Origin of the sequence: Rhodococcus aetherivorans, from assembly GCF_011058165.1 — a bacterium.
Taxonomy (GTDB): domain Bacteria; phylum Actinomycetota; class Actinomycetes; order Mycobacteriales; family Mycobacteriaceae; genus Rhodococcus; species Rhodococcus aetherivorans.
Genome location: NZ_JAALEG010000040.1, coordinates 1 through 50,635, shown reverse-complemented (window position 1 = coordinate 50,635; position 50,635 = coordinate 1). Strand labels below are relative to the sequence as shown.

Below are 50,635 nucleotides of genomic sequence, written 5' to 3'. Positions count from 1 at the left end.
GGCTGATCCGGTCGCCGGATGTGGCACCCTCGGCATCATGACCGTCAAGAGCACCGACCCGTGGCAGACGCCGGCCGTCGAAGTGCTGCGCGCCCACGCCGGAACCAGGGTCGCCGAGATCGACACCAACGGCACCCCGGGCTTCTCCGGCGACAAGGCCACCGGCGAACTGCTCATCGAGGAACGCGGCGCGGTGCTCTCGCGGCTACAGGAGATGCTGTTCGCCAACGGGCGCTCGGGCGACCGCCGGTCGATCCTGCTGATCCTGCAGGGCATGGACACGGCCGGCAAGGGCGGCATGGTCCGCAACGTGATCGGCCACGTGGATCCGCAGGGCGTCGACCACACGTCGTTCGGCGTGCCCACCCCCGACGAGAGGCGCCACCACTACCTGTGGCGCATCAACAAGGCACTGCCGCGGGCCGGGCAGCTCGGCGTGTTCGACCGCTCACACTACGAGGACGTCCTCATCGTACGGGTCCACAACCTCGTACCGGAGAGCGTGTGGAGCGCCCGGTACGACGAGATCAACCAGTTCGAGCGTGAGCTCGTCGACAACGGGACCACGCTGATCAAGGTCGCGATGTTCGTCTCGCTCGAGGAGCAGAAGCGGCGCCTGGCAGAACGGCTCGAGCGGCGGGACAAGCACTGGAAGTACAACCCGGGCGACGTCTCCGAACGCAAGCTGTGGCCGGCCTACCAGGAGGCGTACCAGGCGATGCTCGACAGAACGTCGACGGATCACGCCCCCTGGTACGTCGTGCCCTGCGACCGCAAGTGGTACAGCCGCATCGCCGTCATGGAACTGCTCATCGACGCGTTCGAAGGCCTCGACCTGGACTGGCCGCTCGCCGGGTTCGACGTGGAACTCGAGAAGCGGCGCCTGGCCGAGGCGTGAGGCGGCGGCGGGACCGGACCGTCAGAACAGGTGCGGCGTCTCGCGATGCAGACGGTGGTCGTGATGGACGGTCGTGCCGATCATCGCGATCGCCGACGCGACCGCGACGACGCATACTATGCCGGCGACAAGCGCCCACCCGCCGTTGCCGGAACCCGCGGCGTAGAGGAAGGCCGCAAGACTCACGATCGAGAGCAACGCGAGCATGTATCCGGTCCATGCGACGAACAGATTGAGCTTCATGACCGCTCTCCTTCCTCAGAGCGCCGTTGTCCCTGGTGGAGCCGACAGTACCCCCACAGTGACACAGGTCACAAGTGGGCTGCCGTCGTCGCCGCGGAGGTTTGACGGGCGCCGTACGGGGCATGTCACAACCGTGCAGCCCGCAGCGGTGCCGAACGAGGAGTGGAACAGGCAGGTCCGGCACGAGACCCCCGTGCAGCGGCTGGACCGGAACTGGTCGAGCCTGCTGCAGGAGCTGCGCGTAGTGCAGACCGGCGTCCAGCTCCTCACAGGCTTCCTGCTCACCCTGCCGTTCCAGAGCCGGTTCGACGCACTCACCGACTTCCAGCGCGGCGTCTACCTCGTCACCGTGCTCGCGTCGATCGCGGCCACCATCCTCCTCGTCGCTCCCGTGGGCATGCACCGCCTGCTCTTCCGGCAGCGCCGGCTCCCCGAGCTGGTGAACACCGCGCACCGCTTCGCCATGGCGGGCCTGCTCCTGCTGGGCGTCGCGATGACCGGCGTCGTCGTGCTCGTCGTCGGACTGGTGGTCAATACCGCCGCCGGCATCGCCGCGGGCGTCGTCACGGTCGTGCTGTTCCTGACCCTGTGGGTCGCCTACCCCTGGCGCTACCGGCGGCGGTGACCGGGCTCAGCCGGGCAGCGTCTCGCCACCGATCGGTGCGAGCACCTCACCGCTGTAGTACGACGACATCGTCTCGGAGGCGAAGAAGACGTACGAGGGCGCGATCTCGTCGGGCTGCGCGGCCCGGCCGAACGGGGCCTGCTGCCCGAACGTCGCGACCTTCTCCGCATCCATGGTGGCGGGGATCAGCGGCGTCCATACCGGCCCCGGCGCCACGCAGTTGATGCGGATTCCCCGATCCTGGAAGGACTGCGCCAGCGAGTACGTCAGCGCGAGCACCGCGCCCTTCGTCGCCGAATAGTCGATCAGCGACTTGTTGCCCCGCAGACCGTTGATGGAGGCGGTGTTGATCACCGCGGAGCCGCGGGGCAGGTGAGCGAGCGCCGCCTTCGTCACGTGGAAGTAGCTGTCGATGTTCACCGCGAACGTCCGCCGCCACTGGGCGTCGTCGAGCTCGGCGAGGTCGTCCACCGGCTCCTGGTACGCGACGTTGTTCACCAGCAGATCCAGGCCGCCGAGCGCCGCGGCCGCGTCGGCGACCACCGCGCGACAGTGCTCCGCGGCGGCGAGATCGCCCGGGAGCAGATGGCATGCACGGCCTGCACGCCGCACCAGTTCCGCGGTGTGCTCGGCGTCGTCGTGCTCCTCCAGGTAGGCGATCGCGACGTCGGCTCCCTCCTTCGCGAAGGCCACCGCCACCGCGCGCCCGATGCCGGAGTCGCCGCCGGTGATCAGGGCCTTGCGTCCGGCGAGCAGGTCACGGCCCCGGTAGTCCCGCATCTCGTCGCGGGGCTGCTCGGCCATGTCGGCCGTCGCACCGGGATAGTCGATCGTGTGGGGCGGGCGCTCGACGTCCTCGCCCCCGGGCGCCGTGTTCTCGTTGTCGCTGTGGTCACCGTTCATGCCCGGGCGGATACCCGCGCGAACCCGTCCCACACCCGCGCGCCGCAGGGCGTTTCGCACGAATCGGGTCCGGGTATCCGCGCACATGCCTGCGAATTCGCCGACCGTCGTGATGCAGTCCTCCGCCCTTCCGCGGGCCCGGGGCCCTGTCTCCCGAGAGGTGATCGAGCGGCTCGCGCGTCCGGCCGATACCACGATCTGGCCGATCGAGGTGGCCGGGATCGACCCCTACGGCGAGGACGCCCAGCTGGCCCTGACGGTGCTGTACGAACTGTCCTACCGCGGGTTCGACGGAGTCGACGCGGGCTGGGAATGGGCGCCGGGCCCGCTGACCGTCCGGGCCGGCCTCGAGGGGCTGTTCCTGGACCGGCTGCACGCCGACGTGCCCTCGGGCAACGATCCCCAGCGGGTGCTCGACGACCTGTGCCGCGAACCCGAGGACGCGTGGGGCGTGTCCCACCACATCTGCGAACGCGGCACCTGGGAGCAGGTGCGCGAGTTCTTCGTGCACCGGTCCGTCTACCACCTCAAGGAGGCCGACCCGCACTCGTTCGCCATCCCCCGGCTCACGGGCCGGGCGAAAGCGGCGCTCGTCGCGGTGGAGTTCGACGAGTACGGCGGCGGCCGGGCCGACCGCATGCACTCGACCCTCTACTTCGACCTGCTCGCCGCGGCCGGACTCGACCCGGGATACCTGGCGTATCTGGACCGGGTGCCGGCGGAGACGCTCGCGACGGTGAACTTCATGTCCCTGTGCGGGCTGCACCGCGCACACACCCCGAAGCTCGTGGGGTTGTTCGCCTCCGCGGAGATCACCTCCTCCCCGATGGCGCGCCGCATGGCACGCGGCCTCGAACGCCTCGGCGCGCCGAGCGCCTGCATCCACTTCTACACCGAGCACATCGAGGCGGACGCGGTGCACGAGCAGGTGCTGCGCTACGACGTGGTGGGCGATCTGGTGGAACGGGATCCGCGCTGCGCGGGCGACATCGCGTTCGGCGCGGAGGCGATGGAATACCTCGAGGGCCGGCTCGCCGCCTACGTGCTCGAGCGGTGGAACGACGACGAGTCGTCCCTGCTCGGCGCCGGAGCCGTCTGAGCGTCCCTCCGGCCGATCGCCGCCCGGCATCCGAGTCCTCGGGTGCCGGGCGGCCGCCGTTCAGTCCTGCCGGTCGGGCTCCTCCTCCTCGATCAGGTGGACGGCCGCTTCCTCGGCGGAGGCCGCGCCCCCGTCGATCCCTACGTCCGTGCCGAACAGCTCGGAATCCACGTCCTCGGCGGTGCCCTCGTCCGGCGCGACGAGGCGTCCCGCGCGCGCCCGGCCCGCCTCGGCGACGGAGCTGCGGAACTCGTTCTCCCCCTCGTCGTCCTCGCGTTCGGGCTCCTCCTCGCGGAGCCGTTCGTCCAAGGTCTCGTGGCGTTCGAGGCCGACGGGTCGTTCCATCGGCGAGAATCCCTCGTCGAGGACGTCGTCGACACCGCGGTCGATCAGGGAATCCTCCGGCTGCAACTGGTCCTCGTCGTCGACGCTGTACTCGCCGGGGACGCTGTCCCCGGGGTTCTCCGAAGTAGGCATGCACCCGACAATGCCACCGGCGCCGTCCGCGCGCCACGGATCGACGCGAAGTGCACATCCTTCCCACCACGAGCGGTTCGCGAGGTTTCGGCACATCCGATGCGGGTATCCCCTGTGCACGGCCCGGATCCGACCGGCAACGGGCACCGACAGCGAGGTGACACTCATGATCATTCTGGGTTTGATTCTGCTCGTGGTGGGTTTCCTCACCAACATCTCTATCCTGTGGACGCTCGGGATCATTCTCCTGGTGGTAGGCGCAATCCTGGCGATCCTCGGAGCGACGGGCCGGGCTGTCGGCGGCCGGAAGTACTGGTATTGACGCGTGACGACGCGTAAACGCGTTGCGGGGCGGGCGGTTCCTCTCGGGAACCGCCCGCCCCGCGTTGTCCACCGACGTCGTGCGCACCCGGCACGACCGGCACCCCGCCGGAACCGGCGGGTCTCAGCGTGGATCGCGCCGGGACCGGCGGTGACTGGTGTCGCACAGCGGGTACCGCTCGCTGCGCCGGCACCGGCAGATCGCGACGACGAACCGGTCCGATTCCACCTCGTCGCCGTCCTCGGTCACGATGCGCACCGGGCCCTCGACCAGGACGGGACCGCCGCGGACCAGGCGGACGACCCTGGGCTCCGCCCCCGCGGGACCCTCCACCCGCAGTCCCGAGCACAGGCCGGGCACAGCGACGCCCCCGGAAGACGTGTCCCGGGGGCTGCCGTCCGTGGCTACTTCACGGGCAGTGTGTTCGATCGGCACGGATCACCACCACTTCCTCGGTGTCGACGCCCGCGGGCAGTTCGTAACGCGCCCGCAGATACCCGGCGCGGCTGCGCATCACGGGCCCGAACGGGATCCGGCGACGCGCCACGACGGAGGCCTTGAGACCGCCGTCGCGCAACCGGACGAGCGTCTCGTCCACCCCGGAGAACTCCGAATGCACGACGAGAGCGAAACCGCCGGGAGACAACAGGTTCGGCAGGCTCCGGCACAGCGGGTCCAGCACCGCCCGCCCGTCGGCACCGGCATCCCAGCGGGCGTCACCGTCCCCGGCTGCGTGCGGTACGTAGGGCGGATTGGACAGCACCACGTCGAACGGTCCGTGCCGGTCGGCTTCGTCCAGTCCGCCGCGCAGGACCCGGATGGGAAGCTGCCGCGACCGCGCGTTGATACGCGCCGCGAGGACCGCCCGGGGAGCGATGTCCAGTGCCGTCACGGACCCGGCACCGGACATGGCCGCCGACACGGCGATGAACCCTGTGCCGGTGCAGAAGTCGAGCACCTTGGCGCCGGGGGGTGCCGCCGCACGATCGAGTGCGCCGGCGAGCAGATGCGAATCCTCCTGCGGGCGGTACACACCGGGCAGTCGCCACACCCTCCTGGGCGCCGGCACGTTACCGGACCCCGGCTGCGACGGCACGACCCCCGTGGGTGGACCGGGCGAGGGACACGTTGGACTCCGGGCGAGACGTCGTTGTCATACGTGGGAGTACCCCTCCAAGCGGCCGCCCGAAACGTGGTGCGGGCGGAAGGCGGTGACGGCGGTGCGCCGCGATGCGGGAGCCGCGGCGCCGTCCGGACGGTTGCGGAACAACGAGGGCCCGGCACGGTCGGGCTCCCGGCGCGCGCCGGCCGGCGCCGCCCCGGTCGGGGCCAGCGAACCGAGCATGAACGACAGTCCCGCCGCCACGGCGAGTCCGGCCCCGATGCCCGTGACGGCGGAAGCGGAGAGCACACCCACGCCGACGGCGGCGATCACGCAGATGCCCGCGGCGATTGCGGCGACTCCGCCTTCCACCTCGCGCAGCGCCCGCGGCACGAGGGAAGGGTTGTACACCTGCCGGATCGGTGTTCCCACTGGCGTTCCCATGACTTCTGATACCCCGTCGGCGAATCGCTCAACCCCGAAACGTGTGAATCTCCGCGTTCGGCAAGGGCACCGGGAATTCAGCTGCGCATCAGCACGTCCGAGATCGCCCCGTTCAGCCGCCGCCGAACCCTGCCGCCCACGCCGTGGTCGCGCAGGGCCGCCCGGGCCGCGTTCCACCCGCACATCCCGTGGACGCCACCGCCGGGATGGGTGGACGAGCCGGCCAGGTACACACCCTCGACCGGCGTGCGGGGACCACCGAAGCCGGGCAACGGCCGGAACACGAGCTGCTGATGGATCTGGGCGGTGCCGCCGTTGACCGCCCCCCCGACGAGGTTCGCGTTGGCGGCCTCGAGGTCGCGCGGGCGTTGCACGCTGCGGTGCACGACCGAGCTCAGCACCCCCGGCGCGTGCGCCTCGAGTTCGGCGTCGACGCGCCGGGCGAGTTCCTCCGCGGAGGCGTCGTCGGCGACACCGCGCGGCAGATGCGTGTACGCCCAGGCGCTTTCCGTTCCCTCCGGCGAGCGGGCAGGATCTGTGGTGGTCATCTGGCCGAAGATGATGAAGGGATGCTCCGGGACGCGGCCGGTCGCGAGGTCGGCCGACCAGTGCACGAGACCGTCGGCGTCGGCGCCGAGGTGGACGGTCCCGGCCGTCGCGAGCGCCGGCGAGCGCCACGGAATCGGCCGGTCGAACGCGTAGTTCACCTTCACCACGGGCGTGTCCCACTCGAAGCGCCGCAGGTCGTCGCGGACCGCGGCGGGCACGGCGTCCGCGGGCAGGAGCGAACCGAACAGTGCCGGCGCGGACACGTCGGCCAGTACCGCGCGCCGTACCCGGAACCGCTCCCCCTGCTCGGTGCGGACCTCGGTCGCCACACCGCCGCCGACCTCGATGCCGGTGACCTTCCGGCCGCACAGGATCCGGGCCCCGCTGCGTTCGCCGCGCCGCGCCAGGGCCGCCGCGAGCTCCCCGGCGCCGCCCTCGGGCACCGGATAGCCGACGTCCTGGGCGAGCATGGTCAGGACGTATCCCATGATTCCGCTGCCCGCCGAGTCCACGGGGGTGTCGGCGTGCATGGCGTTGCCGAGCAGCAGCAGCCGCGCGTGCTCACCGCCGAACAGTTCCTGGGCCATCCGGCGGGCGGGCAGCGCCAGCATCCGCATGAAGCGCAGTGCGTCCGCGGTGCCGAGCCGGCGGATCAGCCCCGCCGGGCCGCGCACCGGTGGGAACGGCTCGAACAGGGTGCTCAGGAAGGGCTCACGGATGCCCTTCCACTGCTCGGCCAGGCGGATCCAGGTGGTCCCGTCGCCGGGGTGGCGCCGTTCGAGTTCCGCCGCGGTCTCGGTGACGTCCGGATAGACCACCGCGGCGTCCTCGTCGTCCGGCCCGGCGGCGTGCCCGTACACCCGCGGCGCCCGCCGCAGCCGCAGCCCGTGCGACGCGAGGTCGAGCGCGCGGAACGCCGGGGACGCCGCCGCGAGGGGGTAGAAGGCGCTGAACAGGTCCATACGGAAGCCCGGATGCAGTTCCGCCGTGCGGACGGCGCCGCCGATCTCGTGCTGCTCCTCGAGCACCAGGACGTCCCAGCCGGCGTCGGCGAGCACGGCCGCCGCGGTCAGGCCGTTCTGGCCGGCGCCGACGACGACGGCGTCGACGGTCTCGGTGCTCACTCTCCGACGCCCTTCGGCTCCGTGGCGTGTTCGGCCATGAGCATGAGCCGGCGCAGGCACTCGACGTTGCGCGGCAGCACCAGCCGGGCCTGGATCGCACCGGGTACGAACTGAGCCGGGCCGGCGGCGGCCTTCTCGGCCATCTCGATCCGGCACCCCCCGGGCCGCTCGTGCAGGCGCATGGTGATCTCGGCCTGCCCGGCCGGCCACGCCCGCGCACGCAGCTTCAGCTCCCTGCCGGGGATCGATTCCACCACCTCGGTATGGTCGTTCAGCAGGGCGGGCCACACCCCCACCGAGTGGTGGATGCGGCTGCCCACCGCCGGCCACGCGTCGTCCACGGCCCGGATGCGGGAGGCGCCCACCACCCAGCCCGCGTACGACCAGCCGTCGGCGAGGACATCCCACACCTGTTGCGGCGTCGCCGTGGTGTCGCGCTGCGCTGTTTCGCTCATCCCGATACCCTCTCTCGTCGCTCCGCCGCGAGTGGTCACGGCGGCACGCGGCGCCCGACGGTCCCGCGGCCGAGCAGGACGCTCATCGTCTCGAGCGGCCCGCGACTGCGCAGGACCGGGCTGTCGGTGCCGGCCTCGGCCTGCATACCCGCGATGGCCTCGCGCCACACCTGGGGGCCCGGAACGGTCGGTGCCCAGTCCAGGTCTCGGCGGGCCCGGTCACAGTCGAGCATCGGGGTGTTGTAGGCCAGGTCGATCCATCCGCCGGCGATCGGTTGCAGGTGGACCTGCCAGGTCGCCTCGACGACGGCCCGCAGCACCTGCCGCGGTACGGGGATCGCACGGGCCCCGAACGCCCCGGCGATGTCGCCCGCACGCAGCGGTTCGGGGGTCGCGAGGTTGAACACGCCCGGCACCCGCCGCTCCAGGGCGGCATCGAGCGCGGCGGCCACGTCGTCGGCGTGCACGGCGGGGATCGAAGTTCCGGGGTCCACGGGCAGCAACGGCAGGTGACGGAGCACGACGTCGGGCACGTATCCCGGCACCGCGTAGCGGCGCAGCGCGCTGCCGCCCGCGTACTGGCCGATGAAGCCCGGCCGGAAACGGGTGACGATCGGCGCCGCGGCCGCGCCCTCGATCCGCTCGTCGAGCAGCCGCTCCGCCGCGACCTTGTCGACGCTGTACGCGCACGATTCGATGCCGGTCGCGGGCCACGACTCGTCGACCGCCCGGCCGTAGGCCCCGGCCGCGTACACCGCGGCGGAGGACATGTGCACCAGGTGTCCGACGCCGGCGGCGAGGGTCGCCCCGATCACGGCGGCGGTGCCGTCCACTCCGGTCCGGCGCAGATAGTCCCGCCGGTGCGAGGGCTGGAAACCCCAGGCCAGGTGCACGACGGCGTCGGCCCCTTCGAGGAGGGGGCGCAGCCCGGTCTCGGCGCCGGGTGCGGCGAGGTCGACGCTGTGCCAGGTCACGCCGTCGTAGGGGTCGGTGGGCGGTGGCACGCGCCGGGCGACGGCCACGATCTCCGGCGGCTCCGATCGCCGGGCGAGGCGCCGCAGCAGGGCGGTGCCGACGTTGCCGCTGGCGCCGGTGATCACGATGCGCTGTCTCATGATCGCAGGAGATACCCCGCCGATCTGCGTCGTACACCCGTCTGGCAGGTTTCACCCGGTCGGGGCGGGGTATGCCCGTGGGCATGACGGACTCGCAGATGGAGATCCTGTATTCCGGGACGGAGTCGGCGGCGTGGCTGGACGGTCCCGCCGAGGTGCTGCGGAAGCAGGTCGGGCGGCTGGCGGACAGCCCGATCGGGGCCGTGCTGCACGGCGCTCCCGTGGGCCACCCGCTGCACCCGGCGCTGGTGGCCGTCCCCATCGGGGCGTGGACCGCGGCCGGCGTCTTCGACGCCCTGCGACAACCCGAGACCGCGCGGCGGCTGATCGGGCTCGGTCTGCTGGCGACGCCGCCGACGGTTCTGGCCGGCTGGGTCGACTGGGTGCACACCGACACCGTGCAGCGCCGGGTGGGGTTGATCCACGCGGCCGTCAACGGCGCCGGAGCAGCCCTCATGGCCCTGTCCTACCGCCAGCGCCGCCGCAGTTCCGGTCCCGGCGCGGTGACGCGTAGCGCCGCCGGCGCGGTGACGCGTAGCGCCGCCGGCGCGGTGACGCGTAGCGCCGCCGGCGCGGTGACGCTGAGCGCCGCCGGCACCGTACTGATCGGGCTGGGCGGCCTGCTGGGCGGGCACCTCGCGTACTCGCTCGGCGCCAATGTGCGCCCGCCCGAGGTGCCGAACGCCCCCGTCTACGATCCCGTCCTCGCCGACTCCCCCGGCGATACGGCCTGAGCGAGGCCGCACCGCAACGCGAACCGCGCGTCCGCCACCGCGGGCGCCGTCTCCTCCCCATTTCGAAGGACATGCATGAACCCCGCTCCCCGAGACGGCAACGACGACAGCGCGCCCTCCGCCTTCGTCTTCGCACCCACTCCCCTGCTCACCGTCACCATCGAGTCGTCGCCGTCGGATGTCCCGGAACTGCACGTCCACGCCGGCGGGCAGGGCTTCTGGATCGCCCGCATGGCGGTCACACTCGGCCTGAAGGTGCGGCTGTGCGGCACCTTCGGCGGCGAGACCGGCCCCGTCGTCAGCGATCTCATCGCACAGGAAGGCGTATCGGTGCGATCGGTGTTCACCGCCGGCCAGAACGGCTCGTACGTGCACGACCGCCGCGGGGGTGAGCGTGAGGAGATCGTGGAGGTTCCGCCGCCGACGCTCAACCGGCACGAGGCCGACGACCTGTTCGGCGCGGCGCTGGCCGAGGGCCTCGAGGCGGACGTGGCGCTGCTCGGTGGCCCGCATTCCGACCGGGCGGTGCCGCACGACGTCTACACCCGGCTGGCGGCCGACCTGACCGCCCTGGGTGTTCCCGTCGTCGCCGACCTGTCCGGCCCCACCATGACCGCGGCGCTCGAGGGCGGTCTCGCCGTGCTCAAGGTCAGTCACGAGGATCTCCTCGAGGACGGCAGGGCGAAGTCCGAGGACATCGACGACCTCACCGCGGCCATGAAGGAACTCGTCTCGCAGGGCGCCCGCAACGTGGTGCTGTCTCGCGCCGGCGACCCCGCCCTCGCCCTCGTCGACGGCGAGCTGTGGGAAGTCGTCGCGCCGCCGCTGAACATCGCCGACCACCGCGGCGCCGGCGACTCCATGACCGCCGGGATGGGCGCCGCGCTAGCCGCCGGAGCCACGATGGTCGAAGCCCTGCAGCTCGGTGCCGCGGCGGGCGCCGTCAACGTCACGCGGCACGGGTTGGCCACGGGGCAGCGAGAACTCGTCGACAAGGTCGCCGAGAGCGTCGAGGTCCGGCCGTTCGCGAAGGGGAAGAGCGGGAGGTAGGAACGTGAGAGCGCTGATCGTCAACGACGACGGGGTGGACAGCCACGGCATCTCGGTGCTCGCCCGGGTGGCGGTGGACGCCGGTCTCGACGTGGTGGTGGCCGCCCCCCATGCCGAGCGCAGCGGCGCCAGCGCGTCGCTCAGCGCACTCGAGGAGGACGGCCGGCTCGTCGTCGCGCCGCGGGCGTTCCCGGACCTGCCGGACACGACGGTGCTCGCCGTCGAGGCGTCGCCGGCCTTGATCGCCTTCGTCTCGATGTACGGGGCGTTCGGCCCCAAACCCGACATCGTCCTGTCGGGAATCAACCACGGCCCCAACACCGGCCACGCGATCCTGCACTCCGGCACGGTCGGCGCGGCGCTCACCGGAGCCAACCACGGCAGCCTGGCCCTGGCGGTCTCGCTGTCCGGTTCGGTCCACGAGCACTGGGAGGGTGCCGAGGTCGTCGCCCGGCACGCCCTGCAGTGGGTGCTGACGCAGGGCACGCCCGGCACGGTGCTCAACGTCAACGTGCCCGACATCCCGCTGAGCGAACTGCGCGGCCTGCGCACGGCACCGCTCGCGGCGTTCGGCGCCGTGCAGGCCGACATCGGCGAAACCGACCAGGACCCGGACGACGGGGAGCGCCAGTACGTCACCGTGACCTTCAGCGACATCCGGGCCGACGAGGCCGAGGACACCGACGCGGGCCTGCTCGCCCAGGGCTGGGCGACCGCGACGGCGTTGCGCTCCCCATTCGAGGCCGCCGACGTCGACACCGCGGATCTGCCGCGTACCGCGGCCGACCTGGTGTGACGCCGGCGGCACCGGTCAGGGCTCGAGCTGGATCTTGATCGCGCCCTCCTGCTTGCGCTGGAAGATCTCGTACGCGTGCGGGGCGTCCGACAGCGGCAACCGGTGCGTGGCGAAGGTGTCCACTCCGAGCGGATCGTCGTCGGTGAGCAGCGGCATGATCTGCGGCACCCAGTGGTTGACGTTCGCCTGACCCATCCGCAGCCGGATCTGCTTGTCGAACAGGGTCATCATCGGCATCGGGTCGGTCATGCCGCCGTACACGCCGCTGAGCGAGAGGGTGCCGCCCCGGCGCACCACGTCGATCGCGGTGTAGAGGGCGTGCAGCCGGTCGATACCGACGTGGGTCATCAGCGGCGCGGACAACGCGGACGGCAGCAGCCCCGTCGCGGTCTGCAGGGCGGTGGCGACGGGTGACCCGTGCGCTTCCATGCCGACCGCGTCGATCACCGAGTCGGTGCCGCGGCCGCCGGTGCGGTCGCGGATCATCTCGCCCAGCGAGTTCCCGGCCTCCTTCAGGTCGATGGTCTCGATGCCGCGGGTGGCGGCGCGCGCGAGCCGCTCGGGCACCATGTCGACACCGATCACCCGGTGGCCGCGGTGCACGGCGATCCGTCCGGCCATCTCGCCGATGGGCCCGAGGCCGAGCACCGTCACCGAACCCCCGTCGGGCACATGCGCGTACTCCACGGCCTGCCAGGCGGTGGGCAGCACGTCGGACAGGTAGACGAACCGCGAGTCCGGCGGCCCCTCCGGAACCGAAATGTGGGTCGAATCCGCATGCGGCACACGCAGATACTGCGCCTGGCCACCGGGCACGCTCCCGTACAGCTTCGAATACCCGAACAGCGCCGCGCCGGTGCCCTGCTCGGTGACCTGGGTGGTCTCGCACTGGGAGAACAGGCCGTCCCCGCACATGAAACAACTGCCGCACGAGATCTGGAACGGAATGACCACGCGGTCGCCGGGTTTGATCGAGGTGACCTCGGAACCGACCTCCTCCACGATCCCCATGGGCTCGTGGCCGAGGATGTCCCCCGGCGACATGAACGGTCCGAGCACTTCGTACAGGTGCAGATCCGAACCGCAGATGTTGGTGGTGGTGACGCGGATGATCGCATCGGTGGGCTGCTCGATCCTCGGGTCGGGGACCGTATCGACACTCACCTTCCGCTTGCCCTGCCATGTCACTGCTTTCATCGCCGATCCTCCCGCCCGGTGGTCCGGGCACCTCTCGTCGTGGACTGCGCGGCGCACTGCCGGACCGGCACCATGACGCACTGCCGGACCGGCACCATGACGCACTGCCGGACCGGCACCATGACGCACTGCCGGCTCTGCACGGCCTACCCCGCACGACGGGGCGCAAACCTCGACCGGCCCGGCGCAGGACCGGTGACCGGCGCGGGTTTCCCGGGCGCGACACGGGGCATTCCTCACAGGTGACCTCACTGTGGCTCTCCCGCACCGACACCGCCCGCACCGACGACACGCCGTGGCCCGAGGGCCCGGCCCGCTTCGACACCGTGGTGGTCGGCGCCGGCCTCACCGGCATGGCCACCGCCCTCCTGCTCGCGCGCGCCGGCCACCGCGTGGCCGTCCTCGAGGCCCGCACGGTCGGCGCCGTCACCACCGGCAACACCACCGGCAAGATCAGCCTGCTGCAGGGCAGCACCCTCTCCAGCATCGCCCGAGGCCATTCCCGCGACGTCCTGCGAAACTACGTGGCCGGCAACCTCGAGGCGCAACGGTGGGTGGTGCAGCTGTGCCGGGAGCGGGGCCTGCCGATCGAATCCGCGGCCGCCTTCACCTACAGCGCCGGCGAGGAGGGCGTGGCCACGGTGCGCGCCGAGCACGAGGCCTGCCGCGCGGCCGGTCTCGACGCCCGCATGACGACGGAGACGGAACTGCCGTACCCCGTGGCCGCGGCGGTGACGCTGCCGGATCAGGCGCAGACCGATCCGATGCCGTTGCTGCACGAACTGGCCCGCGAACTGCGGGAGCGCGACGGCGCCCTGTTCACCGGCTGCCGGGTCCGGAAGGTCCGCTCGGACCGGAACGGATGCGTCGCGGTCACCGATCACGGCGAGGTGCGGGCCGGGCACATCGTGCTGGCGACGGGGACGCCGATCCTCGACCGCGGCGGGTTCTTCGCCCGGCTCGAGCCCCAGCGGTCGTACGCGGCCGCGTTCGAGGTACCGGGCGACATTCCGAGCGGGATGTATCTGTCGGTGGATTCGCCGACGCGGTCGCTGCGCACGGCCTACGGGGGGCGGTACTTCCTCGTCGGCGGCAACGGCCACACCGTCGGGCGGGCACACGACCATCGGGGCGCCGCGGACGATCTCGTGGCGTGGACGGGCCGCCACTTCCCGGGTGCGAAGACCGTGGCGCGCTGGTCGGCGCAGGACTATGCGACGCTCGATCACCTGCCGTACGTGGGCCCGCTGCTTCCCGGCAACGATCGGCTGCTCGTGGGCACCGGCTACGGCAAGTGGGGCATGACGAACGCGGTGGCGGCGGCGCGGTTGCTGTCGGCCCGCATTCTCGGCGAGACGGCTCCGGAATGGGAGTCGGCGTTCCAGGCCTGGAGTCCCACAAAGCTTTTCGATCTTCCGGCAGCAACCCGGCTCAATGCCGCGGTCGCGGTGGAGATGACGCGCGGATGGGTGCGGGCCGAGTTGTCCGGCGACGGCGCGTCCCCGCCGGAGGGCCGCGGCACGGTACGCCGGGAGAAGCTCCGCCCGGTCGGGGTGTGCACCGTCGACGGCACCACGCACCGGGTGTCCGCGGTGTGCCCCCACCTCGGTGGCGTGCTGCGATGGAACGACGCGGAAGCCTCCTGGGACTGCCCGCTGCACGGCTCCCGCTTCGCCGCGGACGGGCGTCTGCTCGAAGGCCCTGCCACCCGGGATCTGGCACCGGAGTGACGTTTCCCGGTCGCCGGCCTCGGGTACGCGATCGGGGAACCTTCCCACGACGAAAGGACGACTTCGCGATGAGCGCTTCAGGGAACGGCCGGCTGGCGGGACGCACGGTCGCCGTCCTCGCCACGAACGGCGTCGAGGAGGTCGAGCTGGTCGAGCCGCGCCGGGCAGTCGAGGAGGCGGGCGGCACGGTGCGCCTGCTGTCGCTCGAACCCGGCGAGATCCAGGCCATGAAGTCCGACGTGCACGCGGCCGGCCGGCACCCGGTCGACCAGGTGGTGTCGGAGGCGTCGGTGTCGGACTTCGACGCGCTGATCCTGCCTGGCGGTACCACGAACCCCGATCATCTGCGCCAGGACCCCGCCGCCGTGGCGTTCGTGCGGGACTTCGTCGAGTCGGGCCGGCCCGTCGGGGTGATCTGTCACGGCCCCTGGACACTGGTCGAGGCCGACGTGGTCCGGGGTCGGACGCTGACGTCCTACCCCAGCGTCCGCACGGACATCCGCAACGCGGGCGGGAACGTGGTCGACGAGGAAGTGGTCGTCGACGGGAACCTGGTGTCGAGCCGCAATCCGAGGGATCTGCCCGCCTTCTGCGCCACCCTCGTCGAAGTGTTCGCGAACGCCGAGCAACACGCCGGCTAGATCACCTCACCTCACGCGATCCCGCAGCGGTAGTGCCCGTCACCGGAGGCATAATCGTTGCATGAGGGAACCGATCGTGGACGCCGGCGACACGCCGGTGGACGACGCCTTCGAACGGGTCTTCGCGAGCGGGAAGCCGCAGCGGGTCGGGAGTTTCCGCTACCTGATCGACGACGACAGGTGGGAATGGTCGGACGACGTGGCGCGGATGCACGGGTACGCCCCGGGGACCGTACGGCCGACCACCGACCTGCTGCTCAAGCACAAGCATCCCGAGGACAGGGCCCACGTCGCGGCCATGCTGGGCGCCCTGCAGCGCAACGGCGAGCCGTTCAGCAGCCGGCATCGCATCATCGACACGCACGGGACGGTCCGGCCCGTCGTCGTGATCGGCGACCGCCTGCTCGACGAGCGAGGACGGGTGATCGGCACGGCCGGTTTCTACCTGGACCTGTCCGACGCGTACGACGACGAGGTCCGGCACAGCGTCGACGAGGCGGTCTCGGCGCTCGCGCACCACCGTGCGGTCATCGAACAGGCCAAGGGCATGCTCATGGCGGTCTACGGGATTCCGGCGGACCGCGCCTTCGAGATCCTCGCCTGGCGGTCCCAGGAGTCGAATGTCAAGCTCCGCACGCTCGCCGAGCAACTCGTCCGGGACGTCACCACCGGACTCGACGCACCGGCAACGCTTCGCACCGCCTTCGACCATCTGCTCATGACCGCGCACGAGCGGATCCCGTCGCCGCGGCAGCCCGCGGGTCCGGTCACGGACTCGGCTGCGGAAGCTCGCACTCCACCTTCGGATTGACTCCGGCGTAGTTGAGGGGCCCCGCGATCACCGTCACCGCGACGGTGGCGAAGTCGGCGCAGCTCTGCTCGGCTTCTGTGAAGTACCCCCGCTGCCCGGCGGCGATCGCACCGATCACCAGCCACACCAGCACAACGAACGTCAGGATACGCATCGCTCCTCCTCCGGGGCGAAGACCCGGGAGCCGAACGGCCCCCGGGTCGTGGACGAACGACGGGCGCGACCGCCTGCGCGGCCGGTCACCGATTCACTGCGATGCGGATTCACTGCTGATGCGAGCGCTGGCGCGCCTCGTCGACCTCGGCGTCGGCGCGTGCCTTCTCCGCCTCGGCTTCCTTCTTCGCGGCCTCGCGCTGGCTGTCGGCCTTGTCCTGCTGGGCCCGTCCCTCGCGGGTGAGTTCGTCGCTGCCGACGACGGCGCCGGTCGCCTCCTTGGCCTTTCCCTTGACGTCTTCGACGACGCCCTTGACGCCTTCGCTCGGACCGCTCGTGTTCTCTGCCATGCGACTCTCCCTCAGTCGGCGTTCCTCACTTGCGAACCACGGGTACCCCGCCGGCACCCCGGCAAATCGTGCAGGACTGCGCCACCTACATCAGAATCCCCATGATCACCATGAGAAAGAGGACGACGATCAGCACGATCGCAGCGATCGTCAGAATCCCCTTGGGCGGGAATCGGTTCCGCGTCCGCGGCTCGGGGGCCGACAGACCGGAGGCCTAGCCCGAGTCGGGTGGTGTCGACCCCGGTGCCACACCCCTGCCGCGTTCGAGATCGGGGGTGCGGGCAGGCTCGGGATCGGTGCCGGGATGCGCGTGTGGGTCAGGGACGTTCCGCGGATCGGGGGTGTTCATCGCCCACTCCTGTCCCTCGGCGGCCTGCAGCCCCGGGGAACTCGCCGAGGGGCGCGGCCGGAGCATGGGGCCCCCGTCGATCGAGTTCCCGGCGTAGTCTTCGGCCAATCCGCCGCACCGCCCAGGTTGAAGCGGACAGTACGGGGTATGCGCGGGTCATGACCGAACCACTCGAGCCCGCCCAGCGCGCCGGCCAGCCGGAGAGCACCCGCTCGATCGTCCAGCTCGGCGCACTGTCGGCAGGCACGCTCTTCCTGGTCGTCGGGATCGCCGGCTTCGTCCCCGGGGTGACGGGCAACTACGACGAACTGGCCTTCGGCCACGAGTCCGGCGCCCTGCTCCTGGGCGTGTTCGCCGTGTCCGTCCTGCACAACGTGGTGCATCTGGTCTTCGGTCTGGCGGGCGTGGTCGCGGCGCGGCGCGCCGATCTGGCGCGCTGGTACCTGATCGTCGGCGGCCTGATCTACCTCGCACTGTTCCTGTACGGGCTGATCGTCCGGCCGGGGGGCAGCGCCAACGTCTTGCCGGTCAACGATGCGGACAACTGGCTGCACCTCGGCGTGGCGGTGACCATGCTCGGCCTCGGCCTGGCGGCACCGCGGATCCGGCCGGCGACGACGGTGTGAGCCGTTTGACGTGACCGAGGGTGGGGCACCCGATCCGGAGGACAGATATCGGAGAGGAGGACCGTGATGACCACGTGCGACACCTGTGGCAACGACTACGACAAGACCTTCACCGTCACCCGCGGCGACGTCTCGGGCACGTTCGACAGTTTCGAGTGTGCCGCACAGGCAATGGCCCCGCAGTGCGCCCACTGCGGTTGCCGCATTCTCGGGCACGGGGTCGAGGCCGACGGCACCATGTATTGCTGCGCGCACTGCGCCCGGCAATCGGGTCAGGCTGCGCTCACCGACCGCGCCGACCGGGCGTAGGGAGATGCTGTGACGCAGGATATGGAGAAGCGATGGCGGGACCCGCGCGCCGCCCGCGCGGCGGTGCGGTACGCGGCCGTGATCGTCGCCGCCGCCCTGCTGCTGATGGCGGCGGTCGTGATCTGGGCCGCCGCGAGCGGTGACCGATGCGCCGACGAGGAATTCCTCGTGTGCACCGACCCTGCGCGGCTCGTCCTGGCCGTCGGCCCCACGGCGATCCTGCTCCTCGGGGCCGTCGGTGCATTCGTGCAGACCTACCGGGTGTGGCGCTCGGGCGGGACGTGGCCGATCTGGCACGGCACGGGCTGGGGGCTGATGGTTCTGACCCTGGTGTACGGGTCGATCTCGTCCGGCGTCCTCGTCGGGGGCTGAACCGCTCAGACGACGACCGGACGGGATTTCGAGGGCGACCCGCCCGGGGGTTTCGGGGCGACCCGCCCGGGGGTTTCGGGGCGACCCGCCCGGGGGTTTCGGGGCGACCCGCCCGGGCTATCCCTGCGTCCCGGGGCGCGGTGCCCCGCGCACCCCGATGGAGGAACGATGATCCGATCCAGCCCGTATCCCAGGGTGCAGCGCACCCGGATCCAGGGTTACGCCTTCGCGATCGGCATCGTGTTCCTCCTCATCGGGGTGCTCGGATTCGTGCCCGGACTGACCAGCGGGTACGGCTCGATGGCCCTCGCGGGGCAGGAGTCGAATGCGCATCTGCTGGGCCTGTTCCGGGTCTCGATCGCCCACAACGTGCTGCACCTCGCCTACGGTGCGGCGGGGATCCTCGCCGCCCGAGGGATCCGCGCGTCGCGGATCTACCTGATCGCGGGCGGCGCCGGGTACCTTGCGTTGTCGGCCTTCGGCATGGTCCTCGGCCACGACAGCCACGCCAACGTGGTGCCGGTCAACGCGGCCGACAACTGGCTGCACCTGGTGCTGGGTGTGCTGCTGCTCGTCCTGGCGGTCGATCCCCGCGGCAACCGCCCGCCGAAGCTGCCGAAGCCGGTGTGACCCGCGCCCCGACGGGGGGTTCGCTTCGGGAGAGCCGGATCAGGCCGGAACCCGCAGGGCGTGGATCGCACTCTCGAGCGAGGCGTGCGCGTGGACCGGGTCGCCGAGCACCCGCAACAGCCGGTGTACCGGCCGTCCGCCCACGAGGGCCCACCGGGAACTTCGGCGCCGGGCCAAGGTGTCGAGCTCGTCGAACACGGTCAGGCCCGCCGACCCGAAGAACTCCACGTCGGAAAGATCGAGCACCAGGCGCGACGACGGGTGCATCTGGTCGCCGGCGTAGCTGCGCAACGCCGGGGCGTTGCGCATGTCGAGCTCGCCCGCCACGGCGACCCGGACGAGGCCGGAACTGATTCTCTCCGTGGAGAAATCGGCACCCGCGGACGTATGGAAGGAGACCGGTGAGCGATCCGATCGGGTGACCCACAGCGATGTGACTTTGCGCTGAGAAACGACAGACATGAGCTTCCCATCGTGGAAAGAGGATGGAAGCGTCGACAGAGCGGGGACCGCACCGACACCGGTCACCGCGGATGTGCGGCGCCTCCGAGTCAGGCTGTGTGCTCAACCTCACCCATACCCTACGGCAGCCCCTGCGGCACCGCAAAGGGCGGATCGACGTGGCGCGGCGCCGCCCCGGCGGCGCGCGTTTCCGCATGATTGAGAACCCCGCGCCGCGGGTAGTCTCGCCAGGAACCCCCGCTCGCCCGGGCCCCCACCTGCCGCAACGGAGAAACGACACACATGGCGAACACGGCATCGATCGACTCGGCCCTCGAACGCACCCACCCCGTAGTGGAGTTGCGGGTACGGGCGGAACCAGGCCAGCTCCCCGTCCTGCGCGCGGTCGCTGCCGCCATCGCTCTGCAGCAGGGCTTCGACCTCGACGCGGTGGCCGACGTCAAGCTCGCGATCGACGAGGCGGGCACCCGGCTGATCACCCGGGCCCCGCAGGGCGCAACGTTGTCGTGCCGGTTCCAGGCCATGCCGCCGGCACTGCGGATCAGCGCGTCCGCTCCGACGGTGGACGGCGGACTGACGGCGGACTCGCGGACCTTCGGCTGGCATGTGCTCAACGCACTCGCCGACTCGGTCGAGGTGAACGTGGACGAATCCGACGAGGGCTCCGTCACCACGATCGACGTGTCCCTGACCGACAGCAGCGCTGTTCTGTGACGGGGACCGGCGCCCAACGGCGCAGCGGCCGAGCCGCCGACGAATACGCCGACGTCATCCCCCTCTTCGAGGAAATGGTGACGTTCGACGAGGACGATCCCGCGCGCGGAGTCTTGCGGGACAGCCTGGTCGAACGATGCCTGCCCCTCGCGGAACACATCGCCCGCCGGTTCGACGGCCGCGGCGAGGCATTCGACGACCTCCTGCAGGTCGCCCGCCTCGGCCTGGTCAACGCCGTGGACCGTTTCGACCCCGAGCGGGGCTCGGACTTCGTGTCCTTCGCGGTTCCGACCATCATGGGCGAGGTGCGCCGGCACTTCCGCGACGCCGGTTGGGCGGTGCGGGTGCCGCGCCGGATGAAGGAGATGCATCTGGCGCTGAGCAAGGCGACCGGGGAACTGTCACAGCGCCTGGGCCGCGCCCCCACGGCTGCCGAACTCGCCGCCGAGCTGGGCCTCGATCCGGAGGAGGTGGCGGAGGGCCTCGTCGCCGGCAACGCGTACCAGGCGGTCTCTGTCGACCGTCCGGCCCCGGCCGGGGACGACGGCGTCACCCTGGCGGACACTCTCGGCGACTACGACGCCGCGCTCGCGCACGTGGAGAACCACGAGGCACTGCGCCCGTTGCTGGCTGCGCTGCCGGAACGTGAGCGCACGGTCGTGCTGCTGCGGTTCTTCGGGAACATGACCCAGACCCAGATCGCCGAACGTGTCGGCGTGTCCCAGATGCACGTGTCCCGGCTGCTGACGAAAACCCTCGCCCAGCTGCGCGAACAACTGGGCGAGGGTTTCTAGGACCCGCAGGCCCGGGCGTCGTCATTCCTTCCCGGGCCAGGTGCCGGTGACGCGGCGGAAGCCCACCGCGCTCGCGCGGTTCGCCGCCGCGCTCACCGCACCGAAGATCGCTCCCTGCACGGCGGCGGAGACCAGCACCTCCCGCCACCCGAAGCGGCTGTCCATGGCCTCCGGCGGATCGTCCTGGCCGGCGCCGAGCGCCCACACCTTCCTGAACACCATGCCGGCGGCAACGCCCGCCAGGGAACTCACCACGAGGCTCACGGGCCGGTACAACGCCTTCTTCACATTTCCTCCACGTCTCGAGATACGTGGCGGGAGTACCCGGCCGCCGCGGTCTCACACCTGCCCGCCCGGCTCAGATGGTGGCGGCGTCGATCACGAACCGATAGCGCACGTCGCTCGCGACGACGCGGTCGTACGCCTCGTTGATCCGGTCGGCCGAGACGACCTCGATCTCCGCGCCGATGCCGTGCTCGGCGCAGAAGTCGAGCATCTCCTGCGTCTGCGGGATGCCGCCGACCATGGAACCGGCGAGGCTGCGCCGGTTCTGCGCGAGCGAGAACGCCCGGACCGTGAGAGGGTGTTCGGGCAGGCCCAGCTCGACGAGGGTGCCGTTGCGGGCGAGCAGCGACAGATAGGCATCCAGGTCGAGGTTCACCGAAACGGTGTTGACGATCAGGTCGAACGTGCCCCGCAGATCCTTGAAGGTCTGCGGATCGGTCGTTACGCGGTAGTCGACGGCACCGAAGCGCAGCCCGTCCTCCCGCTTGGCCGGCGAGTGCCCCAGCACGGTCACCTCGGCACCCATCGCCGCGGCGATCTTCACGCCGACGTGGCCGAGCCCGCCCATCCCGATCACGGCGACCTTCCTGCCCGGTCCGGCGCCCCAGTGCCGGAGCGGGGAGAACAGGGTGATGCCCGCGCAGAGCAGCGGCGCCGCGGCGTCGAGCGCAAGACCGTCGGGGATCTTCAGGACGAAGTGCTCGGTGACGACGATGTGGGTGGAGTAGCCGCCCTGGGTCACCTCGCCGTCGCGGCCGACGGCGTTGTAGGTGCCGGTGACCCGGCTGGTGCAGTACTGCTCGTCGCCGCTGGTGCAGGCCTCACACGCGAGGCACGAGTCGACGAAGCAGCCGACGCCGACGCGATCGCCGACGGCATGCCTGGTCACCTCGGCGCCGACGGCGCTCACCACCCCGACGATCTCGTGCCCGGGAACGACGGGGTAGCGGGTGCCGCCCCACTCGTTGCGGGCGGTGTGGATGTCGGAATGGCAGATCCCGGCGTACCTGATCTCGATGAGCACGTCGAGCGGACCGAGCTCACGCCGCTCGATGGTGGTCTTGACGAGGGGGCTGTCCGCCGCGGTGGCGGCGTACGCGGCAACGGTAGTCATGCAGACATGCCTACCGGCCGGCGACACGACGCGCACCCGCGGGGGCTGTCCGCGGGTGCGCGTCGACGGGCGCGGCCTGCCGGTCTACTGCCCGGCCGCGCGTCGCCGCAGACGACGTGCGGCGGCGACGAGGTTGCGCAGCGACGGCTCGAGCTGCCAGTAGTGCCGGGTCTTGAGCCCGCCGTCCGGATTCGCCCACAAGCGGTCGAGTTCGACGGATTCCGCTGCGGTGCTGAGCAGTTCGTCGAGTTCGTCGATGTCGGGGATGCGCGCCGATCGGCTCTCGTAGACGCCGGGGCCGACACCGTGCGTGAGGGCCTTGTCCTTGATGGCCTCGAGCACCCAGCGGATCGAGCGGGTCGCGACGATCGCCGTGACGTCCGCGTCGAGCCGTTCGATCGCGTCGACCACCGACGCCTGACCGGAGTAGGTCAGGTGCGTGTGGATCTGCGTCTCGGGCTTGGCGCCCCCGGTCGCGAGCCGGAACGCGTCGACCGCCCAGTCCAGGTACTCGGCCCGGCCGTCCTGCCGCAACGGCAGCAGTTCCCGGATGGCGGGCTCGTCGACCTGGATGATGGCGATGCCCGCCCGCTCGAGGTCTGCGATCTCGTCGCGGATGGCAAGCGCCAACTGGTCGGCCGTCTCGTGCAGGGGCTGGTCCTGACGCACATACGACCGCGCCAGCATCGTGACCGGGCCCGTGAGCATGCCCTTGACCGGCTTGTCGGTCAGCGACTGCGCGAACGCGATCCACTCCACCGTCATCGGCTTCGGCCGCACGATGTCGCCGTAGAGGATCGGCGGGCGCGTGCACCGCGACCCGTACGCCTGCACCCAGCCGAAGTGCGTCGTGGCGAAGCCCTCGAGCAGCTCGGCGAAGTACTGGATCATGTCGTTGCGCTCGTGCTCACCGTGGACGAGCACGTCGAGGCCGATGTCCTCCTGCAGCCGGACGGTGGACTCGATCTCCTCCTGGATGCGCTTGACGTAGTCGTCCCACGACATGCGGCCCTCGCCCAGCTCGTAGCGGGCCTTGCGGATCTCGTCCGTCTGCGGGAACGACCCCAGCGTGGTCGCCGGCACCGGCGGCAGCTTCAGCCGCTCCTGCTGCGCGGCGCGCCGCTCCTCGTACGGGACGCGGCGCCGGTGCTCGGGCCGCAGGGCGTTGACGCGGGCGCGGATCGCGTGCTTCTGCTTGAAGTGCACCGACGTCGGCGGCTTGCGCCACCGCTCCTCCGCGCCGGTGGTCAGCGCCTTGGCGAGCGAGACCACCTCGCCCACCTTCTGCTTGGCGAAGGCCAGCCGGTCCGCCACGTCGCCGGGGATGTCGTACTCGGCGAGCACGTCGTAGGGCACGTGCAGCAGCGAGCACGACGTGGAGACCACCAGGTCGGGCGTCACGGCCGCGAGGCTGCTCAGGTACTCGAGCGTGCGGTGCCGGTCGGCCTTCCACACGTTGCGGCCGTCGACGACCCCCGCGTAGATGCGCTTGCGCTTGAGGCCGGGCACCGCGGCCAGCTCCTCCGCGCTCATCCGGCCGTTGACCAGGTCGAGACCGATGGCCTCGACCTTGGTGGCGGCCAGGATGGGCAACGCCTCGCCGAGGTGACCGTAGGGGCCGGTGACGAGGAGGCGCGGGCGCAGCGGCGCGTGGGAGAGCGTGTCGTAGGCGCGCGCGAAGGCCGCGAGCTCCTCCGGGGTGCGGTCCTCGGTGAAGGAGGGCTCGTCGAGCTGCACGCACCAGGCGCCGGCGCGCGCGAGCTCCGCGAACAGCTTCTCGTACTCGGGCAGCAGCCGGTCGAGCAGCTCGAGGGTGGAGAACCCGTCCTGCTCCGACGTCTGCGAGACCTTGGACAGCAGCAGCAGCGACACCGGACCGAGTACGACCGGGCGCAGGTCGATACCGCGGGCCTTGGCGCGCTCGAACTCGTCGAGCACCGCCGCCGAGTTCAGCGCGAAGGTGGTGTTCTCGTCGAGCTCGGGCTGCCGGTAGTGGTAGTTGCTGCCGAACCAGCGGACCAGCTCGAGCGGCGGGAAGTCCTCGCGGCCCCGGCACAGCGTGAAGTAGAAGTCGAGCGGGTCGAGCTCGCCGACGAGCGGGCGGAACCGCTCGGGGATCGCACCGAACAGCAGCGCGTTGTCGAGCACGTGATCGTAGTAGGAGAACGTGTTACCGGGCACCTGGGTGAGCCCGGTGGCGGCGAGCTCGCTCCAGGTGGACTCCTGGATCTCGCGGGCCACCGCGACGAGCTCGTCGCGGGTGCCGGTGCCGTGCCAGTAGGCCTCGAGGGCACGCTTGAGTTCACGACGGGGTCCGATGCGCGGATACCCGAGGATGCTCGAGCCGTATCCGTCTGCAGTGCTGGCCATTCGGGGTCGACCTTTCCCTCGATGCACCTCGCGCCCGTGTCCCGACAGTCAGCGCGACGGCTGTGCTGTCGGCACACGGGCGCCGAGGTGCGGTGTGGTGCTACCTACCTAGCTGACTTTCTTGGCGGCACGACCGTTGTCGGCATATTCGTAGAAGCCGGCGCCCGACTTCTTGCCGACGAGGCCGGCCTCGACCATACGCAGCAGGAGCGGCGGAGCCGAGTACAGCGGCTCCTTGAACTCCCCGTACATCGAGTCGGCGATCGACTTGACCGTGTCCAGGCCCACCAGATCGGTGAGCGCGAGCGGACCCATCGGGTGGGCACACCCGAGGACCATCGCCTTGTCGATGTCCTCCTTGGTGGCAAAGCCGGACTCGACCATCCGGATCGCCGACAGCAGGTAGGGCACGAGAAGCGCGTTGGCGATGAAGCCGGCCCGGTCGGAGGACCGGACGACCTGCTTGCCGAGCACCTCGGAGGCGAAGGCCTCCGCGCGCTGGGAGACCGCGGGGCCGGTCTTGAGCGTGGTGACCAGCTCGACCAACGGCAGCACCGGAACCGGATTGAAGAAGTGCATGCCGATGACCCGCTCGGGCCGGGTGGTGGCGATGCCCAGCTTCATGATCGGGATCGACGAGGTGTTGGACGCCAGCACCGCGTTCGGATCCGTGACGATCTTGTCGAGTTCCGCGAAGATCTCGGCCTTGACCTTCTCGTCCTCGACGACCGCCTCCACGACGAGCTGGCGATCGGCGAAGTCGCCGAGGTCGGAGGTGAAGCGCAGCCGCCAGGCGGCCTGCTCACGCTCCCGTTCGGTGATCTTGCCGCTGCTGACACCGCGGTCGAGGGACCGGAGGATGCGGGCACGCCCGGCAGCCGCGAGTTCGCGGGTCTGCTCGTACACAAGTACGTCGACATGAGCGCGTGCGCACACCTCGGCGATACCTGCGCCCATGATCCCGGCGCCGATCACGCCGACGCGCTGAATCTTTTCGCTGGTCACGTCAGCTCCTACTCGTCATGTGGGGGGGTCGTGAAAGGGGTTCTGACAGGGGGTGGATACGGCGGCGGCGGGACCTGGTCGTCCGAGATCCCGCCGCGCACCTACATCCGGTTGCCGGTTCCTAGTGGAACTGGCCCTCCTCGGTGGAGCCCTTGAGGGCTGCCGTGGAGGTGTTCGGGTCGACGGTGGTGGCGATGGCGTCGAAGTAGCCGGCGCCGACCTCACGCTGGTGCTTGACGGCGGTGAAGCCACGCTCCGCGGCGGCCTTGAACTCGCGCTCCTGCAGGTCGACGAATGCGGTCATCCCCTGGCGGGCGTAGCCGTGGGCCAGGTCGAACATGCCGTAGTTGAGCGAGTGGAAGCCGGCGAGGGTGATGAACTGGAACTTGAAGCCCATCGCGCCGAGCTCCTTCTGGAACTTCGCGATGGTCGCGTCGTCCAGGTGCGCCTTCCAGTTGAAGGACGGCGAGCAGTTGTAGGCGAGCAGCTGGTCCGGGAACTCGCTGCGGACGGCCTCGGCGAACTTCTTGGCGACCTCGAGGTCCGGCACGCCGGTCTCCATCCAGATCAGATCGGAGTACGGCGCGTAGGCCTTGGCACGCGCGATGCAGGGCTCGATGCCGTTCTTGACGCCGTAGAAGCCCTCGGCGGTGCGGGTGCCGTCGAGGAACTCACGGTCACGCTCGTCGACGTCGGAGGTCAGCAGCGTCGCCGCCTCGGCGTCGGTGCGGGCGATGACGACCGTCGGGACGTCGGCGACGTCGGCCGCGAGGCGAGCCGAGGTCAGGGTGCGGATGTGCTGCTGGGTCGGGATGAGCACCTTGCCACCGAGGTGACCGCACTTCTTCTCCGACGCGAGCTGGTCCTCCCAGTGCGAGCCGGCGACACCGGCCGCGATCATGGCCTTCTGCAGCTCGTAGACGTTGAGCGCGCCACCGAAGCCGGCCTCACCGTCGGCGACGATCGGGGCGAGCCAGTTGTCGACCGAGGTGTCGCCCTCGACCTTGGCGATCTCGTCGGCGCGCAGCAGCGCGTTGTTGATGCGGCGGACGACCTGCGGCACCGAGTTCGCCGGGTACAGCGACTGGTCCGGGTAGGTGTGGCCGGACAGGTTCGCGTCACCGGCGACCTGCCAGCCGGACAGGTAGATGGCCTTGAGGCCGGCGCGGACCTGCTGCACGGCCTGGTTGCCGGTGAGGGCGCCCAGCGAGTTGATGTAGTCCTCGTTGTTCACGAGGTCCCACAGAATCTCCGAGCCGCGGCGGGCGAGGGTGGCTTCCTCGACGACGGTGCCCTGCAGCTTGACGACCTGCTCGGCCGTGTAGTTGCGGGTGATCCCCTTCCAGCGCGGGTTGGTGTCCCAATCCTTCTGGATTTCCTCAGCGGTCCTCGGGGTGCCGGTGGTCGACATCTAAGCTCCACTCTCTAGATCGGATCCGCGCCGGACGCTCTGCAGTACGTGCGTACTACTTCACATCCTTCGCGAACCTTTCGGATGTACCACTCGACAATGACACACCCGGAAAGTGCCGTCTACCTGTTGCTAGTGCCAATCTTCGCTAGTTTTTCCCGAGGCTTTGCAAAGGTTGTAAACCTTTGGCGCGTCCAACGAACCCGGCCCGGACCCCGATAGCTACCCGTCGGTAGCAATCACCTCGGCATTGTTCCCCGGCGGGCGCGCCGCCCGGCAGCCGACGACACTGCCCCGCACCCGCGGCCCACCAGCGACGGAGCCGCGGATCACCACGAAGATTGTGACGAGTTTCACACCCGGAGGTCCGGCAAATCGGGAAGTCGCCCCGGTCGAATCGGGGGTCGGCCAGGATCGCTCGACTACCATGTGCGCGTTGACCAGTCGGGGCCGGTCACGCCGCTCGGGCGTGCCCACTCCCCACTCGCACACGAGTCGAGGAGGGCGCCATCCTTTCCGCCACGTCGAAGCCGGTGATCGAGGCCACCCTCCCGGTCGTCGGCGCCCACATCGGCCAGATCTCCGAACTGTTCTACGAAAAGCTCTTCGCGGCCGCGCCGTCGCTGCGGACCGACCTGTTCAACCGCACCAACCAGGAGAACCGGGAGCAGCAGAAGGCGCTCGCGAGCTCGGTCGCCGCCTTCGCGACGCTGCTCGTCACCGAGGACGCCGCCGACATCGACGCGATCATGGCCCGGATCGCCGCCAAGCACGCCTCGCTCGGCGTCCAGGCCCCCCACTACGACGTGGTCCGGCACCAGCTGTTCGCCGCGATCGGCGAGGTGCTCGGCGACGCGGTCACCCCCGACGTCGCCGCGGCCTGGCGCGAGGTCTACACGCTGATGGCCAACTCGCTCATCGAGCAGGAGTCGGCACTCTACGACAAGGCCGGCGTCCGGCCCGGTCAGATCTGGCGCGTCGTCGTGGTCACCGACGTCCAGTTCGACGGCGCGGAGGTCGCGACCCTGACCCTGCGCTCCCTCGACGGCAGCCCGCTTCCGGATTTCCTTCCCGGACAGTACATCTCCGTCGCGACCACCCTGGGAGACGGCACCCGGCAGATCCGCCAGTACACCCTCGTGCGCAGCCACGTCCCGGGGGAGTGGGCCGTCACCGTCAAGCGGGTCCCGGGCGGGATCGTCTCCCAGCTCCTCGTCGGCGGCGTCGGCATCGGCACCGAACTCGTCGTCTCGCATCCGTTCGGCAGCCTCGTCGTCGAGGACGCCGACGCTCCCCTGGTGCTGATCTCCGCCGGCATCGGCGTCACCCCGACGCTCGCGGCGCTGCAGCACCTGGCGGCGCACCGCTCCGAGCGCGAGGTCCTGGTCGTGCACGTCGACCGGTCCAGCTACGACCATGCGCGGCGCGCCGAGACGCAGGCCCTGGTCGACCGTCTGCCGCGGGCCCGCATGCTGACCCGCTACTCCGAGTTCGAAGAGCTCCGCGAGGACGGCCACACCCCGCTCGACGGCGTCGAGCTGCCGAAGGATCCGCAGGTGTACGTGTGCGGTCCCGTCCCGTTCATGCGGTCGATCCGGCAGACGTTGCTCGGCGGGGGAGTCTCGCCCGACGCCGTCCACTACGAGGCCTTCGCGCCGGGGTCCTGGCTGGGACTCGAGTAGAGCGCTAACGTTGCGAACCTGTCGTTGCGAAGCTGCGTAGACGCTCGTACGCTGGGCTGATGCCAAAGACGTTCGTCGGCGCCCGCCTGCGCCAGCTGCGCACCGAGCGGGGACTCAGCCAAGCGGCGCTGGCCAAGACCCTGGAGATCTCGGCCAGCTACCTCAACCAGATCGAGCACGACGTGCGGCCGCTCACCGTACCGGTCCTGCTGCGCATCAGCGAGGTCTTCGGTGTCGACACCACGTTCTTCTCGTCCCAGGACGACACCCGGCTCATCGCCGAGATGCGGGAGGTGGCCCTCGATCAGGAGATGGGCATCGACGCCGACGCCCAGGAGATCGCCGCGATGGTGTCGGCGCACCCCGGGCTGGCGCGGGCCATGGTCAACATGCACCGGCGGTTCCGCAACACCACCGCCCAGCTCGCCGCCGCCACCGAGGACCGCTACAGCGACGGCAGCGGCAGCGGCACCATCACCATGCCGCACGAAGAGGTCCGCGACTACTTCTACCAGCGGCAGAACTACCTGCACGATCTCGACACCGCCGCCGAGGAACTCGCCACCCGGATCCGCTTCCACCGCGGCGACATCTCCGGCGGCATCATCAAGCGCATGGAGACGGTGCACGACGTACAGCTCGTCCGTCGCGTCGACCTCGGCGAGAACGTCCTGCACCGGTTCGACCCCGCCACGCGCGTCCTCGAGATCTCCGCGCGGCTGTCGGGCGGCCAGCAGGTCTTCAAGCTCGCCACCGAGCTCGCCTACCTCGAGTGCGGGGAGCTGATCGAGAAGCTGGTCGCCGAGGGCGCGTTCACCAGCGAGGCCTCCCTCGCCCTGGCCCGCCACGGCCTCGCCAACTACTTCGCCGCGGCGATCATGCTGCCCTACGCGCAGTTCCACGAGATGGCCGAGGACTTCCGATACGACGTCGAGCGGCTCTCCGCCTTCTACGCCGTCAGCTACGAGACCATCGCCCACCGGATGTCGACCCTGCAGCGGCCGAAGCTGCGCGGCGTGCCGTTCTCGTTCGTCCGCGTCGACCGGGCGGGCAACATGTCCAAGCGCCAGTCCGCCACCGGCTTCCACTTCTCCACCAGCGGCGGGACCTGTCCCCTGTGGAACGTGTACGAGACCTTCGCGTACCCGGGCAAGATCATGACCCAGCTCGCGCAGATGCCCGACGGGCGTCGCTACCTGTGGGTCGCCCGCACGGTCGAGCGCCGCGCCGCCCGCTACGGCCAGCCGTCGAAGACGTTCGCGATCGGCCTCGGCTGCGAGCTGCGCCACGCGCACCGCCTCGTCTACGCCGACGGCCTCGACCTCGACGACAGCAACCCCGGTACCCCCATCGGCTCCGGCTGCCGCGTGTGCGAGCGGCTGAACTGCCCCCAGCGCGCGTTCCCGCCCCTCGGGAAGGAGCTCGTCATCAACGAGCACCAGAGCTCCGTGTCCCCCTACCTCATCAAGTGACACCCGCGCGACGGCCGGACAGCCGCGCGCCCAACCCCGCTGATTGCCAGGATGGCCGTGAGACGGCGCGGCAGTGCGTCATCGATTTTCTCCACAACCGGACGATCGCTCCCCAGATCCGGTCCGGAGCGCGGAGTTCACGCCGAAGGGCACCTCCGTCGGGGCACCGTGTTCGCCATGACCGACCACACCCCGATCATGCGGCGCGACGCTGTCCGCTCCGGGCTCATCGAGGACGAGATCCGCCGAGCACTGCGCACCGGCGCCCTCGAGCGTCTCGACGCAGGCGTCCACCTGCCCAGGGAGATCGCAGCCGACCTCGACGACGCCGGCCGGCACCTGGTGCGCGTACGCGCGGCCGCCGCCAAGCTCGGCCCCGAGGCCGTGATGAGCCACACCTCCGCCGCCGTCGTGCACGGGTTCGCTCTGTGGCGTCCGGACCTCACGCTGGTCCACGTCAGCCGGAATCGACCCTCCGGTGGCCGTCGCACCTCCCAACTACACGTGCACGCAACACCTTTCGCACCAAGCGATGTGGAGATCGTGGACGGGATACGGGTGACCTCGGCGGCGCGCACGATCGTCGACACGGCACGCTGCCTGGATGCCGACCGTGCAGTGGTGCTGGGCGACTCTGCACTGAGGCTGCGGCCTGCGGCCCACGCCGCACTCCCGGCCGCCTTGACAGCAGCCGACACGCGAACCGGAATTGCGGCGGCTCGACGAATGTGCGCATTCCTGGACGGACGAAGCGAGAGCCCGGGCGAGTCGATCAGCCGCCTCCGCATTCGGGCGGCAGGTCTGCCCGGCCCGGTCCTGCAATTCGAGATATGGACAGCCGGTGGCGCATTCGTCGCGCGCACCGACTTCTTCCGGGAGGAGTTCGGCGTCGTCGGCGAGTTCGACGGCATGGGCAAGTACCGGTCTGCGGACCCCGGCGCAAGCGCCGAGACGGTGCGTCGCGAGAAGCTTCGTGAAGACGCGATCCGGGCACAGGGATACGAAGTGATGCGCTGGACGTGGTCGGAACTCTTCCACTTCGACGACGTTCGTGCGCGAATCGACGCCGCCACCCGTCGTCGCTGGCGGTAGGTCGTCCGGAAACCCGCACGGCGGCAGGACAGCCGCGCGATGAAAGGAGCGCGCCGCTGTCCTGCGGAGGCGCGGATACATCCGGACCTCGGCGTGTGCGCGTTCGGAAATCGAGCCGTAACACGGGTCACGAACTCGTCACCGCAGGACATTCCCATGCAACACCGGCCGCCTACTCTTCGGTCCACGGATACAGCGCTGTATACGCAGCCCGGATACACCGGGCCCCGTCCGGCTCCCACCTTCGAAGAAGGGCACCTCCATGCCAGTTGCCACGTCCAAGTTCGCCAAGCGCGCCGTCGCCGCGCCGGCCGCGCTGGCCGCCGTCGGCCTCGTGCTCAGCGCCTGCGGCAGCAAGGCCACCGACAGTACCGACGCTGCCGGGTCCGCCTCGTGCGTCGACACCTCCGGCGACACGATCAAGGTCGGTTCGCTGAACTCGCTGTCCGGCACCATGGCAATCTCCGAGGTCACGGTGCGTGACTCGATCGCACTGGCCGTCGAGGAGATCAATGCGAACGGCGGCGTTCTCGGCAAGCAGATCCGGATCGTGGCCGAGGACGGCGCGTCGGAGCCGACGGTGTTCGCCGAGAAGGCCGAGAAGCTGATCAGCTCCGACTGTGTGGCCGCGGTGTTCGGTGGGTGGACGTCGTCGAGCCGCAAGGCGATGCTGCCGGTGTTCGAGGACAACAACGCGCTGCTGTACTACCCCGTGCAGTACGAGGGCCTCGAGTCGTCGCCGAACATCTTCTACACCGGCGCGACCACCAACCAGCAGATCGTGCCGGCGCTGGACTACCTGAAGGAGAAGGGCGTCAAGTCCCTCTACCTCGTCGGCAGCGACTACGTCTTCCCGCAGACCGCGAACCGCATCATCCGCGCGTACGCCGAGGCCAACGGCATCGAGATCAAGGGTGAGGACTACACCCCGCTCGGGTCCACCGACTTCTCCACGATCGTCAACAAGGTCCGCACCGCCGACGCGGACGCGGTGTTCAACACCCTCAACGGCGACTCGAACGTCGCCTTCTTCCGCGAGTACTCCAACGTCGGCCTCACCGCCGCCGACATGCCGGTGATCTCGGTGTCGATCGCCGAGGAGGAAGTGGTCGGAATCGGCGCGCAGAACATCACCGGCCAGCTCACCGCCTGGAACTACTACCAGACCGTGGACGGCCCCGAGAACACGGCGTTCGTCGACGCGTACAAGGCGAAGTACGGTGCGAACAAGCCCACCTCCGACCCGATGGAGGCCGCGTACGCGTCGGTGTACCTGTGGAAGAACACCGTCGAGAAGGCGGACTCGTTCGCCGTCGCCGACGTGCAGGCCGCGGCCGACGGCGTCTCGTTCGACGCACCGGAGGGCACCGTCACGATCGACGGGGACAACCACCACATCACCAAGACGGCTCGCATCGGCGAGATCCGGGGCGACGGACTGATCTACACGGTGTGGGAGTCGAACGGGGCGATCGAGCCGGACCCGTACCTCGAGAGCTACGACTGGGCCGCCGGCCTGTCCGGCAGCTGACCACCGTGACCGGGAAGCCGACGAGAAGGGAGGCGACATGGATGTCGTTGTAGGACAGTTGTTCACGGGCCTGAGCATCGGTTCGATCCTGCTGCTGGCGGCGCTGGGCCTGTCGCTGACGTTCGGGCAGATGGGCGTGATCAACATGGCCCACGGCGAGTTCATCATGGCCGGCTCCTACACCGCGTACGTGGTCCAGCAGGTGGTCTCGGCCGCCGGGGTGTCCCTGCTGGTGTCGCTGCTCGTCGGTTTCCTGGTCGGCGGCGTGATGGGGGTGCTGCTCGAGGTCACCCTCATCCGCCGCATGTACCACCGCCCGCTCGACACCCTGCTGGTGACCTTCGGCGTGGGCCTGCTGCTACAACAGGCCGCCCGCGACATCTTCGGCGCACCCGCCGTCAACGTGGTTGCGCCGCAGTGGCTCTCCGGTGGCGTGGAGATCCTCGGGGCGGTGGTGCCCAGGACCCGGCTGTTCATCCTCGCGCTGGCCGTGGTGTGTGTGGTGATCCTGATCGCGGCGATGAAGTTCACCCCGATGGGCCGGCGCATCCGGGCCGTCGTGCAGAACCGCGATCTCGCCGAGACCGTGGGCATCTCGTCGCGGCGCACCGACATCACCACCTTCTTCCTCGGCTCCGGCCTGGCCGGCCTGGCCGGAGTGGCGCTGACCCTGATCGGCTCCACGAGTCCCACCATCGGCCAGTCCTACCTGATCGACGCGTTCCTGGTGGTCGTCATCGGCGGCCTCGGACGGATCGAGGGCGCCGTCATCGCGGCCGTCGCGCTCGGCCTGCTCAACTCGTTCATCGAATACTCCACCACCGCATCGATCGCGAAGGTGATCGTCTTCGTGCTCATCGTGATCTTCCTGCAGGTCCGGCCGCAGGGCCTGTTCGCGGTCAAGACAAGGAGCCTGGTCTGATGCCTGCCCCGACACGTCTGCCGGCGCTCACCCGACCCGGACCGGCCCGCACGTGGGCCGGGTTCGCCCTCGCCGCACTCGTTCTGTTCGCCCTCGCCCCCGCCGTGCTGTCGGACTTCCGCCTGAACCTGCTCGCGAAGTTCCTGTGCTTCGCGATCGTCGCCGTCGGCATCGGTCTCGCGTGGGGCCGCGGCGGCATGCTCACCCTCGGCCAGGGCGTCTTCTTCGGCCTCGGCGCCTACCTCATGGCGATGCACCTGAAGATCGCCGACGCCGGGCTGCGCGGCGACACCGTCCCGGACTTCATGCAGATCGCCGGCATCCGCGAATTGCCCGGCTACTGGGCGCCGTTCGCCTCTCCGCTGGTGACGATCGTCGCGATCCTGGTGCTGCCCGCCCTGGTGGCGGTGCTGCTCGGGCTCGGCGTGTTCAAACGCCGCGTCAAGGGCGCCTACTTCGCGATCCTGTCCCAGGCCCTGACCGCCGCCTTCGCGATCCTGCTGATCGGCCAGCAGTCGATCGGAGGATCGAACGGGCTCAACCGCTTCCGCAGCTTCTTCGGCCTGTCCCTCGCCGACCCGGCCAACAAGCGGATGCTGTTCTTCGTCGCCGCGGGCGTCCTGCTATCCGTCGTCGCGCTCACCCGGCAGCTGATGTTCTCCCGCTACGGGGAGCTGCTCGTGGCCGTGCGCGACCAGGAGGAGCGGGTCCGCTTCCTCGGCTACGACCCCGCCAACGTCAAGGTCGTCGCCTACGCCGCGGCGGCCTTCTTCGCCGGCATCGCCGGGGCGCTGTTCGTGCCCATCGTCGGCATCATCTCCCCCGCCGATGTCGGCATCGTCCCCTCCATCGCATTCCTCATCGGCGTCGCCATCGGCGGACGCACGACCCTGCTCGGCCCGGTCCTCGGCGCCATCGGCGTCGCGTGGGCCCAGACCGCCCTGTCGGAGAACTTCCCCTCCGCGTGGACCTACGCCCAGGGCCTGCTGTTCATCGTCGTCATCGGGTTCTTCCCCGCCGGCCTGGCCGGGCTGGCGACGTTGCGCCGGCGACGCACCCGCACCGGCCCGGCGCAGCCGATTCCCGAACCGACCACGACGATGGAGCCGGTGAGATGACCGAACCCCACTACGGCGGCAACGCCGGCATGTCCAGCGAGTACCTCGAGATCCGCGACCTGCGGGTCAGCTTCGACGGCTTCACCGCCGTCGACGGGGTGGACCTGACCCTGCTGCAGGGCGACCTGCGCTTCCTCATCGGCCCCAACGGCGCCGGCAAGACCACCCTCGTCGACGCCGTCACCGGCCTGGTGCCGGCCACCGGGTCGGTCACCAAGTCCGGCATCGAACTGCTCGGCAAGAAGGTGCACAAGATCGCCCGCCTCGGTGTGGGCCGCACCTTCCAGACCGCGTCGGTGTTCGAACAACTCACCGTGCTGCAGAACCTCGACATCGCCGCCGGCTCCGGCCGCTCCCCGTGGTCGCTGCTGCGCCGCCGCACGACGGTGCTGCCGCAGATCGAGGAAGCCCTCGAGACGATCGGCCTGACCGACCTGCGCGACGTGCCCGCCGGCATCCTCGCGCACGGGCAGAAGCAGTGGCTCGAGATCGGCATGCTGCTCGTGCAGAACTCCGACGTGCTGCTGCTCGACGAGCCGGTCGCCGGGATGAGCCACGACGAACGCGAGGAGACCGGCCAGCTGCTGCGCCGGATCGGGGCGCAGCGCACCGTCGTCGTCGTCGAACACGACATGGACTTCATGCGCGCCTTCGCCACCTCCGTCACCGTCCTGGCCCGGGGCCGGGTCATCGCCGACGGCACCGTCGAAGAGGTGCAGAACAACCCCCAGGTCCAGGAGGTCTACCTGGGCACCGCGACCGCCGCGCAGGAGGCCTGACATGCTCGAGCTCGTCGACGTGCGCACCGGCTACGGCCGCACCGAGATCATCCACGGGGCCACCCTCACCGTTCCCGCCGACGGCGTCGTCGCCGTCATGGGCCACAACGGGGCCGGCAAGACCACCCTGCTGCGCGCCGCGGTCGGCCTGCTGCCCACCACCTTCGGCCGGATCGTGTTCGACGGCGAGGACGTCACCGCGCTGCGGCCGTCCGCGCGCGTCGCCCGCGGCCTGGCCTACGTCCCCCAGGGACAGCAATCCTTCGGCCAGCTCACCTGCGCCGAGAACCTGCAGGTCGTCGCCGACGGGCGCAGACGCGGCAAGCGGCTCGTCGCCGAGATGCTCGACCTGTTCCCCGCCCTCGTGCCGCTGCTGGACCGACGCGCCGGCCTGCTCTCCGGCGGCCAGCGCCAGCAGCTGGCGATCGCCCGCGCCCTGATCACCGAGCCCCGCATGCTCATCCTCGACGAACCCACCGAGGGCATCCAACCGTCGGTCGTCGCCGAGATCGAGAACACCGTCGTCGAACTCAGCCGGCGCGGCGACCTCGGGGTGCTGCTCGTCGAGCAGCACATCGGCTTCGCCCTGCACGCCGCCCAGCGGTACTACGTCCTCGAATCCGGTCGCATCACCGCCACCGGCGACGGCGGCACGGATGCCGCCGGCACCGTCCGCGCGGCCATGGCGATCTGATGAGCACCGGTGGCACGCGGCGCGACCGGGTCTACCGGGCGCTGCGTTCGGACCTGATGACGGGCGTCCTGCCGCCGGACGCACGGCTCGGCGAGGAACGCCTCGCCGAGCAGTACGGGGTCTCCCGCACGCCGGTGCGGGAGGCGCTGGCACGGCTGGTGTCCGACGGGCTGGTCGAGCGGCGCGAGCAGGGCCTGTTCCCGTACCGGCCGCGCTTCGACGACCTCGCCGATCTGTACGAGCTGCGGACCACGTTGGAGCTGCGCGGGATCCGTCGCGCGCTGGCCGATCCGTCGATCCGGCACGATCCCCACGTGCTCGGCGCCGAGCTCGACCGGTGGTATGCGCTGCGCCGTGACCTGCCCGAGCCGGATGCGGGCTTCGTCGGGCTCGACGAACAGTTCCACCTGGCGTTGCTGGCCTCCGCCGGCAACCCGGCCCTGTGCGACGCGCTGGCCACCGTGAACGCGAAGGTGCGGCCCGTGCGCATGTTCGACTACCTGACGCACGACCGGATCACGGCGACCGTCGACGAGCACATCTGCGTGGCGGAGTCGGTGCTCGCGGGCCGTCTCGAGGACGCCCACGCCCAGCTCCTCGCCCACATCGACACGTCCCGGGCGGTGGTGGTGCAGCGCGCCGAGCAGGCCCGGACGATGGCCCGATTGGCGCGCGCCGTGCGAGACTGACCGGCATGTCACCTCGCATCCGGCCCGGACGGTTCAGGGAGCTCGGCCCTCTCAACTGGGCGGCCTGGCGCGTGCTCTCGACGGTGGCCGGCACGAAGGACGCGCAGCTGTTCAGCACCCTGGGCCGCACCGGTGGCCTGTTCCGCGGCTGGCTGTACTACTCCGGGAAGCTCATGCCGTTCGGGCGGTTGCCCCGGTTCGAATCCGAACTGGTCATCCTCCGCGTGGCGCACCTGCGCGAGTGCGGCTACGAGCTGGACCACCACACCCGGCTCGGCCGCCGCGCCGGGATCACGCCGGAGATCCTGCAGCGCATCCTCGACGGGCCCGGGGCCCCCGGCTGGAGCCCGCGGCACCGGGCGATGCTCGCGGCCGTCGACGAGCTGGTCACCACCAGGGACCTCGCCGACGGGACGTGGAAGGCGCTGGCCGCTCACCTCGACGACCGGCGGATGGTCGAATTCTGCCTGCTGGTAGCGCAATACGACGGACTTGCCACCACCATCGGCGTGCTGCGCATCGAGCGGGACTTCTGAGAGTTCTTCCTAACCGCCGCTTTACCGCGGGCAATCTCGGCGAAACACGACGTCCATAGCGTATACAGCTATGTCGACACGTACGGATACAGCCACGGCGCAACCGCTCCGGACGCGGGTGTACCGGGAACTGCGCACCGAGCTGATGAACGGCTCGATCCCGGTCGGTGAGCGGCTGACCGAGCCGAAACTGTCCGCGCGCTTCGGCATCTCCCGCACCCCGGTCCGGGAAGCCCTCGCGATGCTGTGCGCGGACGGCCTGCTGCGCCGCGAGGAGTACGGATTCTCGCCGGTGCCGCCGAGCATCCCCCGCATCCGCGACCTCTACGAGCTGCGGATCACCCTGGAACTGCAGGGCATTGCGCGGGCGATCGACAATCCCGATGTGCGGCACGACCGCGCCGCCCTCACCGCCGAACGCGAACGGTGGTTGCGCCTGTCCGCCGACCCGCCGCAGCAGGAACCGGGCTTCGTGGTGCTCGACGAGGAGTTCCACGTCGCACTGCTCGCCGCATCGGGCAACGCGGAACTGGCGGGCTCGCTCGAGTCGGTCAACTCCCGGATCCGGCACGTGCGGATGTACGACTTCATGGTCAACAGCCGGATCGAGACGTCGATCGCCGAGCACCTCGCCATCGTCGACGCCGTGCTCGGCGACGAGCTCGAGCGTGCCCACCGGTTGCTGCACCGACACATCGGTGAATCCCTCGCGGTGGTGCTCGACCGGGTGACCCGCGCCGTCACCGCGATGTCGTTCGCGCGCTGACATCCGGTTCCGCCCCCATACCTTCCTCTTCCCCGTCACCGAAGGAGCCTGTCGTGACGTTCGCTTTCGACACCCTGCTCGTCGCCAACCGTGGCGAGATCGCCTGCCGGATCATGCGTTCGGCGCACACACTGGGGCTGAAGACCGTCGCCGTGTACTCGGATGCGGACGCGTCCGCCGCCCACGTCGAAATGGCGGACATGGCCGTGCGCCTCGGTCCCGCCCCGGCCGCGGAGTCGTACCTGCGGGCGGATCTGGTGATCGAGGCCGCCCTCGCGACCGGTGCCGGCGCGGTCCACCCCGGGTACGGGTTCCTCTCGGAGAACGCGGAATTCGCGGCCGCCTGCGAGGCGGCCGGCATCGCGTTCATCGGGCCCACGCCCGAGCAGCTGCGGGTCTTCGGCGACAAGCACACCGCTCGCGAGGCGGCGCGCGCCGTCGGCGTCCCGCTCGTCGAGGGCAGCGGCCTGCTCGCGTCCGTCGACGCCGCCGTCGCCGCGGCCGAAACCGTCGGATACCCCGTGATGCTCAAGGCCGTCGGCGGCGGGGGCGGCATCGGCATGCAGGCCTGTCACACCCCCGACGAGCTGCGGGACGCGTACGAGCGGGTGCAGCGCCTCGCGTCCGCGAACTTCTCCTCGTCGGGCGTGTTCCTCGAACGGTTCGTCGCCCACGCCCGCCACATCGAGGTGCAGGTGTTCGGCGACGGCTGCGGCCGCACGATCAGCCTCGGCACGCGCGACTGCTCGCTGCAGCGTCGCAACCAGAAGGTCGTCGAGGAGGCGCCCGCCCCGAACCTGCCCGACTCGGTCGTCGAGGAACTGCTCGCGGCGTCGCGCCGGCTCGCCTCGTCGGTGAGCTACCGCTCCGCCGGGACCGTCGAATTCGTCTACGACGTCGAACGCGGCGAGGCGTCGTTCCTCGAGATGAACACCCGCCTGCAGGTCGAGCACCCGGTCACCGAGGAGGTCACCGGTGTGGACCTGGTCGAGTGGATGCTGCGGCTGGGCCGGGGCGAGACCGAGATGCTCGACGCGCTGCCCGACGGCGGACCGCGGATCACCGGTCACGCCGTGGAGGCGCGCGTGTACGCGGAGGACCCGGGGCACGACTACCGGCCCAGCGCCGGACTGCTCACCGCCGTGGAGTTCCCGGCCCACACCCGCGTCGAGACGTGGGTGGACACCGGCACGGAGGTGAGCTCGTTCTACGATCCGATGCTCGCCAAGATCATCGTGCGCGGCGAGTCCCGGCGCACCGCGTTCGCGGCGCTCGCCGAGGCGCTCGACGACACCCACCTGTACGGCGTGCAGACGAACCTGCCGCAGCTGCGGCGCATCTGCACCGCCGAGCCGGTGCTCGAGGCCGCGCACACCACCGCGACGCTGCGGGACGTGCGGGCGACGGGCCACCGCATCGACGTGCTGCGCGCGGGCACCATGACCACGGTGCAGGACTTCCCCGGCCGGATCGGCCTGTGGGAGGTCGGCATTCCGCCGTCGGGCCCGATGGACGACCTGTCGATGCGCGCGGCCAACGGCGCCGTCGGCAACCCGGAGGGGGCACCGGCGCTGGAATGCACGCTGCAGGGCCCGCGCCTGAAGTTCTCCGACCCGACGCTCGTGTGCGTCACCGGCGCCCCGGTCGTCGCCACCGTGGACGGGGTGCCCGTGCCGATGTGGGAGCCCGTGGAGGTGCCGGCCGGCGGCGTGCTCGACGTCGGCGCCCCGGCCGAGCAGGGCCTGCGCACCTACGTCGCGGTGCGGGGCGGGCTCGACGCCCCGCTCTACCACGGCAGCGCCGCGACGTTCACCCTCGGCGGCTTCGGCGGCGTCACCGGTAGAGCCCTGGCCACGGGTGATGTGCTCGGCGTGGCGGAGTCCCCCGCCCCTGCCGGCCCGGCACCCGTACCCGTGGACCGTCGCCCGGAGTTCACCCACACGTGGCATCTCGCCGTCACCGAGGGTCCGCAGCCCGCCCCGGCCTACTTCACCGAGGACGACCTGGCCCAGTTCTACGACACCACGTGGACGGTGCAGTCCCACGCGAACCGCACCGGCATCCGCCTGGACGGCCCCAAGCCCACCTGGTCGCGGACGGACGGCGGCGAGGCCGGGCTGCACCCGTCGAACCTGCACGACAACCCCTACTCGGTGGGCGCACTCAACGTCTCCGGCGACACCCCGATCCTGCTCGGTCCGGACGGCCCGAGCCTGGGCGGGTTCGCGTGCCCGCTCACGGTCGTCTCCGGTCACCGCTGGAAGATGGGGCAGATCCGGCCCGGGGATTCGGTGCGGTTCGTTCCCGTGACCGACGAGGCGGCGGTCGAGCTGCGCGGCGCGGCGGCCCGCGCCCGCGACGTCCCGCCCGTGGCGCGGCCCGCCGCGCTCGACGGCGGCCGGCTGGCCGGTACCCCGGCGTTCCTGGACCGTCCCGAGGTGGTGTACCTGCGCGGCGGCGACGACAACATCCTCGTCGAGTACGGCGACATGGTGCTCGACCTGGGGTTGCGGATGCGGGTGCACGCCCTGTCCGAGGCGCTCGCGGCCGTGCGCCTGCCGGGGATCCTCGACGTCACGCCGGGGGTGCGGTCGCTGCACGTGCACTTCGACCCGGAGGTGCTGCCCCAGCACCGGCTGCTCGGGACCCTGCAGGACCTCGAGACGGAACTGCCGGCCACCCACGATCTGGTGGTGCCCAGCCGCACCGTCCGGCTGCCGCTCTCGTTCGACGACCCGTCGATCTCCGAGGCGATCTCCCGCTACCACAGCGGTGTGCGCGACTCGGCGCCGTGGCTGCCGTCGAACACCGAGTTCATCCGGCGCATCAACGGACTCGACTCGGTCGAGCAGGTCCGCGACACGGTCTTCGACGCCGAGTACCTCGTCCTCGGCCTCGGCGACGTGTATCTCGGTGCGCCCCTGGCCGTTCCGCTCGATCCCCGGCACCGGCTCGTGACGACGAAGTACAACCCGGCGCGCACGTGGACCCCGTCGGACGCCGTGGGCATCGGCGGGAAGTACCTGTGCGTCTACGGCATGGAGTCCCCCGGCGGCTACCAGCTGATCGGGCGGACGGTGCCGATCTGGTCGGGGTACCGGCAGGCCGGCCCGTTCGAGGACGGCAAGCCGTGGCTGTTCCGCTTCTTCGACCGGATCGTGTGGGAACCGGTGAGCCCGGAGCAGCTGCTCGAGTACCGCGCCGCGTCCCTGGCGGGCCGGTTCGACGCCGAGGTCTCCGAGGGCACGTTCGCCCTCGCCGACCACCTGCGGTTCCTGGCGGAGAACGCCGAGTCCATCGACGCGTTCCACGAGCGTCAGTCCGCGGCGTTCGAGACCGAGAAGCAGGCGTGGCACGCGGCCGGTGAGTTCGACCGCACCGAGCCGGCGCCGATCGAGGTGGTCGAGCCCATAGACCCGCTCGCCGGGATGCCGGCGGGATCGGTCGTCGTCGAGGCCCCCATGGTCGGCAACGTGTGGCGGGTCGAGGTGGCAGAGGGCGAACGGGTCGCCGCCGACGACACCGCCGTCATCCTCGAGGCCATGAAGCTGGAAATGCCCGTGCCGGCAGCCGTCGAGGGGACCGTCCTGAAGGTCCTCGTCGGGCCGGGCGCGAAAGTCGCCCCCGGCACCCCCCTTCTCGTGATCGGAGCAGCATGAGCATCGTTGTGGAAAATGGACTTTCGGCTGCGCCGTCGTCGAGCAGGGCCCGGGCGGAGGCGGCGCTGCGCCGCCTCGGCGAGGTGGACCGGCCCGAGGTGTGGATCGCGCTGCGGCCGGCCGCGGATGTGCTCGCCGACGCCGACGCCGTGGACGCGCGCGTCGCGGCGGGCGAGGACCTGCCGCTCGCGGGCCTGCTCGTGGCGGTGAAGGACAACGTGGACGTCGCCGGACTACCCACCACGGCCGGCTGCCCCGAGTTCGCCTACACCCCCACGGACACCGCGTCGGGCGTCGCGCGCCTCGTCGCTGCCGGTGCGGTGATCCTGGGCAAGACCAACCTCGACCAGTTCGCCACCGGACTCGTCGGCACCCGCAGCCCGTACGGGGCGGTGCGCTGTTCCTGGGATCCCGAACGCGTATCGGGCGGATCGAGTTCTGGCTCGGCGACCGCGGTCGCGCTGGGCATCGCGGACATCGGGATCGGCACGGACACCGCGGGATCCGGCCGGGTCCCGGCCGCGCTGCAGGGACTGGTGGGCATCAAGGCCACGCTCGGCGTGATCCCGGCCCACGGCGTGGTGCCGGCGTGCGTGGACTACGACTGCCTCACCGTGTTTGCCACGTCGCTCGACCTGGCCGTGACGGCGGCGAAGGTGATGGCCGGGCCGGAACCGCGCGACGCGCGCTCCCGGAGGTGGCCGTCGGACGTGCCGTTCGCCGCGCCGTCCACGCCGCGTGTGGCGGTGCCGCGCGCGGAGGACCTCGTCGAGTTGTGCGACGAGTATCGAGAGGCGTTCGCGCGCACCGTCGCCGCAGGACGTGCGGCGGGACTCGACGTGACCGAGGTCGACGTCTCGCCGCTGCTGGACGCGGCGACACTGCTCTACGACGGTGCCGTCGTCGCGCAGCGGTACGCGGCCGTCGGAGAGTTCCTGGCGACGAACCCCGCCGGGGCGGATCCGACGGTCGCGGCGATCGTCGCGGCCGCGGAGCGCCCCGCGGCGCACGAACTGGTGGCCGATCTCGACACCCTGACCCATGCCAAGGCGTTCGCGGCGGACCTCCTCGACGGATTCGCCGGGCTGCTGCTGCCCACCACCACCGAGCATCCCACGATCGCGGCGGTACAGTCCGACCCGATCGGGATCAACCGGCGGATGGGCACATTCACGAACTTCTGCAATCTGCTCGACATGGCCGCGGTCGCGGTACCGGGTGTCCCGACCGCCGAGGGCCATCCCTTCGGGGTGATGGTCGTGGTGCCGGCCTTCGCCGACCAGGTCGCCGTGGACCTCGCGGCGCGGTTGACGGGCGTCGCCGCGCCGGGATTCGCCTCCGGCGGGGTCGAGCTGGCGGTGTTCGGGGCGCACCTGCGCGACCAGCCGTTGCACTTCCAGCTCGAGGAGATCGGTGCCCGGTTCGTCGAGGAGGTCCACACGTCCGACGCGTACCGCCTGACGGCGCTGAACACCACTCCCCCGAAGCCCGGTCTCGTCCGCCACGGCACCGGCCGGGGCGCGCCGATCGCCGGCGAGGTGTTCCGGGTCTCGGAGGCCGGCCTGGGCCGGTTCCTGGCCGCGCTGCCCGCGCCGATGACGCTGACCAGCGTCGAACTCTCGGACGGGCGGTGGGTCGTCGGATTCGGTTGCACGCACGACGCCGCGGCGGACGCCGTCGACATCACCGAGTTCGGCGGCTGGGTGGCCTACCGGACTCGCTGAATTCCCGCGCTGAACCGGAATCCGCTCAGGCTGTGTCGTGGGCGGATTCCGGTTCAGCGCGTGGATCTTCGAGCGACGGCCCGGGCGAACCTCCGGGCGACGACCTCGAACCGATCCAGGTCGGCCCATGTCCACAGCACGACCTCGAAGCCGAGGTCACGCAGAGCGTCCTCGCGGTGCTTCTCGGCGACGAGGTCGCGGCGGTCCGCGTACTTCCCGGCACCGTCGAATTCGCCGACGACGCCCTGCGATTCCCAGAAGAAGTCGACGCGGTACCGGCGCCCGTCCCGAGCCACGACCTCGTGTTGCAGGGCAGGTACCGGCAGGCCGAATCGCGCCATGCGCAGGCGCGACACCGACTCCCCGACACTCTCGCTCCGTCCGTCGAGCAGGTCCACGACGGCGGCGGCCCGGGACACCCCGGTGCGGTGACGGGCCGCGGCGAGAACTGCGGGCAACCGGTCGCGGGCGGACGCATCGGCACGCAGTCCGGAGTCCCCGGCGACGACCGCCTCCTCGAGTGGCAGCGACCGGCCGAGGTCGACGATGGTGCGCGCCACCGAGGTGACGCGGACACCGTCGAGCGTGACGACATCGCCGTCGCACCAGTCGGTTGCATGGACGTGGAGGTACGTGACCCTGCGCCCACTCGCGGACGTCCGCGAGACGTGTACGCGGCGCAGATCCGCGTTCCACACGTCCAGGCCCAGCAGGACGGCGGCGGACACGTGGCTGAGCGCATCCCCCGGGCGGAGACCCGAGCCGACGTGCCGTGCCAGGACCCGGTGCCGGCCGGTGTCGTCGAGCGGGCCGTCGTCCGCCCGCCGCAGATACACGCCCCGTTTCAGCGTGACGAGGTCGCCTGTCCGCAGCGCGGCGCGGAGCCGGTCGTCGGTGACACCCTGCGCCAGCAGATCCCGTCTGGTCAGGGCTGTGGGATCGGTCATGGACCGAGCGTGGCGCATGCGCCGCGCCGAGCCGGCGCAGATCGGGACGCACCGGCACATCTGGGGATGAAGCGGCCGCCTGTGGACAACCTGGATCCGCTCGCGGAGCCGGAATCTGCCCATGCTGTGTCGTGGGCGGATTCCGGTTCGCCGCGTGGATTACCGGCTCAGCGCCGTGGCCACCGGCGTGCTCGGGCGTCCGATGAGCCGCTGCAGGTCGCCGCTGTCGGTGTCGAGGGCGCCGACGGCGATGCCCGCGTCGGAGTCCGCGAGGATAGCGGCCATCGGAGCGGGCACCCCGGCGCTCTCGAGGACCTTCGTGTACTCGTCCCGGGGCAGGTCCTTGTAGGCGACGGGCGCGCCGACGATCCCGGACAGGACGTCGGCGAGTTCCACGTAGGTGAGGCGCTCGTCGCCGCCGAGTTCGTAGATCCGGCCGGCCTGGTCGCCGGCGAGCAGCACGGCGGCGGCGGCCTCCGCGTAGTCCTTGCGGGCGGCACCGGCGACGCGGCCGGTGCCGGCGGCGCCGAACAGGGCGCCGGTCGCCTTCGCCGTGTCGACAGCGGCGGCATAGTTCTCCCAGTACCAGCCGTTGCGCAGCAGCACGACGTCCAGGCCGGAGGCGGCGAGCAGGTCCTCGGTGGTCTTGTGCTCGGCGGCCAGGGCCAGGGGGCTGCGCTGCGCGTCGAGGACGCTGGTGTAGGCCACGAGGCCGGCCCCTGCGGCCTTCGCGGCCTCGATGACGTTGGTGTGCTGCGCAATCCGCCGGCCGACCTCGCTTCCGGAGATCAGCAGGAGCTTGTCGACGCCGGCCAGGGCGGCGACGAGTGCGTCCCGGTCGCCGTAGTCGGCGACGCGCACCTGCACGCCCCGGGCGGCGAGGTCGGCAGCCTTCGCGGCGTCGCGGACGATCGCGACGACGTCGGACGGCTCGGCACCGCGGTCGAGCAGGGCGGTGACGACGTGGTGGCCGAGGTGGCCGGTGGCACCGGTGACGGCGATGGTCATGAGATCTCCTCGAGAACGGAAGTCGGGAACACCGCCATCAAACCACTTACTAATCGTAAGTGCAACCCATCAAGTAAGTACACCACGAAGTGTTCGCACATGTACGCTGGGGGGCGTGACGACGGATCCCGCACTCGAAGCGAACGTGTTCGCCCGCGCGTGCACGTCCCGGCAGGTCCTGCAGAACGCGACCGGCCGCTGGGGCGTGCTCGCCCTGGCCGCCCTGGGCGAGGGCCCGCACCGGTTCGGTGAACTGCGCCGCCACGTCGACGGGGTGAGCGAGCGCATGCTGTCCCAGACGCTGCAGCAGCTCGAGCGCGACGGCCTCGTCCACCGGCGGGTGGAAACGACCATTCCGCCCAAGGTCGAGTACAGCCTCACGCCGCTCGGCGCGCAGGTCGCCGAGCACCTGCGCGCCCTCATCGGGCTACTCGAGTCGAGCATGCCGGAAGTGCTTGCGGCACAAACAGAGTACGACCGAACCCATCGGCCGTAGCAACGATCGTCAGCGCGGCGGCGGTTCGACCTCCACACCACCGTGCTCGTGCTCCGGGCCTGCTGCGGGATGGTCCGCGGGCAGTCGGCTGCGGAACCGGGCGGCCTCGCTCGTCGCCGGCTTCCGTGACGACGGATCGTCCGCGCTGCGATACGGACCGGGCTTCGGCCGCGGCTTGCCGCCGGGGAACGCGAGGCGCAGGATCGTCCGGTGCACGGTGCCCCACTGCCTGGATAGGGGCCCGGTGTTGTACGGCAGTCCGTACCGCTCGCAGATGTCCTTCACCTCGGGCGCCACCTCGGAGTACCGGGTGCTCGGCATGTCGGGGTAGAGGTGGTGTTCGACCTGGTAGCCGAGGTTCCCGCTGATCACGTGGAACAGCGGACTGCCCTCGATGTTGGCCGCACCGACCAGCTGGCGGACGTACCATCCGCCGCGGCTCTCGTTCTCGACCTCCTTCCGGCTGAAGGTGTACGTCTGGTCCGGGAAGTGGCCGCAGAAGATGATCGCGTGCGACCACACGTTGCGGATGATGTTGGCGGTGAAGTCCGCCGCCAGGGTGGCGAGGAACGTCTTCTCCACGCCCGGCAGGACCTTGTCGAGCACGTCGGCGACGAGGTCGGCCCGGCGGCCGGCCGCGCGGCCACCCCCGAGGCGGCCGAGTCCGCGCAGCCGGCGCCCGATCCGGGAGGTGGCCGGCTGCGGAATCCGTCCGCCCGACAGCAGCTGCACGGCGGCGAACGCGCCGGCGGAGACCAGAGGCCAGCCCACGTAGTCCTTGACGAATTGCCGCCGCGCCTTGCCTGCGATGCCCTTCAGTTCGCCGAGCACCTGCGCCGGGGTCTTCTCCCCCGCCCACAGCGCATCGAGATCGAGGTCGTGCAGCGCCACGCCCCACTCGAAGAACGCCATGAGCAGCACGTTGTAGAACGGCTGCGCAAGGTAGACCGGATGCCACTTCTGGTGCGGGTCGATCCGCATGATCTCGTACCCGAGATCCTTGTCCTTGCCGCGGATGTTGGTGAAGGTGTGGTGAATGTAGTTGTGCGAGTGTTTCCAGCCCGCCGCGGTCGACGCGGTGTCCCAGTCCCACACCGACGAGTGGATGTCCGGATCGTTCATCCAGTCCCACTGCCCGTGCATGACGTTGTGGCCGATCTCCATGTTCTCGAGGATCTTGGCCATGCCGAGGCATGCGGTGCCCGCGACCCACGCCGGCTTGGACGCCGAGCCGAGCAGCAGGGCACGGCCGGCGACGGCGAGCTGTCGCTGCGTCGCGATCACCGTCTTGATGTAGCGGCGGTCGCGCTCCCCCAGGTCGGCGTAGACCCGGTCGTGGATGGCGTCGAACTCCTTCGCCAATGCCTCGAGCGTTTCCTCGCTCAGATGCGCGAGCGGACTTTCGATCTCCGTCGTCATCTCGCGTTCCTTTCGTTCACAGCTCGATTTCGATGTCGCCTTCGGCGGTGTGGATGCATGTGCGGACCGCGGCGCCGACGGGTTCGGCGACCTCGTCCGTGCGCAGGTCCCGCACCCTGCCCGACCGCAGGGTGCCCACGCAGGTATGGCAGATTCCGATCCGGCATCCGTACGGAAGCTGCAGGCCGGCCTTCTCGCCCGCCACCAGGATCGGCGTGCCGCCGTCGCATTCGACGTCGGCCTCGCTGTCGAGGAAGTGAACCGTGCCGCCCTCACCCGACCCCGCATTCCCGCCGATGATCGGCTGGAAACGCTCCATGTGGAGTTTTTTCGGATCACCGTGCTCGTTCCAGTGCTCGACGAACGCATCGAGCATCTCGCCGGGTCCGGAGCAGAACGCCTCCCGCTCCCGCCAGTCGGGGCACAGCTCGTCCAGATCGGCCGGCGTCATGCGGCCCTGCTCCGCGGTGAGCCGCAGCACCAGGCGGAACCCGGGACGACGCGCATCGAGGTCACGCAGCACGGACGCGAAGATGACCTCGTCGGCGGTACGGGCCGAGTGCACCAGGACGACGTCGTCGAGGGCGTCGCGGTGGTCCAGGCTGCGCAGCATGCTCATGATCGGCGTGATACCGCTACCGGCACTGACGAACAGCATCTTCCCCGGCAGCGGGTCGGGCAGGGTGAACACACCCTCGACCTCGCCGAGCCGCACCACGTCGCCGGGCCGGATCCGGCGCACCAGGTGCGGCGAGACCACGCCGGACTCGACGACCTTCGGGGTGACGCTGATCAGCCCGTCCTCGGGCTCGGGATCGGAGGTCAGCGAATAGGCGCGCCAGTGGTAGACGCCGTCGATGATCACCCCCAGCCGCACGTACTGGCCGGGACGGTGCCCCCGCCACTCGTACGCGGGACGAATCAGCACGGACGCCGCACGGGAACCTTCGGGCACCACCCGCTCGACCCGGCCCCGCAGCTCCCTGGTGGTCCACAGGGGATTGATCATCTCGAGGTAGTCGTCGGGACGAAGGGGGGTGAACAGGTGGCGCACGGCACGCAACATCATCCTGCGAATCGGATGTACCTCGGGTCGCGCGCCGCGTTCCGCCATGGGGGGAAGGTACCCCGCGTCACGGGTATCGAATCAGGTTTCGTCTCCGAAGACGACGACAGCCCGCGGCGACGTTTCGGTCGCCACGGGCTGAGGCCGGTACATCCGAACGGGGATCTGCCCGTGCGGAGGATCTTCGACGCGCTGGGATCAGAAGTTGATCATGTGCCCTGCGAGGCCGTGGATGGCCTCCTGCAGCGCCTCGCTCAGCGTCGGGTGGGTGTGGACGTTGCGGGCCAGTTCGTTGACCGTCAGGTCCCACTTCTGCGCGAGGGTCAGCTCGGGCAGAAGTTCGGAGACGTCGGGGCCGATCAGGTGGCCGCCGAGCAGTTCCCCGTGCTTGTTGTCGGCGATCAGCTTGACGAAGCCGTTGGGGTCGCCGAGGCCGTGGGCCTTGCCGTTCGCGGTGAAGGGGAAGGTCGCGACCTTGACGTCGTAACCCTCGTCGCGCGCCTGCTCCTCGGTCAGGCCGAAGCTGGCGACCTGCGGCTGGCAGAACGTCGCGCGCGGCATCATCCGGTAGTCGTCGAAGGTGAGGGTCTCGGCGCCGCCGATGGTCTCGGCCGCGACCACGCCCATCGCCTCGGCGACGTGCGCCAGCATGAGCTTGGCGGTGACGTCACCGATGGCGTAGATGTGCGGCACGTTCGTGCGCATCACGTCGTCGATGGCGATGGCGCCGCGGTCGGTGAGGGCGACACCGGTGTTCTCGAGGCCGAAGCCCTCCACGCGCGGGGCGAACCCGACCGACTGCATGACCTTGTCGACGACGACGGACTCGACGTTGCCGGACTTGTTGTCCTTGATCGCGACGGTCACCTTGTTGCCGTCGTCGTCGATGGACTGCACCGCGGCACCGGTCATGATCTTCACGCCGAGCTTCTTGTACGCCTTCGCGATCTCCTTGGAGATGTCGGCGTCCTCGTTGGGCAGCGCACGGTCGAGGAACTCGACGATGGTGACGTCCACGCCGTAGTTGGCCAGCACGTAGCCGAACTCCATACCGATGGCGCCGGCACCGACGATGAGAATCGAGCCCGGCAGCTCACGGGTGAGGATCTGCTCCTCGTAGGTGACGACGTTCTTGCTCAGCTCGGTGCCGGGCAGCAGCTTGGTGACCGAACCGGTCGCGATGATCGCGTTGTCGAAGGTCACCGTCTCGGTCCCGCCCTTGTTGAGCTCGACGGAGATGGTGTTGGCATCGACGAAGGAACCCGCACCGTCGTATTCGGTGATCTTGTTCTTCTTCATCAGGAAGTGCACGCCCTTGACGCGGCCGTCCGCGACCTTGCGGCTGCGGTCCACGGCGGCGCCGAAGTCGAAGGACACGTCCCCGGACATGCCGAACGTCTTGGCCTCTTTCGTGAAGAGATGCGCCAGTTCGGCATTGCGGAGAAGCGCCTTGGAGGGAATGCAGCCCACGTTCAGGCAGACACCACCCCAGTACTTCTTCTCGATGATGGCGGTACTCAGTCCCAGCTGTGCCGCGCGGATAGCAGCGACGTACCCACCGGGACCGGCTCCGAGGACAACGACGTCATAGTGTGAGGTCACGAACAAACAGGGTAGACCTGCCGCTCCGGCGTGTCTGCGGATGGTCCGGTTACTTGCCGGTAGCCCCGACATGAGGCACGAATCGGGCAGGCGCACGGCGTCGAGCGGGTGATCGCGCGGCCGAGGGGGGACGCTGCCGCGGGCGAGGGGGGACGCTGCCGCGGGCGGGGACGC

Annotated in this window: 53 protein-coding genes and 1 pseudogene; 30 read left to right on the top strand and 24 right to left on the bottom strand. The window is 70.4% G+C overall.

Going from position 1 to position 50,635, the window contains the following annotated elements; genetic code table 11:
- Positions 1 to 37 precede the first annotated feature (37 nt).
- Complete coding sequence (locus G6039_RS16810; protein ID WP_006946498.1) at positions 38 to 898, top strand: PPK2 family polyphosphate kinase; 861 nt, start codon at positions 38 to 40, stop codon at positions 896 to 898.
- 21 nt (positions 899 to 919) lie between these two features.
- Here G6039_RS16810 and G6039_RS16805 read toward each other — a convergent pair whose 3' ends face one another.
- Positions 920 to 1,141 (bottom strand): hypothetical protein, encoded by a 222-nt coding sequence (locus G6039_RS16805; protein WP_006946496.1) that lies wholly within the window; start codon positions 1,139 to 1,141, stop codon positions 920 to 922.
- Positions 1,142 to 1,274: 133 nt separating this feature from the next.
- Between G6039_RS16805 and G6039_RS16800 the strand changes: the two genes are divergently transcribed.
- Complete coding sequence (locus tag G6039_RS16800) at positions 1,275 to 1,766, top strand: DUF6328 family protein (protein WP_029545210.1); 492 nt, start codon at positions 1,275 to 1,277, stop codon at positions 1,764 to 1,766.
- Between the two features lie 6 nt (positions 1,767 to 1,772).
- Here G6039_RS16800 and G6039_RS16795 read toward each other — a convergent pair whose 3' ends face one another.
- Positions 1,773 to 2,669 carry an SDR family oxidoreductase gene (locus G6039_RS16795; RefSeq protein WP_051446193.1) on the bottom strand — a complete coding sequence of 299 codons (897 nt, stop codon included), beginning with the start codon at positions 2,667 to 2,669 and terminating at the stop codon, positions 1,773 to 1,775.
- A gap of 85 nt (positions 2,670 to 2,754) precedes the next feature.
- Here G6039_RS16795 and G6039_RS16790 point away from each other — a divergent pair, with 85 nt between their 5' ends.
- Entirely contained in the window at positions 2,755 to 3,768 is a 1,014-nt protein-coding gene (locus G6039_RS16790) for an iron-containing redox enzyme family protein (protein WP_043803292.1), read from the top strand.
- A gap of 60 nt (positions 3,769 to 3,828) precedes the next feature.
- Here the strand turns inward: G6039_RS16790 and G6039_RS16785 are convergent, their stop codons facing one another.
- Positions 3,829 to 4,245, bottom strand: a complete 417-nt coding sequence (locus G6039_RS16785) for a DUF5709 domain-containing protein (protein WP_029545216.1) — start codon at positions 4,243 to 4,245, stop codon at positions 3,829 to 3,831.
- A 166-nt stretch (positions 4,246 to 4,411) separates the two neighbouring features.
- On the opposite strand from G6039_RS16785, the gene G6039_RS16780 reads away from it, so the two are divergent.
- Positions 4,412 to 4,567 (top strand): DUF6131 family protein, encoded by a 156-nt coding sequence (locus G6039_RS16780; protein ID WP_003937495.1) that lies wholly within the window; start codon positions 4,412 to 4,414, stop codon positions 4,565 to 4,567.
- Between the two features lie 123 nt (positions 4,568 to 4,690).
- Here the strand turns inward: G6039_RS16780 and G6039_RS16775 are convergent, their stop codons facing one another.
- The 6 genes from G6039_RS16775 to G6039_RS16750 all read right to left on the bottom strand — a co-directional run bounded on the left by G6039_RS16775 (position 4,691) and on the right by G6039_RS16750 (position 9,356).
- Positions 4,691 to 4,900, bottom strand: coding sequence for a CDGSH iron-sulfur domain-containing protein (locus tag G6039_RS16775; protein WP_006946490.1), 210 nt, complete (start codon positions 4,898 to 4,900; stop codon positions 4,691 to 4,693).
- Between the two features lie 76 nt (positions 4,901 to 4,976).
- Positions 4,977 to 5,618: a HemK2/MTQ2 family protein methyltransferase gene (locus G6039_RS16770; protein WP_072635791.1), complete on the bottom strand. Its 642-nt coding sequence runs from the start codon at positions 5,616 to 5,618 to the stop codon at positions 4,977 to 4,979.
- A gap of 102 nt (positions 5,619 to 5,720) precedes the next feature.
- Positions 5,721 to 6,101, bottom strand: coding sequence for a hypothetical protein (locus G6039_RS16765; RefSeq protein ID WP_006946487.1), 381 nt, complete (start codon positions 6,099 to 6,101; stop codon positions 5,721 to 5,723).
- Between the two features lie 89 nt (positions 6,102 to 6,190).
- Entirely contained in the window at positions 6,191 to 7,786 is a 1,596-nt protein-coding gene (locus tag G6039_RS16760) for a phytoene desaturase family protein (protein WP_029545221.1), read from the bottom strand.
- Positions 7,783 to 8,241: an SRPBCC family protein gene (locus G6039_RS16755; RefSeq protein WP_006946482.1), complete on the bottom strand. Its 459-nt coding sequence runs from the start codon at positions 8,239 to 8,241 to the stop codon at positions 7,783 to 7,785. The genes G6039_RS16760 and G6039_RS16755 overlap by 4 nt, the downstream gene beginning before the upstream one ends.
- 35 nt (positions 8,242 to 8,276) lie before the next feature.
- Complete coding sequence (locus G6039_RS16750; RefSeq protein WP_043803294.1) at positions 8,277 to 9,356, bottom strand: NAD-dependent epimerase/dehydratase family protein; 1,080 nt, start codon at positions 9,354 to 9,356, stop codon at positions 8,277 to 8,279.
- A 71-nt stretch (positions 9,357 to 9,427) separates the two neighbouring features.
- Between G6039_RS16750 and G6039_RS16745 the strand changes: the two genes are divergently transcribed.
- The 3 genes from G6039_RS16745 (at position 9,428) to surE (ending at position 11,936) form a co-directional block, all read left to right on the top strand.
- On the top strand, positions 9,428 to 10,090 hold the full coding sequence (locus tag G6039_RS16745) for a DUF2231 domain-containing protein (RefSeq protein WP_051446194.1): 663 nt from the start codon (positions 9,428 to 9,430) through the stop codon (positions 10,088 to 10,090).
- 75 nt (positions 10,091 to 10,165) lie between these two features.
- Complete coding sequence (locus tag G6039_RS16740) at positions 10,166 to 11,140, top strand: PfkB family carbohydrate kinase (protein WP_043803297.1); 975 nt, start codon at positions 10,166 to 10,168, stop codon at positions 11,138 to 11,140.
- A gap of 4 nt (positions 11,141 to 11,144) precedes the next feature.
- Positions 11,145 to 11,936 (top strand): 5'/3'-nucleotidase SurE, encoded by a 792-nt coding sequence (gene surE / locus G6039_RS16735; RefSeq protein ID WP_006946475.1) that lies wholly within the window; start codon positions 11,145 to 11,147, stop codon positions 11,934 to 11,936.
- A 15-nt stretch (positions 11,937 to 11,951) separates the two neighbouring features.
- Here surE and G6039_RS16730 read toward each other — a convergent pair whose 3' ends face one another.
- Positions 11,952 to 13,133, bottom strand: coding sequence for a zinc-dependent alcohol dehydrogenase (locus G6039_RS16730; RefSeq protein WP_006946473.1), 1,182 nt, complete (start codon positions 13,131 to 13,133; stop codon positions 11,952 to 11,954).
- Positions 13,134 to 13,375: 242 nt separating this feature from the next.
- Between G6039_RS16730 and G6039_RS16725 the strand changes: the two genes are divergently transcribed.
- From G6039_RS16725 to G6039_RS16715, 3 genes are all read left to right on the top strand, one after another.
- Positions 13,376 to 14,863: an FAD-dependent oxidoreductase gene (locus tag G6039_RS16725; RefSeq protein ID WP_043803300.1), complete on the top strand. Its 1,488-nt coding sequence runs from the start codon at positions 13,376 to 13,378 to the stop codon at positions 14,861 to 14,863.
- Between the two features lie 68 nt (positions 14,864 to 14,931).
- Positions 14,932 to 15,504, top strand: a complete 573-nt coding sequence (locus G6039_RS16720) for a type 1 glutamine amidotransferase domain-containing protein (RefSeq protein ID WP_043803302.1) — start codon at positions 14,932 to 14,934, stop codon at positions 15,502 to 15,504.
- 61 nt (positions 15,505 to 15,565) lie between these two features.
- Positions 15,566 to 16,315: a PAS and ANTAR domain-containing protein gene (locus tag G6039_RS16715; RefSeq protein ID WP_043803304.1), complete on the top strand. Its 750-nt coding sequence runs from the start codon at positions 15,566 to 15,568 to the stop codon at positions 16,313 to 16,315.
- On the opposite strand, the gene G6039_RS16710 is transcribed toward G6039_RS16715, so the two are convergent.
- The 3 genes and pseudogenes from G6039_RS16710 to G6039_RS30675 form a co-directional block, all read right to left on the bottom strand.
- Positions 16,272 to 16,469, bottom strand: coding sequence for a hypothetical protein (locus G6039_RS16710; RefSeq protein WP_029545235.1), 198 nt, complete (start codon positions 16,467 to 16,469; stop codon positions 16,272 to 16,274). The two genes, G6039_RS16715 and G6039_RS16710, sit on opposite strands and share 44 nt — an antisense overlap.
- A 109-nt stretch (positions 16,470 to 16,578) precedes the next feature.
- Positions 16,579 to 16,818: a microaggregate-binding protein 1 gene (gene mbp1, locus G6039_RS16705; protein WP_006946464.1), complete on the bottom strand. Its 240-nt coding sequence runs from the start codon at positions 16,816 to 16,818 to the stop codon at positions 16,579 to 16,581.
- An 85-nt stretch (positions 16,819 to 16,903) separates the two neighbouring features.
- Positions 16,904 to 17,167: pseudogene (locus tag G6039_RS30675) on the bottom strand (DUF6480 family protein).
- Between the two features lie 158 nt (positions 17,168 to 17,325).
- Here G6039_RS30675 and G6039_RS16695 point away from each other — a divergent pair.
- The 4 genes from G6039_RS16695 to G6039_RS16680 all read left to right on the top strand — a co-directional run bounded on the left by G6039_RS16695 (position 17,326) and on the right by G6039_RS16680 (position 19,104).
- Positions 17,326 to 17,793: a DUF4383 domain-containing protein gene (locus G6039_RS16695; RefSeq protein ID WP_051446195.1), complete on the top strand. Its 468-nt coding sequence runs from the start codon at positions 17,326 to 17,328 to the stop codon at positions 17,791 to 17,793.
- A 66-nt stretch (positions 17,794 to 17,859) separates the two neighbouring features.
- Complete coding sequence (locus G6039_RS16690; protein WP_029545239.1) at positions 17,860 to 18,102, top strand: hypothetical protein; 243 nt, start codon at positions 17,860 to 17,862, stop codon at positions 18,100 to 18,102.
- Positions 18,103 to 18,111: 9 nt separating this feature from the next.
- Positions 18,112 to 18,474: a hypothetical protein gene (locus G6039_RS16685; protein ID WP_043803307.1), complete on the top strand. Its 363-nt coding sequence runs from the start codon at positions 18,112 to 18,114 to the stop codon at positions 18,472 to 18,474.
- 168 nt (positions 18,475 to 18,642) lie between these two features.
- On the top strand, positions 18,643 to 19,104 hold the full coding sequence (locus tag G6039_RS16680) for a DUF4383 domain-containing protein (RefSeq protein WP_072635801.1): 462 nt from the start codon (positions 18,643 to 18,645) through the stop codon (positions 19,102 to 19,104).
- 39 nt (positions 19,105 to 19,143) lie between these two features.
- Here the strand turns inward: G6039_RS16680 and G6039_RS31095 are convergent, their stop codons facing one another.
- Entirely contained in the window at positions 19,144 to 19,566 is a 423-nt protein-coding gene (locus tag G6039_RS31095) for an STAS domain-containing protein (protein WP_043803312.1), read from the bottom strand.
- A 282-nt stretch (positions 19,567 to 19,848) separates the two neighbouring features.
- Between G6039_RS31095 and G6039_RS16670 the strand changes: the two genes are divergently transcribed.
- On the top strand, positions 19,849 to 20,280 hold the full coding sequence (locus tag G6039_RS16670; RefSeq protein ID WP_029545248.1) for an ATP-binding protein: 432 nt from the start codon (positions 19,849 to 19,851) through the stop codon (positions 20,278 to 20,280).
- Positions 20,277 to 21,074: a SigB/SigF/SigG family RNA polymerase sigma factor gene (locus G6039_RS16665; RefSeq protein ID WP_043803315.1), complete on the top strand. Its 798-nt coding sequence runs from the start codon at positions 20,277 to 20,279 to the stop codon at positions 21,072 to 21,074. The genes G6039_RS16670 and G6039_RS16665 overlap by 4 nt, the downstream gene beginning before the upstream one ends.
- Before the next feature lie 21 nt (positions 21,075 to 21,095).
- On the opposite strand, the gene G6039_RS16660 is transcribed toward G6039_RS16665, so the two are convergent.
- The 5 genes from G6039_RS16660 to aceA form a co-directional block, all read right to left on the bottom strand.
- The gene (locus G6039_RS16660; protein ID WP_006946450.1) at positions 21,096 to 21,362 is read right to left on the bottom strand and encodes a DUF4235 domain-containing protein; all 267 of its coding nucleotides are present in this window, start codon (positions 21,360 to 21,362) and stop codon (positions 21,096 to 21,098) included.
- Between the two features lie 70 nt (positions 21,363 to 21,432).
- Positions 21,433 to 22,473 carry an NAD(P)-dependent alcohol dehydrogenase gene (locus G6039_RS16655; RefSeq protein WP_043803317.1) on the bottom strand — a complete coding sequence of 347 codons (1,041 nt, stop codon included), beginning with the start codon at positions 22,471 to 22,473 and terminating at the stop codon, positions 21,433 to 21,435.
- Positions 22,474 to 22,557: 84 nt separating this feature from the next.
- Entirely contained in the window at positions 22,558 to 24,843 is a 2,286-nt protein-coding gene (gene metE, locus G6039_RS16650) for a 5-methyltetrahydropteroyltriglutamate--homocysteine S-methyltransferase (RefSeq protein WP_006932986.1), read from the bottom strand.
- 108 nt (positions 24,844 to 24,951) lie between these two features.
- A complete protein-coding gene (locus G6039_RS16645; protein ID WP_006932984.1) occupies positions 24,952 to 25,848 on the bottom strand; it encodes a 3-hydroxybutyryl-CoA dehydrogenase in 897 nt (298 codons plus the stop codon).
- Positions 25,849 to 25,969: 121 nt separating this feature from the next.
- On the bottom strand, positions 25,970 to 27,259 hold the full coding sequence (gene aceA, locus G6039_RS16640) for an isocitrate lyase (protein WP_043803320.1): 1,290 nt from the start codon (positions 27,257 to 27,259) through the stop codon (positions 25,970 to 25,972).
- 533 nt (positions 27,260 to 27,792) lie between these two features.
- Between aceA and G6039_RS16635 the strand changes: the two genes are divergently transcribed.
- The 13 genes from G6039_RS16635 (at position 27,793) to atzF (ending at position 43,923) form a co-directional block, all read left to right on the top strand.
- Complete coding sequence (locus tag G6039_RS16635) at positions 27,793 to 28,941, top strand: globin domain-containing protein (RefSeq protein WP_043803322.1); 1,149 nt, start codon at positions 27,793 to 27,795, stop codon at positions 28,939 to 28,941.
- Between the two features lie 59 nt (positions 28,942 to 29,000).
- Positions 29,001 to 30,413 (top strand): acetate metabolism transcriptional regulator RamB, encoded by a 1,413-nt coding sequence (gene ramB, locus G6039_RS16630; protein WP_006932979.1) that lies wholly within the window; start codon positions 29,001 to 29,003, stop codon positions 30,411 to 30,413.
- Between the two features lie 177 nt (positions 30,414 to 30,590).
- Positions 30,591 to 31,505 carry a hypothetical protein gene (locus tag G6039_RS16625; protein WP_043803325.1) on the top strand — a complete coding sequence of 305 codons (915 nt, stop codon included), beginning with the start codon at positions 30,591 to 30,593 and terminating at the stop codon, positions 31,503 to 31,505.
- Between the two features lie 262 nt (positions 31,506 to 31,767).
- Positions 31,768 to 33,036: an urea ABC transporter substrate-binding protein gene (gene urtA, locus G6039_RS16620; protein ID WP_006932975.1), complete on the top strand. Its 1,269-nt coding sequence runs from the start codon at positions 31,768 to 31,770 to the stop codon at positions 33,034 to 33,036.
- A gap of 37 nt (positions 33,037 to 33,073) precedes the next feature.
- Positions 33,074 to 33,958, top strand: a complete 885-nt coding sequence (urtB, locus tag G6039_RS16615) for an urea ABC transporter permease subunit UrtB (RefSeq protein WP_006932965.1) — start codon at positions 33,074 to 33,076, stop codon at positions 33,956 to 33,958.
- Positions 33,958 to 35,076, top strand: a complete 1,119-nt coding sequence (urtC, locus tag G6039_RS16610; RefSeq protein ID WP_051446196.1) for an urea ABC transporter permease subunit UrtC — start codon at positions 33,958 to 33,960, stop codon at positions 35,074 to 35,076. The genes urtB and urtC overlap by 1 nt, the downstream gene beginning before the upstream one ends.
- Positions 35,073 to 35,855 carry an urea ABC transporter ATP-binding protein UrtD gene (urtD, locus tag G6039_RS16605; protein ID WP_006932961.1) on the top strand — a complete coding sequence of 261 codons (783 nt, stop codon included), beginning with the start codon at positions 35,073 to 35,075 and terminating at the stop codon, positions 35,853 to 35,855. The genes urtC and urtD overlap by 4 nt, the downstream gene beginning before the upstream one ends.
- A gap of 1 nt (position 35,856) precedes the next feature.
- Positions 35,857 to 36,549 (top strand): urea ABC transporter ATP-binding subunit UrtE, encoded by a 693-nt coding sequence (gene urtE / locus G6039_RS16600; protein ID WP_029545260.1) that lies wholly within the window; start codon positions 35,857 to 35,859, stop codon positions 36,547 to 36,549.
- Entirely contained in the window at positions 36,549 to 37,238 is a 690-nt protein-coding gene (locus tag G6039_RS16595; RefSeq protein WP_006932958.1) for a GntR family transcriptional regulator, read from the top strand. Before urtE ends, G6039_RS16595 begins: the two co-directional genes overlap by 1 nt.
- Before the next feature lie 5 nt (positions 37,239 to 37,243).
- On the top strand, positions 37,244 to 37,774 hold the full coding sequence (locus G6039_RS16590; protein WP_043803327.1) for a carboxymuconolactone decarboxylase family protein: 531 nt from the start codon (positions 37,244 to 37,246) through the stop codon (positions 37,772 to 37,774).
- Positions 37,775 to 37,844: 70 nt separating this feature from the next.
- Positions 37,845 to 38,540 (top strand): GntR family transcriptional regulator, encoded by a 696-nt coding sequence (locus tag G6039_RS16585; RefSeq protein WP_029545262.1) that lies wholly within the window; start codon positions 37,845 to 37,847, stop codon positions 38,538 to 38,540.
- A gap of 53 nt (positions 38,541 to 38,593) precedes the next feature.
- Positions 38,594 to 42,199 (top strand): urea carboxylase, encoded by a 3,606-nt coding sequence (uca, locus tag G6039_RS16580; RefSeq protein ID WP_043803331.1) that lies wholly within the window; start codon positions 38,594 to 38,596, stop codon positions 42,197 to 42,199.
- Positions 42,196 to 43,923: an allophanate hydrolase gene (gene atzF, locus G6039_RS16575; protein WP_043803335.1), complete on the top strand. Its 1,728-nt coding sequence runs from the start codon at positions 42,196 to 42,198 to the stop codon at positions 43,921 to 43,923. Before uca ends, atzF begins: the two co-directional genes overlap by 4 nt.
- Positions 43,924 to 43,976: 53 nt before the next feature.
- Here the strand turns inward: atzF and G6039_RS16570 are convergent, their stop codons facing one another.
- Complete coding sequence (locus G6039_RS16570) at positions 43,977 to 44,870, bottom strand: type IV toxin-antitoxin system AbiEi family antitoxin domain-containing protein (protein WP_043803389.1); 894 nt, start codon at positions 44,868 to 44,870, stop codon at positions 43,977 to 43,979.
- A 159-nt stretch (positions 44,871 to 45,029) separates the two neighbouring features.
- On the bottom strand, positions 45,030 to 45,878 hold the full coding sequence (locus G6039_RS16565) for an SDR family oxidoreductase (RefSeq protein ID WP_029545272.1): 849 nt from the start codon (positions 45,876 to 45,878) through the stop codon (positions 45,030 to 45,032).
- 115 nt (positions 45,879 to 45,993) lie between these two features.
- Here G6039_RS16565 and G6039_RS16560 point away from each other — a divergent pair, with 115 nt between their 5' ends.
- Positions 45,994 to 46,374, top strand: coding sequence for a winged helix-turn-helix transcriptional regulator (locus tag G6039_RS16560; RefSeq protein WP_080688671.1), 381 nt, complete (start codon positions 45,994 to 45,996; stop codon positions 46,372 to 46,374).
- Positions 46,375 to 46,383: 9 nt separating this feature from the next.
- On the opposite strand, the gene G6039_RS16555 is transcribed toward G6039_RS16560, so the two are convergent.
- The 3 genes from G6039_RS16555 to lpdA form a co-directional block, all read right to left on the bottom strand.
- Entirely contained in the window at positions 46,384 to 47,793 is a 1,410-nt protein-coding gene (locus tag G6039_RS16555) for a fatty acid desaturase family protein (protein WP_029545274.1), read from the bottom strand.
- 16 nt (positions 47,794 to 47,809) lie between these two features.
- Positions 47,810 to 48,907: a ferredoxin reductase gene (locus G6039_RS16550; protein ID WP_029545275.1), complete on the bottom strand. Its 1,098-nt coding sequence runs from the start codon at positions 48,905 to 48,907 to the stop codon at positions 47,810 to 47,812.
- A gap of 150 nt (positions 48,908 to 49,057) precedes the next feature.
- Positions 49,058 to 50,461, bottom strand: a complete 1,404-nt coding sequence (lpdA, locus tag G6039_RS16545; protein ID WP_029545277.1) for a dihydrolipoyl dehydrogenase — start codon at positions 50,459 to 50,461, stop codon at positions 49,058 to 49,060.
- Between the last annotated feature and the right edge of the window lie 174 nt (positions 50,462 to 50,635).

What these genes read in the sequence shown, in the direction of transcription:
- ramB (WP_006932979.1), top strand. Translation starts at nt 29,001, where the DNA reads ATGCCAAAGACGTTCGTCGGCGCCCGCCTGCGCCAGCTGCGCACCGAG.
- aceA (WP_043803320.1), bottom strand. Translation starts at nt 27,259, where the DNA reads ATGTCGACCACCGGCACCCCGAGGACCGCTGAGGAAATCCAGAAGGAT.
- G6039_RS16790 (WP_043803292.1), top strand. Translation starts at nt 2,755, where the DNA reads ATGCCTGCGAATTCGCCGACCGTCGTGATGCAGTCCTCCGCCCTTCCG.
- G6039_RS16680 (WP_072635801.1), top strand. Translation starts at nt 18,643, where the DNA reads ATGATCCGATCCAGCCCGTATCCCAGGGTGCAGCGCACCCGGATCCAG.
- G6039_RS16590 (WP_043803327.1), top strand. Translation starts at nt 37,244, where the DNA reads ATGTCACCTCGCATCCGGCCCGGACGGTTCAGGGAGCTCGGCCCTCTC.
- G6039_RS16755 (WP_006946482.1), bottom strand. Translation starts at nt 8,241, where the DNA reads ATGAGCGAAACAGCGCAGCGCGACACCACGGCGACGCCGCAACAGGTG.
- urtA (WP_006932975.1), top strand. Translation starts at nt 31,768, where the DNA reads ATGCCAGTTGCCACGTCCAAGTTCGCCAAGCGCGCCGTCGCCGCGCCG.
- G6039_RS31095 (WP_043803312.1), bottom strand. Translation starts at nt 19,566, where the DNA reads ATGTCTGTCGTTTCTCAGCGCAAAGTCACATCGCTGTGGGTCACCCGA.
- mbp1 (WP_006946464.1), bottom strand. Translation starts at nt 16,818, where the DNA reads ATGGCAGAGAACACGAGCGGTCCGAGCGAAGGCGTCAAGGGCGTCGTC.
- G6039_RS16595 (WP_006932958.1), top strand. Translation starts at nt 36,549, where the DNA reads ATGAGCACCGGTGGCACGCGGCGCGACCGGGTCTACCGGGCGCTGCGT.
- G6039_RS16570 (WP_043803389.1), bottom strand. Translation starts at nt 44,870, where the DNA reads ATGACCGATCCCACAGCCCTGACCAGACGGGATCTGCTGGCGCAGGGT.
- urtB (WP_006932965.1), top strand. Translation starts at nt 33,074, where the DNA reads ATGGATGTCGTTGTAGGACAGTTGTTCACGGGCCTGAGCATCGGTTCG.
- G6039_RS16695 (WP_051446195.1), top strand. Translation starts at nt 17,326, where the DNA reads ATGACCGAACCACTCGAGCCCGCCCAGCGCGCCGGCCAGCCGGAGAGC.
- G6039_RS16720 (WP_043803302.1), top strand. Translation starts at nt 14,932, where the DNA reads ATGAGCGCTTCAGGGAACGGCCGGCTGGCGGGACGCACGGTCGCCGTC.
- G6039_RS16565 (WP_029545272.1), bottom strand. Translation starts at nt 45,878, where the DNA reads ATGACCATCGCCGTCACCGGTGCCACCGGCCACCTCGGCCACCACGTC.
- G6039_RS16550 (WP_029545275.1), bottom strand. Translation starts at nt 48,907, where the DNA reads ATGGCGGAACGCGGCGCGCGACCCGAGGTACATCCGATTCGCAGGATG.
- G6039_RS16670 (WP_029545248.1), top strand. Translation starts at nt 19,849, where the DNA reads ATGGCGAACACGGCATCGATCGACTCGGCCCTCGAACGCACCCACCCC.
- G6039_RS16730 (WP_006946473.1), bottom strand. Translation starts at nt 13,133, where the DNA reads ATGAAAGCAGTGACATGGCAGGGCAAGCGGAAGGTGAGTGTCGATACG.
- atzF (WP_043803335.1), top strand. Translation starts at nt 42,196, where the DNA reads ATGAGCATCGTTGTGGAAAATGGACTTTCGGCTGCGCCGTCGTCGAGC.
- G6039_RS16625 (WP_043803325.1), top strand. Translation starts at nt 30,591, where the DNA reads ATGACCGACCACACCCCGATCATGCGGCGCGACGCTGTCCGCTCCGGG.
- urtC (WP_051446196.1), top strand. Translation starts at nt 33,958, where the DNA reads ATGCCTGCCCCGACACGTCTGCCGGCGCTCACCCGACCCGGACCGGCC.
- G6039_RS16745 (WP_051446194.1), top strand. Translation starts at nt 9,428, where the DNA reads ATGCCCGTGGGCATGACGGACTCGCAGATGGAGATCCTGTATTCCGGG.
- urtE (WP_029545260.1), top strand. Translation starts at nt 35,857, where the DNA reads ATGCTCGAGCTCGTCGACGTGCGCACCGGCTACGGCCGCACCGAGATC.
- G6039_RS16555 (WP_029545274.1), bottom strand. Translation starts at nt 47,793, where the DNA reads ATGACGACGGAGATCGAAAGTCCGCTCGCGCATCTGAGCGAGGAAACG.
- metE (WP_006932986.1), bottom strand. Translation starts at nt 24,843, where the DNA reads ATGGCCAGCACTGCAGACGGATACGGCTCGAGCATCCTCGGGTATCCG.
- G6039_RS16785 (WP_029545216.1), bottom strand. Translation starts at nt 4,245, where the DNA reads ATGCCTACTTCGGAGAACCCCGGGGACAGCGTCCCCGGCGAGTACAGC.
- G6039_RS16585 (WP_029545262.1), top strand. Translation starts at nt 37,845, where the DNA reads ATGTCGACACGTACGGATACAGCCACGGCGCAACCGCTCCGGACGCGG.
- G6039_RS16805 (WP_006946496.1), bottom strand. Translation starts at nt 1,141, where the DNA reads ATGAAGCTCAATCTGTTCGTCGCATGGACCGGATACATGCTCGCGTTG.
- G6039_RS16690 (WP_029545239.1), top strand. Translation starts at nt 17,860, where the DNA reads ATGACCACGTGCGACACCTGTGGCAACGACTACGACAAGACCTTCACC.
- G6039_RS16740 (WP_043803297.1), top strand. Translation starts at nt 10,166, where the DNA reads ATGAACCCCGCTCCCCGAGACGGCAACGACGACAGCGCGCCCTCCGCC.
- G6039_RS16810 (WP_006946498.1), top strand. Translation starts at nt 38, where the DNA reads ATGACCGTCAAGAGCACCGACCCGTGGCAGACGCCGGCCGTCGAAGTG.
- G6039_RS16750 (WP_043803294.1), bottom strand. Translation starts at nt 9,356, where the DNA reads ATGAGACAGCGCATCGTGATCACCGGCGCCAGCGGCAACGTCGGCACC.
- urtD (WP_006932961.1), top strand. Translation starts at nt 35,073, where the DNA reads ATGACCGAACCCCACTACGGCGGCAACGCCGGCATGTCCAGCGAGTAC.
- G6039_RS16780 (WP_003937495.1), top strand. Translation starts at nt 4,412, where the DNA reads ATGATCATTCTGGGTTTGATTCTGCTCGTGGTGGGTTTCCTCACCAAC.
- G6039_RS16715 (WP_043803304.1), top strand. Translation starts at nt 15,566, where the DNA reads ATGAGGGAACCGATCGTGGACGCCGGCGACACGCCGGTGGACGACGCC.
- G6039_RS16795 (WP_051446193.1), bottom strand. Translation starts at nt 2,669, where the DNA reads ATGAACGGTGACCACAGCGACAACGAGAACACGGCGCCCGGGGGCGAG.
- G6039_RS16710 (WP_029545235.1), bottom strand. Translation starts at nt 16,469, where the DNA reads ATGCGTATCCTGACGTTCGTTGTGCTGGTGTGGCTGGTGATCGGTGCG.
- G6039_RS16655 (WP_043803317.1), bottom strand. Translation starts at nt 22,473, where the DNA reads ATGACTACCGTTGCCGCGTACGCCGCCACCGCGGCGGACAGCCCCCTC.